The sequence below is a fragment of the Collinsella sp. CLA-AP-H1 genome (assembly GCF_040092945.1).
GTDB lineage: Bacteria > Actinomycetota > Coriobacteriia > Coriobacteriales > Coriobacteriaceae > Collinsella.
Genome location: NZ_JBBNKO010000007.1, coordinates 56985 through 114655, shown reverse-complemented (window position 1 = coordinate 114655; position 57671 = coordinate 56985). Strand labels below are relative to the sequence as shown.

The 57671-nt window shown below is 61.3% G+C and carries 54 protein-coding genes and 1 pseudogene (1 of these 55 only partly in view); 46 read left to right on the top strand and 9 right to left on the bottom strand.

The window, feature by feature from the left end:
- Positions 1–162 precede the first annotated feature (162 nt).
- The 5 genes from AAAV44_RS05835 to AAAV44_RS05815 form a co-directional block, all read right to left on the bottom strand.
- A complete protein-coding gene (locus AAAV44_RS05835; RefSeq protein WP_035137530.1) occupies positions 163–1143 on the bottom strand; it encodes an ABC transporter substrate-binding protein in 981 nt (326 codons plus the stop codon).
- Positions 1144–1302: 159 nt separating this feature from the next.
- The gene (locus tag AAAV44_RS05830) at positions 1303–2091 is read right to left on the bottom strand and encodes a hypothetical protein (RefSeq protein WP_349114971.1); all 789 of its coding nucleotides are present in this window, start codon (positions 2089–2091) and stop codon (positions 1303–1305) included.
- A 249-nt stretch (positions 2092–2340) separates the two neighbouring features.
- Complete coding sequence (asnS, locus tag AAAV44_RS05825; protein ID WP_117635367.1) at positions 2341–3744, bottom strand: asparagine--tRNA ligase; 1404 nt, start codon at positions 3742–3744, stop codon at positions 2341–2343.
- A 136-nt stretch (positions 3745–3880) separates the two neighbouring features.
- Positions 3881–5815 (bottom strand): acyltransferase family protein, encoded by a 1935-nt coding sequence (locus AAAV44_RS05820; protein WP_349114970.1) that lies wholly within the window; start codon positions 5813–5815, stop codon positions 3881–3883.
- Between the two features lie 234 nt (positions 5816–6049).
- A complete protein-coding gene (locus AAAV44_RS05815) occupies positions 6050–6613 on the bottom strand; it encodes a PTS glucose transporter subunit IIA (RefSeq protein ID WP_040359007.1) in 564 nt (187 codons plus the stop codon).
- A gap of 243 nt (positions 6614–6856) precedes the next feature.
- On the opposite strand from AAAV44_RS05815, the gene AAAV44_RS05810 reads away from it, so the two are divergent.
- The 5 genes from AAAV44_RS05810 (at position 6857) to AAAV44_RS05790 (ending at position 13967) form a co-directional block, all read left to right on the top strand.
- Positions 6857–7759: an alpha/beta hydrolase gene (locus tag AAAV44_RS05810; protein WP_349114968.1), complete on the top strand. Its 903-nt coding sequence runs from the start codon at positions 6857–6859 to the stop codon at positions 7757–7759.
- Positions 7760–8141: 382 nt separating this feature from the next.
- Positions 8142–10553 carry a ferrous iron transport protein B gene (gene feoB, locus AAAV44_RS05805; RefSeq protein ID WP_196025767.1) on the top strand — a complete coding sequence of 804 codons (2412 nt, stop codon included), beginning with the start codon at positions 8142–8144 and terminating at the stop codon, positions 10551–10553.
- A gap of 120 nt (positions 10554–10673) precedes the next feature.
- Positions 10674–11870 (top strand): MFS transporter, encoded by a 1197-nt coding sequence (locus AAAV44_RS05800; RefSeq protein WP_347479719.1) that lies wholly within the window; start codon positions 10674–10676, stop codon positions 11868–11870.
- Positions 11871–12023: 153 nt separating this feature from the next.
- Positions 12024–13400, top strand: coding sequence for an alpha-amylase family glycosyl hydrolase (locus AAAV44_RS05795; protein WP_349114967.1), 1377 nt, complete (start codon positions 12024–12026; stop codon positions 13398–13400).
- Between the two features lie 3 nt (positions 13401–13403).
- Positions 13404–13967 (top strand): uracil-DNA glycosylase family protein, encoded by a 564-nt coding sequence (locus AAAV44_RS05790; protein WP_349114966.1) that lies wholly within the window; start codon positions 13404–13406, stop codon positions 13965–13967.
- 1 nt (position 13968) lies between these two features.
- Here AAAV44_RS05790 and AAAV44_RS05785 read toward each other — a convergent pair whose 3' ends face one another.
- The gene (locus AAAV44_RS05785) at positions 13969–14631 is read right to left on the bottom strand and encodes a hypothetical protein (protein ID WP_349114965.1); all 663 of its coding nucleotides are present in this window, start codon (positions 14629–14631) and stop codon (positions 13969–13971) included.
- Between the two features lie 93 nt (positions 14632–14724).
- Here AAAV44_RS05785 and AAAV44_RS05780 point away from each other — a divergent pair, with 93 nt between their 5' ends.
- The 10 genes from AAAV44_RS05780 (at position 14725) to rpsJ (ending at position 31088) form a co-directional block, all read left to right on the top strand.
- Positions 14725–15861, top strand: a complete 1137-nt coding sequence (locus AAAV44_RS05780) for an aminotransferase class I/II-fold pyridoxal phosphate-dependent enzyme (protein WP_349114963.1) — start codon at positions 14725–14727, stop codon at positions 15859–15861.
- Between the two features lie 505 nt (positions 15862–16366).
- Positions 16367–16888, top strand: coding sequence for a 50S ribosomal protein L10 (rplJ, locus tag AAAV44_RS05775; protein WP_055250258.1), 522 nt, complete (start codon positions 16367–16369; stop codon positions 16886–16888).
- A gap of 102 nt (positions 16889–16990) precedes the next feature.
- A complete protein-coding gene (rplL, locus tag AAAV44_RS05770) occupies positions 16991–17368 on the top strand; it encodes a 50S ribosomal protein L7/L12 (RefSeq protein ID WP_006235005.1) in 378 nt (125 codons plus the stop codon).
- A gap of 314 nt (positions 17369–17682) precedes the next feature.
- Positions 17683–18591: a UTP--glucose-1-phosphate uridylyltransferase gene (locus AAAV44_RS05765; RefSeq protein WP_349114962.1), complete on the top strand. Its 909-nt coding sequence runs from the start codon at positions 17683–17685 to the stop codon at positions 18589–18591.
- 287 nt (positions 18592–18878) lie between these two features.
- On the top strand, positions 18879–22370 hold the full coding sequence (locus AAAV44_RS05760; protein WP_271738607.1) for a DNA-directed RNA polymerase subunit beta: 3492 nt from the start codon (positions 18879–18881) through the stop codon (positions 22368–22370).
- Between the two features lie 6 nt (positions 22371–22376).
- Entirely contained in the window at positions 22377–26852 is a 4476-nt protein-coding gene (locus AAAV44_RS05755; RefSeq protein WP_349114961.1) for a DNA-directed RNA polymerase subunit beta', read from the top strand.
- Between the two features lie 823 nt (positions 26853–27675).
- Positions 27676–28053, top strand: a complete 378-nt coding sequence (gene rpsL / locus AAAV44_RS05750) for a 30S ribosomal protein S12 (protein ID WP_006235012.1) — start codon at positions 27676–27678, stop codon at positions 28051–28053.
- Between the two features lie 73 nt (positions 28054–28126).
- A complete protein-coding gene (rpsG, locus tag AAAV44_RS05745) occupies positions 28127–28600 on the top strand; it encodes a 30S ribosomal protein S7 (protein WP_006235013.1) in 474 nt (157 codons plus the stop codon).
- Between the two features lie 19 nt (positions 28601–28619).
- Entirely contained in the window at positions 28620–30719 is a 2100-nt protein-coding gene (fusA, locus tag AAAV44_RS05740; RefSeq protein WP_349114960.1) for an elongation factor G, read from the top strand.
- Between the two features lie 60 nt (positions 30720–30779).
- Positions 30780–31088 (top strand): 30S ribosomal protein S10, encoded by a 309-nt coding sequence (rpsJ, locus tag AAAV44_RS05735; protein ID WP_022094184.1) that lies wholly within the window; start codon positions 30780–30782, stop codon positions 31086–31088.
- Between the two features lie 115 nt (positions 31089–31203).
- Here rpsJ and AAAV44_RS05730 read toward each other — a convergent pair whose 3' ends face one another.
- On the bottom strand, positions 31204–31980 hold the full coding sequence (locus tag AAAV44_RS05730) for a biotin--[acetyl-CoA-carboxylase] ligase (protein WP_349114959.1): 777 nt from the start codon (positions 31978–31980) through the stop codon (positions 31204–31206).
- A 176-nt stretch (positions 31981–32156) separates the two neighbouring features.
- Here AAAV44_RS05730 and AAAV44_RS05725 point away from each other — a divergent pair, with 176 nt between their 5' ends.
- The 25 genes and pseudogenes from AAAV44_RS05725 (at position 32157) to rplX (ending at position 50794) form a co-directional block, all read left to right on the top strand.
- Positions 32157–33116, top strand: coding sequence for a beta-ketoacyl-ACP synthase III (locus AAAV44_RS05725; RefSeq protein ID WP_349114958.1), 960 nt, complete (start codon positions 32157–32159; stop codon positions 33114–33116).
- A gap of 51 nt (positions 33117–33167) precedes the next feature.
- Positions 33168–33404 carry an acyl carrier protein gene (locus AAAV44_RS05720; protein WP_349114957.1) on the top strand — a complete coding sequence of 79 codons (237 nt, stop codon included), beginning with the start codon at positions 33168–33170 and terminating at the stop codon, positions 33402–33404.
- Between the two features lie 2 nt (positions 33405–33406).
- Positions 33407–34351, top strand: a complete 945-nt coding sequence (gene fabK / locus AAAV44_RS05715) for an enoyl-[acyl-carrier-protein] reductase FabK (protein WP_271747290.1) — start codon at positions 33407–33409, stop codon at positions 34349–34351.
- A complete protein-coding gene (locus tag AAAV44_RS05710) occupies positions 34339–35265 on the top strand; it encodes an ACP S-malonyltransferase (RefSeq protein ID WP_349114955.1) in 927 nt (308 codons plus the stop codon). Before fabK ends, AAAV44_RS05710 begins: the two co-directional genes overlap by 13 nt.
- Before the next feature lie 30 nt (positions 35266–35295).
- Entirely contained in the window at positions 35296–36069 is a 774-nt protein-coding gene (gene fabG, locus AAAV44_RS05705) for a 3-oxoacyl-[acyl-carrier-protein] reductase (protein ID WP_349114954.1), read from the top strand.
- Between the two features lie 39 nt (positions 36070–36108).
- Positions 36109–37356 (top strand): beta-ketoacyl-ACP synthase II, encoded by a 1248-nt coding sequence (gene fabF / locus AAAV44_RS05700; RefSeq protein ID WP_349114953.1) that lies wholly within the window; start codon positions 36109–36111, stop codon positions 37354–37356.
- A gap of 3 nt (positions 37357–37359) precedes the next feature.
- Positions 37360–37833: an acetyl-CoA carboxylase biotin carboxyl carrier protein gene (gene accB / locus AAAV44_RS05695; RefSeq protein WP_349114951.1), complete on the top strand. Its 474-nt coding sequence runs from the start codon at positions 37360–37362 to the stop codon at positions 37831–37833.
- A gap of 9 nt (positions 37834–37842) precedes the next feature.
- Complete coding sequence (gene fabZ / locus AAAV44_RS05690; protein ID WP_006235025.1) at positions 37843–38265, top strand: 3-hydroxyacyl-ACP dehydratase FabZ; 423 nt, start codon at positions 37843–37845, stop codon at positions 38263–38265.
- A 10-nt stretch (positions 38266–38275) separates the two neighbouring features.
- Positions 38276–39619: an acetyl-CoA carboxylase biotin carboxylase subunit gene (locus AAAV44_RS05685; RefSeq protein WP_349114950.1), complete on the top strand. Its 1344-nt coding sequence runs from the start codon at positions 38276–38278 to the stop codon at positions 39617–39619.
- Positions 39606–41330, top strand: a complete 1725-nt coding sequence (accD, locus tag AAAV44_RS05680; RefSeq protein ID WP_349114948.1) for an acetyl-CoA carboxylase, carboxyltransferase subunit beta — start codon at positions 39606–39608, stop codon at positions 41328–41330. Before AAAV44_RS05685 ends, accD begins: the two co-directional genes overlap by 14 nt.
- A gap of 40 nt (positions 41331–41370) precedes the next feature.
- The gene (locus tag AAAV44_RS05675; RefSeq protein ID WP_349114946.1) at positions 41371–42585 is read left to right on the top strand and encodes a PTS transporter subunit EIIC; all 1215 of its coding nucleotides are present in this window, start codon (positions 41371–41373) and stop codon (positions 42583–42585) included.
- Positions 42586–42736: 151 nt separating this feature from the next.
- The gene (locus tag AAAV44_RS05670) at positions 42737–43891 is read left to right on the top strand and encodes a cation diffusion facilitator family transporter (RefSeq protein ID WP_349114945.1); all 1155 of its coding nucleotides are present in this window, start codon (positions 42737–42739) and stop codon (positions 43889–43891) included.
- A gap of 39 nt (positions 43892–43930) precedes the next feature.
- Positions 43931–44557, top strand: a complete 627-nt coding sequence (locus tag AAAV44_RS05665) for a histidine phosphatase family protein (protein ID WP_349114944.1) — start codon at positions 43931–43933, stop codon at positions 44555–44557.
- Between the two features lie 448 nt (positions 44558–45005).
- A complete protein-coding gene (rplC, locus tag AAAV44_RS05660) occupies positions 45006–45626 on the top strand; it encodes a 50S ribosomal protein L3 (RefSeq protein ID WP_035137484.1) in 621 nt (206 codons plus the stop codon).
- A gap of 46 nt (positions 45627–45672) precedes the next feature.
- Complete coding sequence (rplD, locus tag AAAV44_RS05655; protein ID WP_006235032.1) at positions 45673–46299, top strand: 50S ribosomal protein L4; 627 nt, start codon at positions 45673–45675, stop codon at positions 46297–46299.
- Positions 46300–46587, top strand: coding sequence for a 50S ribosomal protein L23 (gene rplW, locus AAAV44_RS05650; RefSeq protein WP_022094197.1), 288 nt, complete (start codon positions 46300–46302; stop codon positions 46585–46587).
- A 179-nt stretch (positions 46588–46766) separates the two neighbouring features.
- Entirely contained in the window at positions 46767–47597 is an 831-nt protein-coding gene (gene rplB / locus AAAV44_RS05645; protein WP_349114943.1) for a 50S ribosomal protein L2, read from the top strand.
- A gap of 32 nt (positions 47598–47629) precedes the next feature.
- Positions 47630–47890 carry a 30S ribosomal protein S19 gene (gene rpsS, locus AAAV44_RS05640; RefSeq protein WP_006235035.1) on the top strand — a complete coding sequence of 87 codons (261 nt, stop codon included), beginning with the start codon at positions 47630–47632 and terminating at the stop codon, positions 47888–47890.
- 14 nt (positions 47891–47904) lie between these two features.
- The gene (rplV, locus tag AAAV44_RS05635) at positions 47905–48276 is read left to right on the top strand and encodes a 50S ribosomal protein L22 (RefSeq protein WP_006235036.1); all 372 of its coding nucleotides are present in this window, start codon (positions 47905–47907) and stop codon (positions 48274–48276) included.
- A 6-nt stretch (positions 48277–48282) separates the two neighbouring features.
- Positions 48283–48993, top strand: a complete 711-nt coding sequence (rpsC, locus tag AAAV44_RS05630) for a 30S ribosomal protein S3 (RefSeq protein WP_006235037.1) — start codon at positions 48283–48285, stop codon at positions 48991–48993.
- Positions 48993–49388: pseudogene (gene rplP / locus AAAV44_RS05625) on the top strand (50S ribosomal protein L16); the annotation flags it as partial. The gene rpsC and the pseudogene rplP, both read left to right, overlap by 1 nt.
- Positions 49389–49495: 107 nt before the next feature.
- Positions 49496–49711 (top strand): 50S ribosomal protein L29, encoded by a 216-nt coding sequence (gene rpmC, locus AAAV44_RS05620; RefSeq protein ID WP_006235039.1) that lies wholly within the window; start codon positions 49496–49498, stop codon positions 49709–49711.
- A gap of 16 nt (positions 49712–49727) precedes the next feature.
- A complete protein-coding gene (gene rpsQ / locus AAAV44_RS05615) occupies positions 49728–49988 on the top strand; it encodes a 30S ribosomal protein S17 (RefSeq protein WP_006235040.1) in 261 nt (86 codons plus the stop codon).
- Positions 49989–50106: 118 nt separating this feature from the next.
- A complete protein-coding gene (gene rplN, locus AAAV44_RS05610; RefSeq protein ID WP_006235041.1) occupies positions 50107–50475 on the top strand; it encodes a 50S ribosomal protein L14 in 369 nt (122 codons plus the stop codon).
- A 13-nt stretch (positions 50476–50488) separates the two neighbouring features.
- Complete coding sequence (gene rplX, locus AAAV44_RS05605) at positions 50489–50794, top strand: 50S ribosomal protein L24 (protein WP_006235043.1); 306 nt, start codon at positions 50489–50491, stop codon at positions 50792–50794.
- A gap of 625 nt (positions 50795–51419) precedes the next feature.
- Here the strand turns inward: rplX and AAAV44_RS05600 are convergent.
- Together AAAV44_RS05600 and AAAV44_RS05595 are read right to left on the bottom strand one after the other, a co-directional pair.
- A complete protein-coding gene (locus AAAV44_RS05600; RefSeq protein WP_349114942.1) occupies positions 51420–51665 on the bottom strand; it encodes an IS3 family transposase in 246 nt (81 codons plus the stop codon).
- The gene (locus AAAV44_RS05595) at positions 51547–52065 is read right to left on the bottom strand and encodes an IS3 family transposase (protein WP_349114940.1); all 519 of its coding nucleotides are present in this window, start codon (positions 52063–52065) and stop codon (positions 51547–51549) included. Before AAAV44_RS05595 ends, AAAV44_RS05600 begins: the two co-directional genes overlap by 119 nt.
- On the opposite strand from AAAV44_RS05595, the gene AAAV44_RS05590 reads away from it, so the two are divergent.
- From AAAV44_RS05590 to AAAV44_RS05565, 6 genes are all read left to right on the top strand, one after another.
- Entirely contained in the window at positions 51995–52339 is a 345-nt protein-coding gene (locus AAAV44_RS05590; protein WP_349114939.1) for a hypothetical protein, read from the top strand. The genes AAAV44_RS05595 and AAAV44_RS05590 overlap by 71 nt on opposite strands.
- 226 nt (positions 52340–52565) lie before the next feature.
- Positions 52566–55307: a PRD domain-containing protein gene (locus AAAV44_RS05585; protein WP_349114938.1), complete on the top strand. Its 2742-nt coding sequence runs from the start codon at positions 52566–52568 to the stop codon at positions 55305–55307.
- A 121-nt stretch (positions 55308–55428) separates the two neighbouring features.
- Complete coding sequence (locus tag AAAV44_RS05580) at positions 55429–55902, top strand: PTS sugar transporter subunit IIB (protein WP_349114937.1); 474 nt, start codon at positions 55429–55431, stop codon at positions 55900–55902.
- Positions 55903–55911: 9 nt separating this feature from the next.
- A complete protein-coding gene (locus tag AAAV44_RS05575; RefSeq protein WP_152067441.1) occupies positions 55912–56697 on the top strand; it encodes a PTS sugar transporter subunit IIC in 786 nt (261 codons plus the stop codon).
- 2 nt (positions 56698–56699) lie between these two features.
- Positions 56700–57530, top strand: a complete 831-nt coding sequence (locus AAAV44_RS05570; RefSeq protein WP_349114936.1) for a PTS system mannose/fructose/sorbose family transporter subunit IID — start codon at positions 56700–56702, stop codon at positions 57528–57530.
- Between the two features lie 26 nt (positions 57531–57556).
- Positions 57557–57671: the beginning of a PTS fructose transporter subunit IIA gene (locus AAAV44_RS05565; protein WP_152067443.1), read on the top strand. The gene runs 284 nt beyond the window's last position; only the first 115 of its 399 coding nucleotides appear in the window; it begins with the start codon at positions 57557–57559; its stop codon lies beyond the right edge, outside the window.

Below are 57671 nucleotides of genomic sequence, written 5' to 3'. Positions count from 1 at the left end.
AATAGCGGTAACAATGCATAAAAGAGCTGCGGACGGATGTTTTGTCTCATCCGAAACAAGCAGGGCGAACGCCGGTCTTTGGCGTCCGCCCCTGTGGCTCAGATATTGAATAGCACGGCAACGGCGCGAGTATGGGCCCTAGGCACATCGCCGCGCATGCCGCTACGCGTCCAGAGCGGAGAGGTCGATGCCCAGGGCCTCGGCCATTTCGTCGTTCTTGACGACGACCAGGTCCTTGCTCGAGAGGTGCTTGATCGGCATATCCTCGGGCTTGGCCTCGCCCTTCAGGATCTTGACGGCCATCTCGCCCGCGGCGTAGCCCAGGTCCTCATAGTTGATGGAGAGGGTGAACAGACCGCCGGCCTTGCACATGCCCTCCTCGCCGGTCACGAAGGGGAGCTTGTTCTCCTTGCAGATCTGGCCGACCTGCGAGGCACCCGCGGCGATGGTGTTGTCGGTGGGGGAGTACAGCGCGTCGACCTTGCCCACGGCAGACTCGACAACGGACTGAATCTCGTTGGAGCTCGAGACGGTGAAGTCGGTGTACTCGAGGCCCAGCTTGTCGAGCTCCTTCTTGGCGGCCTTGATCTGGACGTCGGAGTTGGACTCGGCAGTGCAGTAGAGCAGGCCGACCTTCTTAACGTCGGGCAGGACCTTCTGCATCATCTCGAGCTGCTCGGCGACCGGGGTGAGGTCGGAAGCGCCCGTGACGTTGGTGCCGGGCTTGTCGTTGTCCTGGACCAGGCCGGAAGCAGCGTAGTCGGTGATGGCGCAGCCAACGATGGGGATATCGGCGGTGGCGCCGGCGGCAGCCTGCGCGGCGGGCGTAGCGATGGCATAGATCAGGTCGACGCCGTCGCCTACGAACTTGTCGGCAATGGACTTACACGTGGACTGGTCGTTCTGGGCGTTCTTCTGGTCGATCTTGACCTTGAGACCGCTCTTCTTGATGGCCTTGACGAAGCCGTCGTTGGCGGCATCGAGCGCGGAGTGCTCGGTGAGCTGCAGAACGCCGATGGTGTAGTCGGAACCGGCGGCAGCGGAGCCGGAACCAGAGTTGCCGCCGCATCCGGCGAGCGGAGCGAGCGCGAGCAGGCCAGCGGAGACAAGAAGGCTCCTGCGGCTGATGGTGATGTCCTTCATATCATTACCCCCAGTATAAAAATGGCTGGAAACACTGCACTAGGAAAAAGTGCAAGTGGGACTATAGTAACGCCGATGTCCATTTTTACAATAACCTGGCGGGTTTTTTAATACTGAACCGGATGGGCGGTGCTGAGGAACGACGGACGGTAACGGGGCTTATGCTGCGGGTGCGGGGCTGTCTTCTTCGTCTAGCGCGGCAAAGAGTTTCTTGCCGTCGAGCAAACGCGTGCTGACGTTTCTCATGCGGCTGACCTCAACGGTGCGCAGGGTGTCGTCGGCGCCTCGGGCGTCGTAGACCGTTCCCAGCAGATACGAGACGCCATCGCGCTGCCTGATGGCAAAGGGTCGGACCGTCATCCGTACCACCTCGATTTCGCCTCGGGTCAGGACGTTTGTGATATCAAAGCTGACAGTTGTTCCATGGTCGATGGCCTGTTCGACGAGTTCGCACGTGTCGATACGCTTGGCGTGCGGACGCGTTGTCTTGACGGGTGCGTCGTTGGCGGCCGGTGCCGGTTCGGGCATATCGAGATAGTCGCGAACATCGGCGCTCGCCATGGCGACCAGGTGCTGCGCCATGCTCTTTCGAATGGCTATGGGCGTCGATCGGTTGCGCATGACCATGCCGTGGAGCCGTATGATTTCCTCGTCAGCAAGTGGACGGGTGAGAAGCCGATAGCCCACGCCGCGCTTATAGTCGATTTCGTATCCGGCGTGACGAAGTGCGGATATCGAGGTATAGATGCTGCGGCGTGCCGCCGAGATGGGCATGCGGGCGGGGTCGTCGGGATGGGCGAGGAGCTCGACCAGCTCGTCGGAAAGCAGCGCCTTGTCCTCGCCGGTGTTCTCGCTCAAGAGCTGCAGAATGCGTACGGCGCGATAGGCTGCCATCGAGGCGGAGCCCCTGGTCGTGGTCTCGTAGTTTTCAACAACGGCTTCGGTCATAGCGCCCACGTCCTTTCCTTTTTTGGTGATGGCAGATCAGAGCCTAGGGTGCGGAGCCTGGCCAAGGACGCGTGACGCCTTGGACGGTCGATGGTTGCCGGCAAACGGCGGGTCGAGTTTTCAACAACCCTGCCTAACTGACCAAAACCTTGCCAAAAGCTTGACGGACACTGTTGAAAAAAGCGCCCCTCGGCTTGCCGAGAGGCGCTGGCGCGATGTGCTGGAACGTGTTTGGTGGCGCTATGGCGATTAGAAGTCGGCGTTGCCCACGGTGCGCGGGTGCGGCAGGACGTCGCGGATGTTGCCCACGCCGGTCAGGTACATGACCAAGCGCTCGAAGCCCAAGCCGTAGCCGGCGTGCTTGCAGGAACCGTAGCGGCGCAGGTCAAGGTAGTACTTGTACTGCTCAGGATTCATGCCCAGGTCCTTGATGCGGGCCTCGAGCAGATCCAGGCGCTCCTCGCGCTGGGAGCCGCCGATAATCTCGCCGATACCGGGAACCAGGCAGTCGGCGGCGGCGACGGTCTTGCCGTCCTCGTTCATGCGCATGTAGAACGCCTTGATCTCGGCCGGGTAGTCGGTTACGAAGGTCGGGCGCTTAAAGTGCTCCTCGGTCAGGAAGCGCTCGTGCTCGGTCTGCAGATCGATGCCCCAGCTGACGGGGTAGTCGAACTTGTGGCCGGCAGCCACCGCCTGCTCCAGGATCTCGACGGCCTCGGTGTAGGTAACGCGGGCAAAGTCGGAGTTGGCGACATGGTCCAGGCGCTCAAGCAGACCCTTGTCCACAAACTTGTTGAGCATGTTGAGCTCGTCGGGGCAGGTGGCCATAACGTCCTTAAGAACGTACTTGAGCATGGCCTCGGCGTTGTCCATGTAGTCGTTGAGGTCGGCGAAGGCCATCTCGGGCTCAATCATCCAAAACTCGGCGGCGTGGCGCGTGGTGTTGGAGTTTTCGGCGCGGAAGGTGGGGCCAAAGGTGTACACGTCGCCAAAGGCCATGGCAAAGTTCTCGGCATTGAGCTGGCCGGACACAGTGAGGCTCGCATGCTTGCCAAAGAAGTCCTGGCTCCAGTCGACCTCGCCGGACTCGGTGAGGGGCGGATTTTTGGGGTCGAGCGTGGTCACGCGGAACATCTCGCCGGCGCCCTCGCAGTCACTCGTGGTGATGATGGGGGTGTTGACGTAGACAAAGCCCTGCTCCTGGAAGAAGCGGTGGATAGCGGCAGCTGCGACAGAGCGGATGCGGAACACGGCGCGGAACAGGTTGGTGCGCGGACGCAGGTGCTGCTGGGTGCGCAGGAACTCGACGGTTGCGCGCTTCTTCTGCAGCGGGTAATCCGGGGCGCTGACGCCCTCGACCTCGATGGAGGTGGCAGAAAGCTCGAAGGGCTGGGGCGCATCGGGGGTCAGCTTGACGGTGCCGGTGCAGATGAGGGCGGCCGAGACGTTTTGATGGGCGATCTCGTCGTAGTTGTCGAGCGCCTCGCGGTTCATGACGACCTGCAGGTCGCGGAAGCAGCTGCCGTCGTTGAGTGTAACGAAGCCAAAGTTCTTCATGTCGCGGACGGACTTGACCCAGCCGGCGACGGTGACGGTCTGGCCACCGAGCGACTCGGCATCGGCATAGAGCTGCGCGATTTTGGTGCGGTTCACGTATCCTCCCATAACGGTTGTACGGATTATTTCCAAGCAGTTAACCATTCTAACCCGCGAGTGGGGGCGTAGCAAAACGTCAGGTGTGATGTATGGGCGTGACGTGGGCACCGCGCAAGCGCCGATTTTGCGTTGCCTAGTGCCCGCAGATGGCTTGGCGTATGAGAGCAGCGTAGGTGTCGATTCCCGCCTGGGTGAGGTGTGTGCCGTCGTCGACAAGGTATTCGCTGTGGCCCTCTGAGGCACCGTTCCAGTCGATGACGCCGGCGTTGTCGTTTTGGGCGCAGACGTCACGAATCGTCTGGTTATTGCGGTCCTGTAGCTCGAGCGGTACGCGCACGGTCACAAAGTAGATGGGCTTGCCGCCCACGGCATTGATCACGTCCTGCACCTGCTGGGGGTCGCGGATGAGGCCGTTGGTGCCAAGCGCGCAGATGACCACGCTTGGATCGTAGTTGGCGCTGTCCTGTGCATAGACATCCTGGAAGGTGTAGAACTGGCGGCTCACCACGCCGTCGATGTACGCGTTGGGAAGCGCCGTCTGAATGCCAGGTTGGGCACCTGCGGTGACCGAGTCGCCGATCATGAGCACGCGGGCGTCGCAGGTTCCGGTTGCCTCGTCGTAGGTAAAGCTCTTCCAGTCAAGGTTCTTCGGGACCTTTTCGGCGATAGGTCCCTCTTTGGGTTTTTGCTTGGTGGCGTCATCGGATGCGGTGTCGCTGGGCTGGGAATCTTTACCGGATGCGGGCTCGACGCCCTTGTCGTTGGCTCCGTTGTCCTGGGACGAGGTCGCGTTCTGGGCAAGCTCGGGACGGAGCTGCTCGGCGCGGGCGGTGGCGATGCCTGCCCAGTCAAGCGGCGCGAAGGCAAGTGCGGCGACGCATGCGGCGCCAAGCGCGGGGAGCACCATGGCGGGCGCGAGGACGTGCTTTCCTGCCGTGCTGTCCTGTTGGGCCGGCTTGTGGGACCAAGGGCGTTCGATGAGGCGATAGAAAACCTCGGCTACCGCAAGGATCAGTACAAGCTGTAATACCTGCTCCCACCAGGCGATGCGGGTGGTGCGGGTTGCGGGGTTCATAAGAAGCAGTAGGGGATAGTGCACCAGATAGACCGAGAACGAGCGCTGGCCCAGCCAGACGAGCGGCTTGACCGACAATAGACGACGCACGATGCACTCCGTATTCTGCACGCAGATGATGAGGAGTCCAGTGGCGAGGGCAAACAGCAAAAAGCCGCCGCGGTAGAGCCAAGCGCTCTCTCCGGTCAGCATGAGTGCGCCGGCTATAACGGCAACGAGCCACGCGATAGAAATCGCGTTGACCTTTGAGATGCCCTTGTTGGCTCCGGGGGTATGGATGTCACCGCTCAGCATCTCGCGCAGGCGCGGCGCTGCGATGGCGGCTAAGGCTCCGCATAAAAGCTCGGCGACACGGGCGTCGGTTCCGTAGTAGACGCGCGATGTGTCGGCGGTGGGATTAAACATGAGGACCATGGCTGCCGTCGATGCAAGCGCGAGTGCGATCGTGATGCCGATGGCGGTGTTGCGCGACCTGGTTTTGCTGCACAGTGCCATAAGGATGACCGGCCACACCAGATAGAACTGCATAGTGACAGCGCAGAACCACAGATGCGTGAGCGGCGAGGGGAGCCCCGCGGCGGCGAAATACGAGACGTTACGGAAGATGTAGAACCAGTTGCTCAAAAAGAGTGCCGATGGCAGGGCGTCCTGTTGCACCTTAGGGAGTAGGCTCGGGGCCGCGATGTAGGTGGCGACGGCGGTAAGCGCGATGGTCACGACGATCGGCGGCATCATGCGCGCAATGCGGCGGCAGATATAGCGCGGGTACGAGAATCCGTCGCGTGCCGTGGCCCGCATAATGCTTTTGGTGGCGAGATAGCCACTCAGCGTAAAGAAGAGTGTAACGCCCAAAAAACCGCCGGTCAGGCGGCTGGGGCGAAGGTGATATAGGACGACGCCGGCGATGGCGAGGGCGCGGAGCCCGTCGAGCGCGACGATGCGTTGGTTGCGTTGAGGCGCGGCGTGTGCGGCGCCCGTGGGTGTGTTTTGCATCGATCTTCCTCCAATGTCGACCTAGCAGTCTAGCGCTCTGCGCGGACAAAGGAAGGGGGTTCGTGCGGTTGAACAACATGCCGCGGGACGATGCCTCACTACGCAAAAGCCGCACCTGCGTTGATGCTCAGCTGACTATATAGAAACGTTTCAGAACCTCTACATAGGCAAAAACAACAACACAGATGCGGCAAAGATGCACGGGTGGTTGACCCGTTATGTGACGGCAGTCTGCTACTTGGTCTTGGCTACCAGCAGCGGGTCGCCCAGCTTGACGAGCGGGTTGCCGCCGATAAGCGTTCCAGATTCGCCGACATGGTCGATGCTCTTAAGACGATCGAGCTCGGAGACGATGACGGTCACGATGTCCTCGTGACCAGCGGCCTTAATGGCCTCGCGGTCGAAGCTGATGAGCGGCTGGCCTGCCTTGACCACATCGCCCATCTCGACAAAGCGGGCAAAACCCTTGCCGTTCATTTCCACGGTGCCCAGGCCAACATGGATGAACACGCGAAGACCGTCCTCGGTGATCATGCCAATGGAGTGGTTGGTGACAGTGGTGGCGCCGATGCGGCCGTTGGCGGGCGCATAGATGGTGCCGGTAATGGGCTCGATGCCATAGCCCTGGCCAAGCATGCCCGAGGCGATCGTCTCGTCGGGAACCTCGTTCAGGTTGACGAGCACGCCGTTGACGGGGGCATAGATGACGCCTTCGCGGGTAGCGAAGCTTGCTGCGGGCGGAACGGACGCCTCGCCGGTCGAGGTGAAGGTGGACTTAAGCGAATCGAGCAGACCCATAGTTGCCTCCAACTTAAATAGGCGCATATCGCGCGTTTGGTTTGCCGGAAACGTTTCACATGTGTTTCGCGGCTTGGTCAACGCCCCTATTCTACGCTGCTCAACGATACCTCTGAACTGGGATTATGTGATATATCAGTTGAAGGGAAACTTATTGCCGGAGTGTTTCTGCGCCACGGGTTCAAGTGGGGTACGCTTGAAGGCGAAAAACAAGGGCGCATAATTTGCGCGAAGGGAGCACATATGATTGTCGAGAACCATGCGCTGTGGGGCGAGGAGCCGACCGAGGATTATCCGGCGACGTTTACGTATTTGGGTGCCGAGCCGTTGCCCGATAAACCGAATGGCCGCCGCCCCGCGGTGATTATCTGTGGCGGAGGTGCGTTTACGCATATCGCTCCGCATGAGCAGGATCCTGTGGCGTTTGCGTTTTTGGATCACGGTTACCAGGCCTTTGTGCTCAACTATGTCACGAGTTCTACGGGTGACGTGAGCTTTCCGCACCCCCAGGCAGATCTTGCCAAGATGGTCGCCACGGTGCGCGCCAACGCCGACGAGTGGCATGTCGATCCTAAGCGCGTGTGCGTCGTGGGCTTTTCTGCTGGCGGCATGATTTGCGCCTCGCTGGCAACACAGTGGAAGACCGGCCCCTTTGCGGCACTTGCCGGGGCGCGTCCGGACGACATTAGTCCCGATGCCGTGGTGCTGGGCTATCCATTGCTCGACTTTGCCTATGTGCGCGACATGCAGACGCGCGATCCGCGCATTGACTTGCGTGTGCCCAAGACGGGCGGCAAGACGGGGCGCGATTTGCTCAACGACTACCTGTCGATGGTGACGGGCGGCGAGGCAACTGACGAGCATCTGGCCGACATCTGCCCCACCACGCATGTTTCGCGTCAGATGCCACCGACCTTTGTGTGGGGCGTGTCCGACGACAAGACGGCGCCGATCGCGCAGGTCTACCCGTTTGCGCAGCGCATGGCCGAGGAGGGCGTTGCATGCGAGATGCACGTCTTCGACCAGGGCGGTCACGGCCTTTCGCTCGGCAACGCCAACACCGCGGTCGACAACGAGGACAAGCAGGTGGCAGTCCGTCCCTGGATTCGCCTAGCCTTCCGCTTTCTGGAGCGCCACGGCTTCTAGTTACGCGGTTTTACCAAACCGCGTAACCAGCCGACGCTGCAAGCCCGCCAGAGCGGCAATCTGCCTTTCAGCTTCGGTGGCATGACCGGAAGGTCAATGCCACCTCGCTTCAAGGCACCTTGCTCGCTCTGGCGGGCTTTCGCTGTCGGTTCCAAGACATCGGCATCGTCCTAGCTGTCAAGGGCTTGGCGTAGGTAGTCATTGGGGACGTCCTTAAGCGACTAGTCGAAAGGGACACTCTTGCGGCACTTGGCACTCGGGGACGTTCCTTTTGTGCCGGCACTTGGGGACGTTCCTTGCAGCAATCTGTCGATTGAACGTCGTTGTGTGTTCACGCTATCATGTAAGTTTAAAATTGGTTAGCCATGGCAAACGGTTAGCCATGGTGAACATAAATACAACGCCCTGCGGGCGCCGGGGGAGGAACACGGACGTGAAGCTCGATACACTCGAGATTGGAAAGGACGCCGTTGTCGCATCGGTGGCATCGGACGATCAGGCACTCCGACAGCATATTTTGGACATGGGTCTAACGCCGGGCACCGAAGTCACCATGATGAAGTACGCCCCCATGGGTGACCCGCTCGAGATCCGCCTACGTGGCTACGAGTTGACACTGCGCAAGGACGATGCCGCTCGCATCGAGCTCGTGGGTATTCACGACACCGATACGGGTCCGCGCGCTAACGCCGCAATCGGCACGACGGAGCATCCGGCCCTGGGCGAGGGGACGTATTCGCCCCGTGCGGCAAAGACGGCCGTGCCCGAGGGCGCGCCGCTGCACTTTGCCCTCGCCGGCAACCAAAACTGCGGCAAGACCACGTTATTCAACCAGCTGACGGGCTCCAACCAGCACGTCGGTAACTTTCCCGGCGTGACGGTCGACCGCAAAGATGGCACCATCCGTAACCATCCCGAGGCGAGCGTTACCGACCTGCCTGGCATTTACTCCCTGTCGCCGTACACAGGCGAAGAGGTCGTGAGCCGTCAGTTCATCCTTGACGAGCGCCCGGACGCCATCATCGACATCATTGACGCCACCAACATCGAGCGTAACCTGTACCTGACACTGCAGCTCATGGAGCTTGACCGTCCTATGGTCATCGCGCTCAACATGATGGACGAGGTGACCGCCAACGGCGGCGCCGTGGACGTCAACCTGCTCGAGAGCCTGTTGGGCGTGCCCGTTGTCCCCATTAGCGCTGCCCGCAACGAGGGCATCGGCGAGTTGGTGGACCACGCCCTGCACGTGGCACGGTTCCGCGAGCGCCCTGGTCGCCTGGACTTTTGTGCGCCCGACGGCCCGGACGGCGGTGCGCTGCATCGCTGCATCCACGGTATTGCTAACCTGATCGAGGACCATGCCGTGACGGCGCACATCCCGGTGCGCTTTGCGGCGACCAAGCTGGTCGAGGGCGATGAGCTGGTAACCGAGGCGCTTCACCTGGATCGCAATGAGCTCGACGCTATCGAGCACATCATCACCCAGATGGAGGGCGAGGCCGGCACCGACCGCCTATCTGCGCTGGCCGATATGCGTTTTAGCTTTATCGGCGACGTGTGCGGGCGTTGCGTCGTCAAGCCGCACGAGAGCCGCGAGCACGTGCGCTCCGTCAAGATTGACCGCATCCTGACAGGTCGTTACACAGCCATTCCGGCGTTTCTGGTGATCATGGGCCTCGTCTTTTGGCTGACGTTTGGCGTGATCGGCGCGGCGTTGCAGGGACTCATGGAGGACGGTATCGCTGCCATCATCGCCTCGGCCGATGCGGGCCTCAAGGCGTTCGGTACCAACGACGTGGTGCGCTCGCTGGCTGTCGACGGCGTGCTTACGGGCGTGGGCAGTGTGCTGACCTTCCTGCCGATTATCGTCGTGCTCTTTTTGTTCCTCTCCATTCTGGAAGACTCCGGATACATGGCGCGCGTGGCCTTTGTCATGGATAAGGTGTTGCGTCGCTTTGGCCTGTCGGGCCGCAGTTTCGTGCCCATGCTCGTCGGTTTTGGCTGCACCGTGCCGGCTATCATGTCGACCCGTACGCTCCCATCCGAGCACGACCGCAAGATGACGGTCATGCTCACGCCGTTTATGAGCTGCTCAGCCAAGCTGCCGGTTTACGGCTTGCTGTGCGGGGCGTTTTTCCCGCAGGCGACGGTTCCCGCCATGGTCTCGCTCTATCTGATCGGTATCGTGGTCGGCTGCGTCGCGGCTTTGGTGCTCAACCGCACGGCATTTAAGGGCGACCCGGTGCCGTTTATCATGGAGCTCCCCAATTACCGCCTGCCGAGCGTCAAGACGACGGTGATGCTGGCATGGGATAAGGCCAAGGACTTCATCACCAAGGCCTTTACCATTATCTTTGCCGCGACCGTGGTCATCTGGTTCCTTCAGACGTTCGACATCCGCTTTAACGTGGTCGCCGACCAGTCGCAAAGCCTGCTTGCCGGTCTGGGTAGCATCATCGCGCCGGTGTTGGCCCCGCTCGGCTTTGGCGACTGGCGCGCCTCGACGGCGCTCGTCACGGGGCTCATTGCCAAGGAGAGCGTCATCTCGACGCTCACGGTGCTTTTGGGCGCAACGTCGCCCGCGGCGCTGTCGACCATGTTTTCGCCGTTTACCGCCTACGTGTTCTTGGTCTTTACGTTGCTGTACCCGCCTTGTGTGGCGGCAATCGGCGCCGTCAAGAGCGAGTTGGGCGCGCGCTATGCCGTGGCCGTATTCGCGTTTCAGGTCGCCGTTGCCTGGATCGTGGCGTTTGTCGTGCATTCGGCGGGCATATTGCTGGGGTTGGCTTAGTTATGAATTGACGGCGCAACCTCTGTGTATCGAATTGTTTTCGGCCCCGCATCTGTACTGACGGATGCGGGGCCGTTGCTATATAATCGCCTCCGCTCAAAACGATTGGAGACGTTATATATGACTCAGACAAGGCAAGACGGCATCACGCTCAAACAGTGGCTCCCACTCGTCGGGCTCACCTGCTGTGCGTTCGTGTTCAACACGTCGGAGTTTATGCCCATCGGCCTTTTGACTGATATCGCCGCGTCGTTCTCGCTCACCGAGGCCCAGGCGGGCATCATGATCTCGGTCTATGCCTGGGGCGTCATGCTGCTGTCGCTGCCGCTCATGGTGTTCGCCTCGCGCTTTGAGTTCAAGCGGATGCTGCTGGGCGTGCTGGCCGTGTTCTCGCTCGGTCAGTTCCTGTCCGCTGTGGCGCCGACCTATCCCATCCTGGTCTGCGCGCGCCTGGTGGTCGCTTGCGCACATGCCGTGTTCTGGTCAGTCGCCTCGATTATGGCCTCGCGCCTGGTCGACACTCGCCACGGCGCGCTCGCCATCAGCATGATCGCTACGGGCTCGTCCATCGCGCAGATCTTTGGCCTGCCGCTCGGTCGCGCCATTGGCTTGGCCGTGGGCTGGCGCATGACGTTTGCCGTGGTCGGGGGCCTCTCAGCCATCGCGGCCGTCTACCAGGCAGCGGTGTTCCCGGCCATGCCGGCGGGTGAGCGCTTTACCGTCAGACAGCTGCCCGAGCTGCTCAAGAACCCGCTCCTCATCGCGCTCTACGCAGTCACGGTCTTCATGGCGACCGGCTATTACGCAAGCTACAGCTATATCGAGCCTTTCCTGGCTCAGGTCGCCCATGTCGACGCAAGCGCTATCACCATGACGCTGACGGCGTTCGGCTGCTCCGGTCTGCTCGGAAGCTGGCTGTTCGGCCGCCTGTTCGATGGGCATCGCTTCCCGTTCTTGGCTATCACGCTCTCCGGCGTGCCGGTGGCCCTGCTGCTCATGGGGCCGGCCGCATCGTCGCTCGTGACAGTGCTTGCCGTCTGCGCACTGTGGGGTTGCTGCGCCACGGCCTTTAACGTGGCGTTTCAGGCCGAGCTCATCAAGCACACGCCGGCAGATTCGTCGGCCGTCGCCATGTCGATCTTCTCGGGCCTGTTCAATCTGGGCATTGGCACGGGTACCGCGATCGGCGGAGCCGTGGTTTCGGGTCCCGGTATCGCCTGGATCGGCTTCGCGGGCGGGTCGATTGCCGTCGTGGGCGTCATCCTCGCTATCACGGTGATGTTCCCGGCCATACGCCGCGCAAAGTCTGTCGCCTAATCACGTTTCCTCATCAGTTGCGGTGGAATAGTTCCTGTTTAAGGCCTCTGAAGGTCCAAGCAGGAACTATTCCACCGCAACTTATTTTGGGGGAGAGGATACAAACTGGGCATACAATGGATGTCGTTGTGTTGAGCTTACCGGGAGGCTGTTATGTGGGCATACGAGACGACGTTCTATCAGATCTATCCGCTGGGCTTTTGCGGGGCTCCGCGCGAAAACGCCGCGCCCGTTGCCGAGGATGAGCTCGCCCAGGCTGCCAACGCCGCGCCCAACCCCGATGCTCCTATCATGAAGGTCGCCCAATGGGCCGACTACATGCAGGAACTCGGCGTTGGCGCTGTGCTTATCAACCCACCGCTCGAATCTGATAGCCACGGCTACGATACACGCAGCCTGCGCCATATCGACCGTCGCCTGGGTGGGGACGCCGACTTTGCCGCCGTATGCGACACGCTGCATGCCCATGGCATCCGCGTGGTGCTCGATGCCGTCTTCAACCACGTCGGCCGCGGTTTTTGGGCCTTCCGCGATGTGCAGGAGCGCAAGTGGGACTCGCCGTACAAGGACTGGTTCCACATTAGCTTTGACGGCGATTCCTGCTATGGCGATGGCTTTTGGTACGAGGGCTGGGAAGGCCATTTTGAGCTTGTGAAGCTCAACCTGCAAAATCCCGCTGTGGTCGATTACCTGCTCGAGTCCGTGCGCCGCTGGGCCGAGGTCTTTGGCGTCGACGGCCTGCGCCTGGACGTTGCCTATATGCTCGACCGCGACTTTATGCGCCGCCTGCACGTCTTTACCCGTGAGCTCAAGCCCGACTTTGTGCTGATCGGCGAGACGCTCCACGGCGACTACAACCAAATCGTCAACGACGAGATGCTCGACTCCTGCACCAACTACGAGTGCTACAAGGGCCTGTACTCCAGCTTTAACTCGGTCAACATGTTCGAGATCGCCCATTCGCTGCACCGCCAGTTTGGCGGCGATCCGTGGTGCATCTACCGCGGCAAACATCTGCTGTCGTTTGTCGACAACCACGATGTGCCGCGCCTGGCAAGTATCCTCACCGACAAGTCGTGTCTGCGTCCCGCCTACGGCATGCTCTTTGGCATGCCGGGCATCCCGTGCGTCTACTATGGCAGCGAGTGGGGAATTGCCGGCGAAAAGGGTGGCCCCGATGGCGATTGGGCGCTGCGACCTGCGCTCAATGAGCCTGCGCCCAACGAGCTGACGGCGTTCATCACGCAGCTTGCGCACCTTCGCTCGGCCGACGACGCGGCTGCCCGTGCTCTCAACTACGGTGCCTATCGCAACGTGGTGATCCAGAACAAGCAGCTGCTGTTCGAGCGCGCCTGTGACGGCGCGACGGTACTCGTGGCGGTGAATGCCGTGGGTGAGCCTTACACCTTTGGCGCCGGCGAGCTCAACGGGTCCTTCGTCGACCTGCTTGCCGACGATGCGCCCACGGTCGAGCTGACGGGTACCCTTGAGCTTGCACCCTACGAGGTGCGCTATCTGTTGAGAGCCTAGCCCATGGCCGTATCTGACGAGGGCTATCAACATATTGAGCATGGGTTTGAGCCCGTGTTTGACGAGCACTCGCGCGTTTTGGTGCTCGGGTCGTTTCCCTCGGTGCTTTCGCGCGCCAATGCCTTTTATTACGGCAACCCTCAGAATCGCTTTTGGCGTGTGATGGCCACGTGCCTCGGTATGCCTGTGCCGCCCAACGAGGGCGATCCTTTGGCAAGCGGTGAGCCCGCGACGCTCGATGCCTCCATTGCCGCCAAGCGGGCCATGCTGCTGAACGGCGGCGTAGCCCTGTGGGATGCAATCGGGAGCTGCGACATTAAGGGCTCGAGCGACGCGAGCATCCGCAACGTTGTGCCGGCACATATCGAGCGCATTACCGATGCCGCGCCGATCGAGGTCGTTGTCTGTAACGGCGGTACGGCAGGGCGACTCTACAAACGCTACTTGCAAGATCGGACGGGGCTGCCTGCCATTGTCCTGCCCTCGACAAGTCCCGCCAATGCCGCCTGGTGCCTGGAGCGTCTTGTTGAGCGTTGGCACGAAGCCGTTGACTGGGCTGTTATTTAATTTAGATTTTTGTTTGAGCGTGGGCGCCCAGACGTTTCAGAGCGCCTCGCCAGATCGGCGCGGGCACGGCTGGCTCGGCGCAAACCATGCCGTCGGCGTCGACGTTGGCGGCATTGCCGCCGCCAAGTCGCTGTGCATGCTCGACGGAGCAGCCCATGCGCACAGCGCCCACAAGCTTATCCATCGCTTCCGAAAATGGTCGGCGCAAGAGGCCCATGCGTGGGGAATGGCGAAGCGCTGCGATGCCGCTGCCGGCGCAGATGGCAACGCCGCCACACCACAATTGGTCATGGCGCTCACATGCCTTGCACAGGCGAACGGCGGTCCCACGCGCCCGCTCTGTGCCCTCTTGTGCGGCTCGAATCGCGGCATAGACGCGCGTTCCCGTACCGCCAAAGCGCTCAAGCGCCCGCTCGATGGCTGTCAACGTCTCATCGTCAGCCACATCTTCAATGGCCAGCACGATGCCATCGGCAACGCTGCCGGCGTCATTTGCCTTCAAGTCGACCGGGCGGGGGAGTGCGGTGCCGGAAAGTTGAGCATAGGCGGCGATGGCATCCTGCAGGTCCCAGAGCAAAAAATCAAGATCGGCGCTATTGGGAATACTGATATACGCAATGGTGTGCAGTGTTTTTGGTACGTCGCCGCGCGCGGTCGTCTCCATGCCATCTCCTTTCCGGCTCGTTTCCGTTTAGGTTACACCGTCTGGTGGCGCCCCGCCGCGCTATCCTAGTGCAACCCTTACGAAAGGAACGCCATGCGTCTGCCCATGAATACCTCGCTTGCCATGCTCAAGCCCTCCGGTATCCGCCGGATTAACGCGCTCGCCGCCCGGCATCCGGGGTGCATCGCGCTCGCGCTCGGCGAGCCCGATTTTCCCACGCCCGATGTGGTTAGCGCCGAGGTGACCGCCGCACTGGACCGCGGTGACACGCACTATCCGCCCAACAACGGTCGCCCCGCCCTGCGTGAGGCGTTATCTGCCTACATGGGGGACGCGGGCCTTACGTTTTCGGCCGACGAGGTCATCCTAACTGACGGCGCGACCGAGGCCCTGTCGGCAGCATTCATGGCTATGCTCAACCCCGGCGACGAGGTCATCATCCCCACGCCGGCCTTTGGCCTGTACGAGAGCATTGTCGTGGCCAATCACGCCAAAGCGGTCTTTTTGGATACGGAGCCTGCGCAATTCCAGATTGACGAGGACGCACTTCGTGCTTGCGTGACGCCGGCGACCAAGGCCATCGTCATCTGCACGCCCAACAATCCTACGGGCTGCATCCTCGACGCGGCATCGCTCGACGCCGTGGCGCGCGTAGCGGAGCAGGCGGGCATCTACGTAATCTGCGACGACGTATATAACCGCCTAGTCTACGTGGATGGCTACGAGCGCTTTGCCCAGCGCCACCCGGAACTGCGTGAGCAGACGGTAGTCATCGAGAGCTTCTCCAAGCCCTGGGCCATGACCGGCTGGCGCTTGGGCTGGCTCGCAGCGGCAACCCCCGTCATCGCCGAGATCGCAAAAGCCCACCAATACTTAGTATCGAGCGCCGTCTCCTTCGAGATGGACGCCGCAGCCCGAGCCCTCACCGTCGACCCAACCCCCATGCTCAAAGTCTACCGAGCCCGTCGCAAACGTGTACTCGCAGCCTTAAACGCCATGGGCCTCGACGTAGTAGAGCCCGCAGGAGCCTTCTACACTTTCCCGAGCATCAAAAAGTTCGGCCTAACCAGCGAAGACTTCTGCATCAAAGCCATCAAAGAGGCAAACGTAGCCCTAGTCCCGGGCGACTGTTTCGGCACCGAAGGCCACGTCCGCTTAAGCTACTGCGTCTCCGACCAAGATCTGGACGAAGGCCTAAATCGCCTGTCCAACTTCGTGTCAACTTTATAGCCCAACGGGACGCAACACATCAGCCCACCGACCCAAGCATTATGAGTGGGGGCGTCAGCCAACGAAAACCCGGGCTGCCCAAAGTCAACGCAGGCACGCGCCGCCGAAGGCCAGGCGCAAGGTTTTCGTAGATTCCGCACGAGCCGAAGAGCACTTAATGTGCTCTTCGTGCGAGCCAGGACTTGACCGAGCGAAAACCTTGCGCCTGGCCTTCGGCGGCGCGTGCCGGATGGTGGAATTGTGTGCAGCCCGGTTTTCCGTTGACCGACGCCGGGGTCCCCGCCATAATACTTTCGGTTCACGCACGAATCCGCTGCCAGAGACAGCCGGTGCAAACGGGCATCGCCCGCGAGCTTAATGGGATATCCCGCCAGCCGAGGTGGTCGAGTAGATATGTCTTCTCGCCCCCGTCGCTCATGCAGCGCGGGGGCTTTCTTTTTGGACATGCCCCCGTCACGTCCTTGTGGCGGACCGTGCCCGGAAAGAATTCGAGGAGGTGTAATTCATGCCCCAGCAGTACAAAATCGACAAGGTTGCAGAGATCGAGTCCCGTATCGCCGAGAACGCCGGTCTGTTCGTCGTCAACTACAACGGTCTGACGGTTAAGCAGGCTCAGGAGCTGCGTCATCAGCTTCGCGAGTGCGGCGCCGAGATGAAGGTCTACAAGAACAACCTGGTCAAGATCGCCCTCAAGAACCAGGAGCAGCCCGAGATCGACGAGATCCTCGCCGGCCCCGTCGCTTATGTGTTCTACGAGACCGAGCCGGTCGAGGCCGCTAAGGCCCTTAAGGACTTCTCCGCTAAGTCCAAGGGCGTCCTTGAGATCAAGGGCGGTATCTCCGACGGCAAGGCCGTTTCCGCTGATGATGTTAAGGCTATCGCCGAGCTGCCCACCAAGGATCAGCTTCTCGGCCAGATCGCCGGTCTCATCTCCGGTTTCGCTCGCGACATCGCTGTCTGCGTCAACGGCGTTTCCTCTGGTCTCGCTCGTTCGATCCAGCAGGTCTCCGAGCAGAAGGCAGCCTAGTTGCTGTTTTCACCCGCGGCGGCAACGCCGCACCCCTGGCGCATTCGCGCCGTGTTTTAACTGATCTCCGTGCATCCGCACGGAAACCGAAAGGACTTAGAAATGGCTAAGCTTACCACCGATGAGATCATCGATGCTCTTAAGGAAATGACCCTTCTCGAGGCTTCCGAGCTCGTTAAGGCTATCGAGGACACCTTCGGCGTTTCCGCCGCTGCTCCTGCCGCTGTTGTCGCCGCTCCCGCTGCTGGCGCTGCTGAGGCCGAGGAGAAGACCGAGTTTGACGTCGTGCTCGAGGGCTTCGGCGACAACAAGATCCAGGTCATCAAGGCCGTCCGTGAGCTCACCAACCTTGGCCTGAAGGAGGCCAAGGAGGTCGTCGAGGGCGCTCCCAAGGCTGTTCTCGAGGGTGCCAAGAAGGAGGACGCCGAGGCTGCCAAGGAGAAGCTCGAGGCTGCTGGCGCTGCTGTCACCCTCAAGTAATCAGGCTTTCTCGCCAGATTTCTTTGCAGGCGGGGTTCGCATTGCGAGCCCCGTCTTTTTTGTTTTTCGGTCCCTCGACATCGGTAGCTCAAACTGCCGTATTCTGTGATTTGCGTCGTATCGGGTGCCCTGCCGTTGGGCAATAAAATTGCACCATTCGAGCAATAATTTGCGTTGACCTGCTGAAGAATTGTCTCTGCCTTGTAGCGACATATAGTTCCAGCGGTAAGATGCTTGGGTATCGCAATTTGGTCTGCGGCTGTGCGCCGCACGCATGGGGCGCTTTTGCGCCTGCGAAAGGATCTTTGAATAACATGAAGGCAATCATCCCCGCCGCCGGTCTTGGCACGCGTTTTCTGCCTGGCACCAAGTGCACGCCCAAAGAGATGCTGCCGGTGCTCGACAAGCCCGTCATTCAGTACGTCGTCGAGGAGGCGCTCGACCCCGAGGAAGTCGACGACGCCATCATCGTTACATCTCCCGGTAAGCCCGAGCTACTGAACTACTTCCAGCCCGATCGCTCGCTCGAGAACCTGCTGCGCGAGCGCGGCAAGAACGCCTATGCCGATGCCGTCGCCCACGCTGGCGGTATGCCGGTCGACTTCCGTTATCAGTACGAGCCCAAGGGCCTCGGCCATGCTATTCGCTCTGCTGCCGACGCCGTGGCAGGGGAGAACTTCCTGGTTCTTCTGGGCGACTACGTTGTGCCTAACCGCGACATCTGCGACAAGATGCTCGCCGTTTCCAAGGAGCACGGTGGAGCTTCGGTTATCGCCGTCGCTGCTTGCTCGCCCGAGGAAGTCAGCCGCTACGGCGTTATCGCCGGTGAGCGCGTCGGTTCGCTCGAGGGTGCCGAGGACGTTGCCGATGCAGAGCCGGGCGCTGTCTGGCGTATCGGCGGTCTGGTCGAGAAGCCCGCTCCCGAGGCTGCTCCGTCCAACCTGTACATCGTCGGTCGTTACCTGCTGAGCCCGCTGGTTATGGACCTGCTCGCCGATCAGCGGGCCGGCAAGGGCGGCGAGATTCAACTCACCGACGCCATGGCCCGTTCGCTCGACCGCGAGGCCATGTACGCTGTCGTCATCGACCCGCTCTCGGGCTACGACACCGGCACTCCCTCTGGCTGGATGGCCACCAACGCCCTCATGGCCGCAAGCGATCCTCGCTTTGCCAGCGCCTTCTGGGACGCCATCGACGAGCGCGGCGGCTTGATGCGCAAATAAGCCTTCGGGCATCGACATTTACGGGCGCGGACCTCGGTTCGCGCCCGTTTTTAATAAGAGCTGCGATTGCCGGCCCTCTGTTCACAGAAAATATATGAACAGATGTTCGATACACATACATCTAACTGCGTGTTTTCTGTCGAAAAACTTTGCTACTCCAAAAACTCAATCGCGTCAAGGCTTTTCTTGCCCAACGGTCGGTACCTGATAAACTATTAGGTTGCGATAACTGGCGAAGCTATGCCTCGCCAACCCACCGAGCATTTCCGTGAAGGAGGAAAAACCTGGTGACCTACGCATACACTGCCACTGAGCGCAAGCGCGTCAGCTTCGGGAAAATCCCGGAGGCCATGGAGCTCCCCAACCTTATCTCTGTTCAAAGGGAATCCTTTGAGCGTTTTAAGGACGAGGGCCTTCGTGAGGCGTTCAAGGAATCCAGCCCCATCCAGAGCCAGAACCATGTTCTCGAGGTTACCTTCGGCGAGCATCAGTTCGGCGATCCCGCGCACACCGTCGAGGAGTGCCGCGAGAAGGACATGACCTATCAGGCTCCGCTCCTGACCGACGTCCGTCTCACCAACAAGGAGACCGGCGAGATCAAGGAGCAGCTCGTCTTCATGGGCGACTTCCCCATGATGACCGATCAGGGCACCTTCATCATCAACGGTACCGAGCGTATCGTCGTCTCGCAGCTCGTCCGCTCCCCGGGCGTGTACTACAGCTCCGAGATGGATTCGGGCAAGCAGATCTACAAGGCCCAGATCATCCCGTCCCGCGGTGCCTGGCTTGAGTTTGAGGTCGACAAGCGCGACCAGCTTATGGTCTCCATCGACCGTAAGCGCAAGCAGAGCGCCACGATGTTCCTGCGCGCCCTTGGCATTGCCGTCACCAACGACGACATCATCGAGCTGCTCGGCAACTCCGATGTGATCAAGCGCACCCTGGAGCGCGACACCGCCCTCACCCGCGAGGACGCCCTTATCGAGATCTATCGTCGCCTGCGCCCGGGCGAGCCTCCCACCGTGGACGCTTCCCGCAGCCTGCTCGAGGGCCTGCTCTTCAACCCGCAGCGCTACGATCTGGCCCGTGTCGGTCGTTACAAGGTCAACAAGAAGCTCAACCTCACCACCGAGGAAGAGGTCACGGTGCTCACCGACGAGGATATCGTCGCGACGCTGCGCTACCTGCTGTCCCTCGCTGCCGGCGAGCAGGGCTTCAAGGTCGACGACATCGACCACTTCGGCAACCGCCGCATCCGCACCGTCGGCGAGCTCGTCGCCAACCAGTTCCGTATCGGCATGAGCCGTATGGAGCGCGTCGTCCGTGAGCGCATGAGCTCCCAGGACATCGACGAGATCACCCCGCAGTCGCTCATCAACATCCGTCCGATCGTGGCCTCCATCAAAGAGTTCTTCGGTTCCTCGCAGCTCTCGCAGTTCATGGACCAGGCGAACCCCCTGACCGGTCTGACCCACAAGCGCCGTCTGTCCGCACTCGGCCCTGGCGGTCTTGCCGGCCACAAGTCCGGCTCCAGCCGCCGCACCAACGTGCCGACGGCCGTCCGCGACGTTCACAACTCGCACTACAGCCGCATGTGCCCGATCGAGACCCCCGAAGGCCCCAACATCGGCCTGATCGGCTCGCTCGCCCTCTACGCCCGCGTCAACGAGTACGGCTTCATCGAGGCTCCGTTCCGCCGCGTCGAGAACGGCGTTGCCACCGATCAGATCGACTGGATGACCGCTGACGAGGAAGAGAAGCACGTCATCGCGCCGGCCAACACGCCGCTCGATCCCAAGACCAACGAGTTCATCACGACCGATGCCGAGGGCAAGCTTGTCCGTCCGCACACCGTGATCGCTCGTACCCGCGACTTCGACGGCTCCTTCGGCGCTCCCGCCGACGTGCCTGTCGAGGACGTCGACTACATGGACGTCTCGCCGCGTCAGATGCTCTCCGTCGCAGCCACGCTGATCCCGTTCCTCGAGCACGACGACGCCAAGCGTACGCTGATGGGCGCTAACATGCAGCGTCAGGCCGTGCCGCTGGTTCATCCTGCCGCTCCCTATGTCGGTACCGGCATGGAGCGTCGCGCCGCTCTGGACTCCGGCGAGGTCACCCTGGCCAAGAACGCCGGCGAGGTCATCTTTGCCGACGCCGCCAAGATCATCGTCAAGCATGCCGGCGGCATGGACGAGTATCACCTGGCCAAGTACCAGCGCTCCAACCAGTCCACCTGCATCAACCACCGTCCGCTCGTGCGCGTCGGTGACACAGTTGAGCAGGGCGAGCCCCTGGCTGACGGTCCCTCGACCGATCATGGCGAGCTCGCACTGGGCCAGAACCTCACCGTGGCATACATGCCGTGGGAAGGCTTTAACTACGAGGACGGTATCGTCGTGTCCGAGCGCCTGGTGGCCGAGGACCTGCTGACGACCATCAACATCACCCGTCACGAGATCGACGCCCGCGACACCAAGCTCGGCCCCGAGGAGATCACCCGCGAGATCCCGAACCTCTCCGAGGACATGCTTGCCAACCTCGACGAGGACGGCATCATCCGCATCGGCGCCGAGGTCGGCCCTGGCGACATCCTGGTCGGCAAGGTCACGCCTAAGGGCGAGAGCGCTCTGACCGCCGAGGAGCGCCTGCTGCGCGCCATCTTCGGTGCCAAGGCCCACGACGTCCGCGACACCTCCCTTAAGATGCCTCACGGCGCTTACGGCCGCGTCATCGACGTCGTCCGTTTTAGCCGCGAGAACGGCGACGACCTGGCCCCCGGTGTTAACGAGCAGGTGCGCGTCTACGTCGCCCAGCGTCGTAAGATCCAGCAGGGCGATAAGATCGCCGGCCGCCACGGCAACAAGGGTGTTATTTGTAACGTTCTGCCGGTCGAGGACATGCCCTACATGGCTGACGGTACCCCGATCGACGTTATCCTCAACCCGCTGGGCGTTCCTTCGCGTATGAACGTCGGCCAGCTGCTCGAGTGCCACCTTGGCTGGGCTGCTGCCTGCGGTTGGGATACCGAGCAGGCCGACTCCGACAAGTACGTCCCCGGTCCGTTCTTCACCGCCACGCCCGTCTTCGACGGCGCCAAGGAGGACGAGATCGCCGAGGTCATCCGTCGTGCCAACAAGAACATGCTCAACAAGGCCACCGCTGCCTTTGGCGATCACATGCGTCCCGAGTTCGTCACCCAGCTTGACGAGCGCGGCAAGACCCGTCTGTTCGACGGCCGCACCGGCGAGGAGTTCCGCGAGCCCATTACCGTGGGTACGTCCTACATCCTCAAGCTCGGCCACATGGTCGATGACAAGATCCACGCCCGTTCGACTGGCCCTTACAGCCTGGTTACCCAGCAGCCGCTGGGCGGCAAGGCTCAGTTCGGCGGTCAGCGCTTCGGCGAGATGGAAGTTTGGGCACTGTACGCATACGGTGCTTCCAACGTCCTGCAGGAGATCCTGACCGTCAAGTCCGACGATACCGTGGGCCGCGTCAAGACCTACGAGTCCATTGTCAAGGGCGAGAACGTCCCGGTTCCGGGTATCCCCGAGTCCTTCAAGGTTCTCGTCAAGGAGATTCGTTCCCTCGCGCTGGACATCGAGCCCATGCACGATGCCGACGAGGACGCCTCCGCCCCCGTGACCGCCGAGGAGACCTCTGCCCTCGATGACCTGGCTGCGCTCGCCGGCGTTGACGCCGACGTCGAGGCCCAGGATGCCGAGACCGCCGAGGCACCCGAGGCTGTCGCCGCCACGACCACTGATAAGGAGTAGTTGACTGTGGCAGATTTCGAAGCTACTGATTTTGACGCGGTAAAGATCTCCCTTGCCTCCGCCGACCAGATCCGTTCCTGGTCGCACGGTGAGGTCAAGAAGCCGGAGACCATCAATTACCGTACCCTCAAGCCCGAGAAGGACGGCCTTTTCTGCGAGAAGATCTTCGGTCCCGCCAAGGACTGGGAGTGCTCCTGCGGCAAGTACAAGGGCATCCGCTTTAAGGGCATCGTCTGCGAGCGCTGCGGCGTCGAGGTCACCTCGGCCAAGGTGCGTCGCGACCGCATGGGCCACATCGAGCTCGCCGCTCCCGTGTCCCACATCTGGTACTTCAAGAGCCCCACGAGCTTCCCGATGAGCCGTATGCTCGACATCAAGTCCAAGGACCTCGAGAAGGTTCTGTACTTTGCCAGCTACATCATCACCGAGGTAGACTACGAGGCTCGCGAGGCCGACGCTGACGACCTGCGCGAGGAGCTCGCCGCCGATCTGGAAGAGATCGATGCCGAGTGCGCCCGCCAGATCGAGTCCCTCAAGGAGCAGGGCAACCCCGAGAACTTTGACGAGTTCTCCGATGAGGAGCCGCTGACCCCCGAGGAGATCGCCTCTGGCATCGTCGACATCGAGGAAGAGTGCAAGGACGACAAACAGCTCCGCACGGACGCCTTCAACGCCTTCATGAAGCTCTCCGAGCGCGACCTCATCTCCGATGAGCCGCTGTTCCGCGAGATGACCCGTTACTACTCCATGTACTTCAAGGGTGGTATGGGTGCCGAGGCCGTCCGCGACCTGCTCGCTGCCATCGACCTCCCCTCCGAGGCCGAGAAGCTCAAGGCCATCATCGCCGACGAGGATTCCCAGAAGCAGAAGCGCGAGAAGGCCGTCAAGCGCCTCGAGGTCGTTGACGCCTTCCTGAAGGGCGGCAACAGCCCCGCGAACATGATCCTGGACGTCATCCCGGTCATTCCGCCCGATCTGCGCCCGATGGTCCAGCTCGACGGCGGCCGCTTCGCCGCGTCCGACCTCAACGACCTGTATCGTCGCGTGATCAACCGTAACAACCGACTCAAGCGCCTGCTCGACCTGGACGCCCCCGCGATCATCGTGAACAACGAGAAGCGCATGCTCCAGGAGTCCGTGGACGCCCTGTTCGACAACGGCCGTCGTGGTCGCCCGGTCTCTGGCCGTGGCGGTCGCCCGCTCAAGTCGCTCGCCGAGGCCCTCAAGGGCAAGCAGGGCCGTTTCCGTCAGAACCTGCTGGGTAAGCGTGTCGACTACTCCGGCCGTTCGGTTATCGTTACCGACCCCAAGCTGCTGCTGCACCAGTGCGGTCTGCCCAAGACCATGGCGCTGGAGCTCTTCAAGCCCTTCGTCATGAAGCGCCTGGTCGAGCTTGGCAAGGTCGAGAACATCAAGGGCGCCAAGCGCGCTATCGACCGCGGTGCCACCTTTGTGTGGGACATCCTCGAAGAGGTCATCGACGGCCGCGTCGTGCTGCTCAACCGTGCACCGACCCTGCACCGTCTGTCCATCCAGGCCTTTGAGCCGGTGCTGGTCGAGGGCAAGGCTATCCACCTGCATCCGCTGGTTTGCTCGCCCTTCAACGCCGACTTCGACGGCGACCAGATGTCTGTCCACGTGCCGCTGTCCAGCCAGGCTCAGGCCGAGGCTCGCGTGCTCATGCTCTCTGCGAACAACCTGCGCTCGCCGGCATCCGGCAAGCCGGTTAACATCCCTTCGCAGGACATGATCATCGGTGTGTACTACCTCACCCAGGTTCGCGAGGGTCTGCCGGGCGAGAACCACGTGTTCTCGAGCTTCGACGACGCGCTGCACGCCTATGACTGCCGCTCCGAGGTCGACATGCAGGCCAAGATCCAGGTCCGCGTGTCCGCTGCCGATGCCAACGTCATCAACGAGGACGGCACCCGTATCTTCCGCGTCAAGAACGGCAAGAACGAGTTTGTCGACTACGATGTCACCGGCAACAAGACCGCGCGCTTCGAGACGTCTATCGGCCGCATCATCTTCAACCGCCAGTGCCTGCCCGAAGACTATGAGTTCATGAACTACAAGATGGTCAAGGGCGACGTGGCCAAGCTGGTTGCGGACTGCTGCGATCGTTACCCCGAGGCCAAGGTCGGTCCGATCCTCGACGCCATCAAGTACTCCGGCTTCCACTACGCTACCCGCGCCGGCCTCACCATCTCGGTGTGGGACGCTCTCATCCCTGCCGAGAAGCAGGAGCTGCTCGATCGCGCCCAGGCCAACGTCGACCAGATCAACGAGTACTTCGAGGAGGGCTTCATCAACGAGACGGAGCGCCACATCGAAGTCGTTAACGAGTGGACCGCTTGTACCGACAAGGTCGCAGCGCTCATGCTCGACATGTTCGACGAGGAGAACCCGCTCTACATGATGGCCGACTCCGGCGCCCGTGGTTCTAAGACCCAGCTGCGTCAGCTCGGCGGCATGCGTGGCCTGATGGCAGACATGTCCGGCGAGACGATCGACCTTCCCATTAAGGCGAACTTCCGCGAGGGCCTGCTGCCGCTCGAGTACTTCATTTCGACCTACGGCGCCCGTAAGGGCCTGGTCGATACCGCATCCCACACCTCGGACTCTGGTTATCTGACCCGTCGTCTGGTCGACGTGGCCCAGGACGTCATCGTCCGCGAGGAGGACTGCGGTACGCACGAGGGCGTTACCTACAACCTCATCATCCCCGGCACCACCGACCTCAACACCGACCTCGTCGGCCGTTGCTTCATCGAGGACGTCGTGGCTCCCGATGGCACCGTGCTCTTTGAGCAGGACGGCTACATCGAGAAGGTCGCTGACATCCAGAAGATGGTCGATGCCGGCCTCAAGAAGGTCAAGCTCCGCGCGCTGCTCACCTGCCGCTCCAAGTACGGCGTGTGCCAGAAGTGCTACGGCTGGGATCTTTCCACCCGTCGTCCGGTCGCTATCGGTACCGCGGTCGGCATTATTGCCGCTCAGTCCATCGGCGAGCCCGGTACGCAGCTTACGATGCGTACCATTCACTCCGGCGGCGTCGCTGGCGTCGACGATATTACGCAGGGTCTGCCTACGGTCAGCCGTATGTTCGATATCGTCGGCAACGTCAACGAGAAAATCCTGGGTCGCGAGGCCGAGCTGGCTCCGTACTCCGGCCACCTCTCGATTAAGCCCGAGAAGTCCGAGTACGTGCTGACGCTCACCGACTCCGAGGATCACACCCGTGTCCTCGACGAGCGTCGCGTCCCCGCTTCGGTGCGCTTCATGCCCGAGATCGAGGACGGCTGCGAGGTTCGCGCCGGCGACCAGATCACCAAGGGCTTCGTCAACTTCCGCAACCTGCGTAAGCTGACCGACATCGAGTCGACGATGCACACCTTCGTCGAGAGCGTCAAGGACGTCTACACCAGCCAAGGCGTCGACCTGAACGACAAGCACATCGAGGTGCTCGCACGTCAGATGCTGCGTCGCGTTCAGATCACCAACCCCGGCGACTCCAAGTACCTGCTTGGTCAGTACGTCGACCGCTACGAGTTCGCCGACGAGGTCGAGCGCGTTGCCCGTCTGGGCGGTCAGGCTCCTGTGGCCGAGCCCGTCATCCTGGGTACGCTCAAGGTCGCGTCCAACATCGACTCCTGGCTGTCGAGCGCTTCGTTCATCCGTACCGCCGGCGTCCTTACCGAGGCTGCCATCGAGGGCAAGGTCGACCACCTGCTCGACCTTAAGTCCAACGTCATCGTCGGTAAGAAGATCCCGGCCGGTACCGGCCTCAAGCCGTACGCCAACGCCAAGCTGACGTATCGTACGGCCGACGGCTATGTCGACATCGACGGCCCGGCTTCGCCCAACGCCAAGTCGCTGCCCGAGTGGGCTCCTGTGGAGCTCAAGGACCTGGACGAGCAGCTCCCGCAGCAGCTCGACTGGGCCGGCTACGACGAGTTCGGTGGTGCTGACGGTTCGTTCACCCGCAACGGCCACACCATCTCCGCCGAGAAGGCTCGCCTGTACCTGTTCGACGACCTGGGCGTGTCGCAGCGCTGGACCAACAAGTTCAGCGAGGTCGGCATCGAGACGGTCGGCGACCTGGTCGGCAAGTCCGAGGAAGATCTGCTGCGCATCGATGGTATCGGTGCCAAGGCGATCGAGGAGCTCCGTGACGGCCTCGAGGCCCACGACCTGCTCTATATCCTCGAGAACAACGACGACGTTGCCGACGAGGAAGACCTCTCGCAGCTGCTGCAGATGGTCTTTAGCCCCGACGGTCCGGACGATATCCTGCTGGGTACCTCCGCTCCGACGCATCACGCCGACGCCGACGAGGAGCTCCTGGGCGCCCCGATCGACGACAAGAAGGCTCCCGCCAACGGCGCGATCAATGAGGACATGGCTTCCCTCGACGAGCTGCTCAACCAGCTCGTGGACACCGACGACGCCGAAGAGGCAAAGGACAACGACGAGGAGTAACTAGTTCCGTCGTTCTAACGAACGGCGGCGACCTCCGTCGCTGCGCGGCCCCCAGAGCTACAATCTGTCATTCAAAAGGCAGGGCATGACCAAAAGGTCAATGTCCTGCCTTTTTCATGCCACCTTGTACGCTCTGGGGGCCGCTCGCTTACGTGTGTTCAACCTGTTGCGTTCCGCTGATCCCTTGGGGACGGAGGAAAACGGATCATTTTGAGGTGTGGATTCGGAAGTATGCGGCAAAATCCTGATGGGTCGACCACACCGCATATGCTCAAGCGATCTACCTGCTGGTTTAATATCGCAAAACCCTTGTGCGCTCAGCAAGTTCAAAATTTGCCGCATACTTCCGAAAACGCCGCTGATCTACATGTGATAGGTGAGTGCGGACAAGCGCTGGAGTGCTACGTTTCCCCAGATAAAACCGACCAAAATAAACCTGTCCCTATTTGGCAGGGAGCGTTGCCCCGACGAGCACGTCGGATTCCCGGGCCGGGCGGCACAGGGGTTAAGTTTGTCGCGAGTTCCGCACGAGCCGGAGGCCACTTAATGTGGCCTCCGTGCGAGCCAGGACTGTAGAGCAGCAAACTTAACCCCTGTGCCGCCCGGCCCGGGAATCCGCCCCCGCGCACAGGAGGGGATTCCTTTTGTGTAGGCTTTGCGGAAATGTGCTCATTTTGGGATACGCCCGGCGGCGTGGTTTGTTGACGGCACAGCTAACGGCACGTATCCTATCGAACTGCGTGTTTCGTAGGGGGATGCTGACCCCTCGATTCAAGCCGTTGCACTTTACAGAAAGCTGGAATCATTCGAGAAGGAGTACGCTTTGCCTACTATTAACCAGCTGGTTCGCCAGGGCCGTCGTTCCGTGCCCAAGAAGTCCAAGAACGCTGCTCTGCAGCACAACTCCCAGAAGCGCGGCGTGTGCACCCGCGTCTTCACCACGAGCCCCAAGAAGCCGAACTCGGCTCTTCGTAAGGTTGCCCGTGTTCGCCTTGTCAACGGCATCGAAGTTACTGCTTACATCCCGGGTGAGGGCCACAACCTGCAGGAGCACTCCATCGTGCTCGTCCGCGGCGGTCGTGTCCGTGACCTCCCTGGTGTCCGTTATCACGTCATCCGTGGCGCCTACGACGCTGCTCCGGTCCAGAACCGTATGCAGGCCCGTTCCAAGTACGGTGCTAAGCGCCCCAAGGCTAAATAAGCCAGATAACGTTTTGATACTTTCGCCGTGTGCCGCCTAAGCGCCGCACGGTAGACACTTAAGGAGATTTCACATGCCGCGTCGTGCAGCAGCTAATCGTCGTGAGGTTCAGCCTGACGCCGTTTACAACAACCGCCTGGTGACTCAGCTCATCAACAAGGTCCTTCTTGACGGCAAGAAGGCCACCGCTGAGCGCATCGTTTACACCGCTTTCGAGATCGTTGCCGAGAAGTCCGAGGGTGGCGACGCTCTCGCTACCTTCAAGAAGGCTATGGACAACGTCAAGCCCACGCTCGAGGTTAAGCCCAAGCGTGTCGGTGGCGCTACCTATCAGGTCCCGATGGAGGTCAACTCCCGTCGTTCCACCGCTCTGGGTATCCGCTGGATCGTCAACTTCTCCCGCGCTCGCAAGGAGAAGACCATGGCCGAGCGTCTCGCCAACGAGATCCTCGACGCTTCCAACGGCCTGGGCGCTTCCGTCAAGAAGCGTGAGGACGTCTTCAAGATGGCCGAGGCCAACCGCGCGTTCTCTCACTATCGTTGGTAAGTTAAGGTAAGGAACTAACATGGCTAAGCCTAAGTACAAGCTTTCCGATACCCGTAACATCGGCATCATAGCCCACATCGATGCCGGTAAGACCACCACGACCGAGCGTATTCTTTACTACACCGGTAAGACCCACAAGATCGGTGAGGTCCATGAGGGCGCTGCCACCATGGACTGGATGGTTCAGGAGCAGGAGCGCGGCGTAACCATTACCTCCGCTGCTACCACGTGCTTCTGGAACAAGGACGGTAAGGACTACCGCATCCAGATCATCGACACCCCGGGCCACGTTGACTTCACCGCCGAGGTCGAGCGCTGCCTGCGCGTCCTCGATGGCGCTGTCGCCGTCTTCGACGCCGTTGCCGGCGTTCAGCCCCAGTCTGAGACCGTTTGGCGTCAGGCTTCTACCTTCAACGTCCCCCGCATCGCCTTCATCAACAAGTATGACCGCGTGGGCGCTGACTTCTTCAACGCTATCGAGACCATGAAGGATCGTCTCGATGCTAACGCCGTGGCCGCTCAGGTCCCGATGGGCGCCGAGGACAACTTCTGGGGCGTCATCGACCTGGTCACCATGACTGCATGGGACTTCAAGGCCGACGAGAAGGGTATGACCTACCCCGAGCCGATGGACGAGATCCCGGCTGAGTTTGCCGACATCGCTGCCACCAAGCGCGAGGAGCTCCTTGACGCTGCTGCCAGCTTTGACGACGAGCTCATGGAGAAGATCCTCATGGAGGAGGACTTCACCGTCGAGGAGCTCAAGGCTGCTCTGCGCAAGGGCGTTCTGGCCAACGAGCTCAACCTCGTCTTCGTGGGTTCCGCCTACAAGAACAAGGGCGTTCAGGAGCTGCTCGACGCTGTCGTCGACTACCTGCCCAGCCCGCTCGACGTTGAGGCCGTCACCGGTACCGATCCGGACACCGGCGAGGAGATTCAGCGTCATCCTTCCTTCGACGAGCCCTTCTCCGGCCTGGTCTTCAAGATCATGACCGACCCGTTCGTCGGTAAGCTCACCTATGTCCGCGTTTACTCCGGCCGTGCCGAGTCCGGCTCCTACGTGGTCAACGCTTCCAACGGTCAGCGCGAGCGCCTCGGCCGCATCCTCGAGATGAACGCCGCCGAGCGTATCGACCGTGACGACGCTGCCGCCGGCGACATCGTCGCTTGCGTCGGCTTCAAGAACTCCACCACCGGTGACACCCTGTGCGAAGAGGGCAAGGAGATCGTCCTCGAGAAGATCGAGTTCGCTAAGCCCGTTATCGACGTTGCCATCGAGCCCAAGACCAAGGCCGAGCAGGACAAGATGTCCCTGGCTCTGACCAAGCTCGCCGAGGAGGACCCGACCTTCCAGGTGTCCACCAACCACGAGACCGGCCAGACCATCATCGCCGGCATGGGCGAGCTGCAGCTCGAGATCATCGTCGACCGTCTGCTCCGCGAGTTCAAGGTTGACGCTAACGTTGGTAAGCCCCAGGTTGCCTACCGCGAGACCGCTGGTCACGACGTCGAGAAGGCTGAGGGCAAGTTCGTCCGTCAGTCCGGCGGTCGCGGTCAGTACGGCCACGCCGTCATCAAGCTCGAGAAGATGGAGGAGGGCTTCGGCTACGAGTTCGTCAACGCTATCGTCGGCGGCGTCGTGCCCAAGGAGTACATCCCGTCCATCGACAAGGGCATCCAGGAGGCCCTGAACACCGGTGTTATCGCCGGCTTCCCGGTCCTCGACGTTAAGGTCACCCTGTTCGACGGTTCTTACCACGAGGTCGACTCCTCCGAGGCCGCCTTCAAGATCGCCGGTTCCATGGCTATCAAGGACGCCCTCAAGAAGTCCGATCCGCAGCTGCTCGAGCCGATCATGGCTGTTGAGGTCGAGACCCCCGAGCAGTACATGGGCGACGTTATGGGCAACCTCTCCGGTCGCCGCGGCAAGATCGAGGGTATGGAGGATCGCAAGAACAGCAAGCTCATCCGTGCCAAGGTGCCGCTGGGCGAGATGTTCGGTTACGCTACCGACCTTCGCTCCCAGACCCAGGGCCGTGCATCCTACACGATGCAGTTCGACTCTTATGAGCCCGCGCCCAAGTCCATCGTGGACGAGGTCATGAGCAAGAACGCCTAAGTTCGAGCTCCCTGTTACGTAATCCGCGAGAGCATCTCTCGCACTCTTTGGAGGTTTAAGTTGGCTACCCAGAAGATCCGCATTCGCCTCAAGGGCTATGATCACGAGGTCGTCGATCAGTCCGCGAAGCTCATCGTCGAGACCGCTCAGAAGACCGGCGCTCGCGTTTCCGGTCCTGTCCCCCTGCCCACCGAGCGCAACCTGTACACGGTTATCCGCTCGCCGCACGTGAACAAGGACTCCCGTGAGCAGTTCGAGATGCGCACTCACAAGCGCCTCATCGACATCCTCGACCCCACCTCGGGCACCGTTGATTCGCTCATGCGTCTCGACCTCCCCGCTGGCGTCGACATCGACATCAAGCTCTAAGCGATATCGCTCATAGCTTACAGAGCCCCGCTGCCATCTTGGTAGCGGGGTTCTTTTGTTTTGCATGGTGGTTTGGACTGCCGGGCAATGCTGCCGAGTAGGTGGTTGCGGCTCCCTATTCGCTCAAGGGACGCAGCGATGCCTCCTCAAAATGGAAGGATCGCAAGTCGTCTTCCGTTTCGATGCACGCGCGACCAAAGTCATCGACCGTTTTAAAGATGCCTCGCGTCAGCTCGTCTCCAGCGGGGGAGCGGGCGATAACGTGCTTCCCAATCCAATTGAGATGAGCGATATATTCGTCGTGGACGGGCGCGAGCGGACCGGCGTCTTCTTCCTTGGCGTTGAGGCGTTCTGCCCAGGCATCTACAGCGTCTATAACTGCGTGATAGACCTCATCGAGGAGCATGTCGACGGCGGGAACGTTCTTGTTGAGGCCTGACAGGCCGATTGCCGGCAGGCCGCCATCGGGCACCTCTTGGGGCGCATAGTTCACATTGACGCCAATGCCGCAGACGGCGAAAGGTTTGCCTTCGTTATCGCGTGCGGCCTCGACCAGAATGCCGCCGAGCTTGCGTCCTCGCGCGACAAGGTCGTTGGGCCATTTAAGGCGAATCTCGTTTGCAAGACCCTGCTTTTCGAGTGCTTCGAGCACCGCTAGGCCGCTGACGGCGGCAAGACCAGAGAACTTTGCAGGATTAACGCATGGGCGCAGGACAAGCGAAAGCAATAAGTTGCCGACGGTTGAGTCCCACTTGTGCCCGCGCCGGCCGCGTCCTGCTGTTTGAGCCCGGGCGGCAAGTCCTGTGCCGTGCGGCGCTCCCTGTTTTCCTGCTTCGAGCAGGTCATCGTTGGTCGATCCGGTTACGTCGACCACTGTTAAACGTAAATCCATGACAGCTGGTACCTCCTAAGGTAATAAGGCAATCGCGTAATGGTGTCGAGAGATAGACACAATGTGAAGCCTTTGTCGCATTTGAACAATTTAATGTTAACACGTCAACAATGACTGAAATGCGTTATCCTCTCTTGGTCGATGTAAACACGTCAACAACTCAAAGGAGGTTAGTGATGGGTTTCACGATACTGGGAACGGGCTCGGCACTTCCCGAGCGCAGCGTTTCCAATGACGAGCTGTCTGAGTTCCTCGATACCTCGGATGAGTGGATTTTTACCCGCACAGGCATCAAGAGCCGCCGCGTCTGCACCACCGAGTCACTCGACGACCTTGCCGTAGCGGCGAGCGAGCGGGCACTCCAGGTGTCCGGAATCGACGCGAGCCAGCTGGATCTAATCGTCTGCTCGACGACGACGGGTGACCACCTTGTTCCCGCTGAGGCGTGTGCCGTTGCTGAGCGACTAGGCGCGACGTGCCCTGCCTTCGATGTCTCGGCGGCTTGTGCCGGCTTCGTATTTGCGCTCGATGTCGCCGAGGGCTATATCGCCCGCAGCCGTGCCGAGCGCGTGCTTGTTGTTGCTGCCGAGCAGATGACGCGCGCGCTCGACTGGACCGACCGTGCCACCTGCGTGCTTTTTGGCGATGGGGCAGGCGCCGCAGTGATTGAAGCTGGGGGAGACAACCCCCTTGCCGTTGAGCTTTCGACGGCGCCCGACGTCGAGACGTTGCGCGTTCCCGGTCTGGTCGGTACCTCGCCGTTTAAGGCCTCCGCAGATAGCGCGAGTGTGCTGTCCATGAATGGCCGCCGCGTGTTCAAGTTCGGCGTCAACGCCATCTGCGACACGGTCCATAAGCTTGCGATCGATGCGGGCATTTTGGTCGAAGACATCGATCATTTTGTATTCCATCAGGCTAACGAACGAATCCTGAGCCAGGCGGTCAAGCGCCTGGGCGTGCCGGACGAGCGCGTAGTTCGCACGTTGCGCGAGACCGGCAACATTTCGAGCGCATGCATTCCGCTTGCCCTCGACCGGCTGGCAAACGCCGGTGCACTTCACACAGGCGACACCATCGCCTTGGTTGGATTTGGCGCCGGTCTGGATATAGGTGGCTATCTGCTTCGTTGGAAGTAGTCGCACATAGGAAATAAAAACGCCCTAGGGCACAACCAAAGGAGAACTACCATGGCAGATCAGAAGACCTTCGAGCGCGTTTGCGACGTTATCCGCGAGACCGCCGGCCTTGACGACGTCGAGATGAAGTCCGAGTCCACGCTCGAGGAGATTGGTCTCGATAGCCTGGGCACCGTCGAGATCCTCGTCGCCGTCGAGGACGAGTTTGGCATCCAGCTCGATACCGAGGAGAACCCCAAGACGGTCGGCGAGTTCGCCGATACGGTCGAGGCGGCATTGGAGAAGTAGAGATGCTCAAGACTCCTCTCTGCGATCTGCTCGGCATCGAAAAGCCCGTGTTCCAGGGCGGCATGGCCTGGATTGCCGACGCCTCACTGGCATCGGCCGTATCCGAGGCGGGCGGCCTAGGCATCATCGCGGCAATGAATGCCGACGCCGACTGGCTTCGCGACCAGATTCATGAGCTGCGCACCAAGACGGATAAGCCCTTTGGCGTTAACGTCATGCTCATGAGCCCGTTTGCCGACGAGGTTGCACAGGTTGTGATCGATGAGCAGGTGCCCGTTGTGGTGACTGGTGCCGGTAATCCCACCAAGTACATGAAAGCTTGGAACGATGCGGGCATCAAGGTCATCCCCGTTGTGGCTTCGGTGGCGCTCGCCCGTCTCGTGGCGCGTCGTGGAGCCACAGCGGTTGTTGCCGAGGGCACCGAATCGGGCGGCCATATTGGCGAGACCTCGACGATGGCACTGGTGCCGCAGGTCGTCGATGCGGTCGACATTCCCGTAGTGGCTGCCGGCGGTATTGCCGACGGCCGTGGCGTGGCGGCCGCCTTTATGCTGGGCGCTGCCGGCGTCCAGGTGGGTACGCGCTTTCTCGTTGCAAATGAGTGCACCGTCTCGGAGCAGTACAAGGAGATGGTCCTGAAGGCCAACGACACTTCGACGCGTGCGACCGGCCGCTCGACGGGACATCCGGTGCGCGCCCTCAAGAGCCCCTTCACCAACGCCTACGCCAAGAGCGAGGCGGCGGGCGTAAGTGTCGAGGAGCTCGGGGCCATGGGCACGGGCGCCCTTCGCAAGGCCGCCAAGGACGGCAATTACGAAGAGGGCTCGTTTTTGTGTGGACAGATTGCCGGCATGGTTAGCGAGCGCCAGAGCGCACGCGAAATCGTTGACGACCTGGTCGATGGCGCCGAGCGCGTCCTGAAGGGTGCGTCCGCATGGGTAGCGTAGCGTTTCTGTTTGCCGGCCAGGGTGCCCAACACCCCGCGATGGGCGTCGACCTGATCGAGACATCGCCGGCGGCCGCCGAGGTGTTCACCATTGCCGACGAGGTGCGCCCGGGGACCAGCGAGCAGTGCCGGAGTGCCTCCAAGGAGGAGCTCTCGCAGACCGAGAACACGCAGCCGTGCGTGTTCGTTCACGATCTGGCAGCGGCTGCCGCCCTGCGTGAGCGCGGCGTGGTACCTGCCGCCTGTGCGGGATTCTCGCTGGGCGAGGTCGCCGCGCTCACCTTTGCGGGGGCGTTCGATACGCGAGCGGGCTTTGGGCTTGTGTGCGAGCGCGCGGCGCTGATGGCCGCGGCTGCCGAGCGCCATCCGGGCGGCATGCGCGCCGTCATCAAGCTCGATGCGGCGCAAGTCGAGGGCCTGGCAAAACAGGCCGGCGAGGACTGCTGGCCAGTCAACTACAACAGCCCGCAGCAGACGGTTGTGGCCGGAGCGCCCGAGGCGATGCAGGAGCTCGACGTCCTAGTAAAAGAGGCTGGCGGCCGCGCCATGAAGGTCGCGGTGTCGGGTGCATTTCATAGCCCCTATATGGCCGAGGCGACCTGTGGCCTTGCCGCATATATTGAGGCCGGTCACGCGCCGTCCCCGTTGCTCATTCCTGTTTTGGCAAATATGACAGCGGCGCCCTATCCGGCGGACCCCCAGACGGCATCGGATGTCTTGGCCAATCAGGTGAGCCATGCCGTGCGCTGGGTCGATACGCTGCATGCTCTGCAGGATCAAGGCATCGACACATTTATTGAGGTCGGCCCCGGCAAAACGCTGTCCGGCCTGGTCAAGCGTACGTTGAGCGACGTTCGTGTGTATTCGTGCGAGACGGCCGAGCAGGTCGCAGCTATTGCCGACGAGCTCGCATAGTCCACAGGGCTGTAACCCGAAAGGAATGACATGGGCAACTTGAACAATGGCGCGCTCGAGCGCAACGACTCACGTCGCGTGGCACTGGTCACGGGCGGCTCGCGGGGTATCGGCCGCGCCTGCGCTATCTGTCTGGCGGAGGATGGCTACGATATCGCCGTCGTCTATGCCGGCAGCGTCGATGCGGCGCGCGAGACGTGCGAAGCCTGCGAGGCGGCTGGCGCCGCGGCACGCGCATATCAATGCGACGTGGCCGACCCCGCTGCCGTCAACGCGTGCGTGGAAGCGGTCCTCAACGACTTTGGCTCCATTTGGGCGCTCGTCAACAACGCTGGCATCACCCGCGATGGCCTGCTCGTGCGCATGGGCGATGACGCCTTCGATCGCGTGCTCGATGTCAATCTCAAGGGCACGTTCAATACGACGCGCGCGCTCACCAAGACCTTTATGCGCCAGCGCGGCGGCTGCGTCGTCAACATGAGCTCGGTCGTGGGCCTGATGGGCAATGCCGGGCAAGCCAACTACGCTGCCTCCAAGGCGGGCGTGATCGGCCTGACCAAGGCGGTGGCGCGCGAGCTTGCGCCCCGCGGCGTACGAGTGAATGCGGTCGCCCCCGGGTTTGTCGAGACGGATATGACGGCAAAGCTCTCGGAGAAGGTGCGTGCGGCAACCGAGGAGCAGATTCCCCTTAAGCGTATGGCGCAGCCCGAGGAGGTGGCCGGTGTGGTGCGCTTTTTAGCGAGCGATGCGGCTGCTTACATTACGGGCGAAGTCATACGCGTCGACGGCGGAATGGCGATGTAGAAACCAGAGCCACACAACGGCTTGGATGAGGAGACCATGATGGAACAGAGAGTTGCAATCACCGGCATCGGTGCCGTATCGCCGCTCGGCAACACCGCGCTTGCCACCTGGGCGGCCATGTGCGCCGGCACGTGCGGCATCGGTCCGATCACGCACTTTGATACCGATGCATTTGCCGTCAAGGTGGCGGCCGAGGTCAAGGGTTTTGACGGCAACGAGTACTTTGGCAAGCATGACGCCAAGCATCTCGACCCCTGTGTTCAGTTTGCGATGGCGGCGTCGGACGAGGCCATGCACGATGCGGGCTTTGATGTCGAAGACGCCATCGATCGCGAGCGCTTGGGCGTCTACGTGGGCTCGGGCGTGGGCGGCATGCAGACGCTTGTCGACAACGTCCACACGATTGCCGATCGCGGGCCTCGTCGCGCATCGCCCTACATGATCGCGATGATGATCCCCAACATGGCTTCGGGCAACATCGCGATTCGCCATAAGGCAAAGGGCCCGACCCTGCCCGTGGTGACCGCGTGCGCAACCTCGGCCCATGCGGTGGGTGAGGCGTTCCGCGCCATCAAGCACGGCTATGCCGATGCAATCCTGGCCGGCGGCGCCGAGGCCGCCATTATCCCCGATGCCGTTGCGGGCTTTACGTCCTGCCGCGCATTGACCACCAACCCCGATCCCGCGACGGCTTGTCGCCCGTTCGATGCAGACCGCGACGGCTTTGTGATGGGCGAGGGCGCCTGCGTGCTGGTACTCGAGAGCATGGAACATGCACGGGCCCGCGGTGCGCACATTTACGCCGAGGTCGTGGGCTACGGCAACACCGATGACGCCTACCACATCACGAGTCCCGACCCGGACGCGGCAGGTATCGCCCGTGCGATATCGCTGGCGGTGGCCGAGGGCGACGTTAAGCCTTCCGAGGGCCTCTACATCAACGCCCACGGCACCTCGACCAAACTCAACGATTCGTCCGAGACGGCGGGCATCAAACGAGCGCTCGGCGAGGACGCGGCGCGCGCCGCACATGTCTCGTCGACCAAGTCGATGACCGGCCACATGATCGGTGCCACGGGCGCCATCGAGGTCATGGCCTGTGCCATGGCGCTCGAGCAGGGTGTGGTGCCGCCGACCATTAACTACCACACGCCCGATCCCGCCTGCGATCTTGACTACACGCCCAATCGCGCGGTTCGCGCCGACCTTACCTGGGCGCTTTCGACCAATCTGGGCTTTGGCGGACACAATGCCGCCATCGCGCTGCGTAGATATGCAAGGAGCTAGAGCATGGATTCCAAAAGACTTGCTGAGATAGCTGATGTTATGGGGGACCGCGGCCTCACGCGCGTACGCGTTGAGGAGCCCGATGGCACCGCGGTCGAACTCGAGCGCGCGAGCGCCGCACAGCCGGTTGCCGTGCCCATGCCCATGCCGAGCGCTATGGCCGCTCCAGTTGCAGCTCCCACAGTCGCGCCTGCCGCACCGGAGCCCGCCGCGCAGACACCTGCCGCCGCACCGGAGCCCAAGGGCACCGAGGTGACCGCTCCCATGGTCGGCGTTTTCTATGCTGCCCCGGCGCCGGGCGACGAGCCGTTTGTGCACGTGGGCTCTAAGGTCAAGGCCGGCGAGACGCTCTGCATCATCGAGGCCATGAAGGTTCTCAACGAGGTAACGGCAGAGGCAGACGGCGAGGTGCTCGAGATCTGCGTGGCCGACGGCGACCTCGTGGAGTTTGGCAGCTGCCTCATGAGGATCGGATAGGTGATATCCATGAACAAAGAAGAGCTTAAGGAACTGTTGCCGCATCGCGAACCGATGCTTTTGCTCGACGAGGCCGAGCTGGTGGGCGACGAGGCCCACGGCAAGATCACGATTACGGGCGACGAGTACTTTTTGCAGGGGCATTTTCCGGGAAACCCGGTGGTCCCCGGCGTGATTCAGTGCGAGATGCTCGCCCAAAACTGTTGCGTGCTGCTGATGGGCGATGAGGAAGCGCGCGGCGCGACGCCGTTCTACACGAGCCTGGACAAGGTGCGCTTTAAGCGTCCGGTGCGACCGGGCGACACGGTGGATCTGGTGTGCTCCATCACGCGTGCGCGCGGGCCGTTCCGCTTTGCGACGGGCACCGCGAGCGTCAACGGTGAGGTCTGTTGCCGCGCCGACATGTCTTTTGCACTCATGCACGAAAGTTAAGGAAGGCTTCATGTTCGACAAAGTGCTCATCGCCAACCGCGGCGAAGTCGCGGTCCGTGTTATCCGCGCGTGCCGCGATATGGGCATCAAAACCGTCGCCGTCTATTCCACGGCCGATGCGGACGCGCTGCACGTGCAACTTGCCGACGAGGCGTATTGCATCGGCGGCCCGCGTCTTGCCGAGAGCTACCTCAACGACGATGCCGTGCTCACCTGTGCCGTAAAGTCGGGCGCAAAGGCGATCCATCCTGGGTACGGCTTCTTTTCCGAGAAGGCGAGCTTTGTACGCGACTGCGACAAGTATGGCCTGGCTTTTGTCGGTCCTTCGGCCGAGGTGATCGACAGCATGGGCGACAAGGACGCCGCGCGTCGAACGGCTGCCGCGGCGGGCGTGCCCATCGTGCCGGGCTGCGATTTGCTCAAAAGCCCCGAGGAGGCAACGGCCGAGGCCGAGCGCATTGGCTGCCCCGTGCTCATTAAGGCGCGTGCAGGTGGCGGCGGTCGCGGCATTCGCAAGGTCGATCGCGTGGAAGATGCGGCAAAGGCGTTCATCGAGGCGCGCGCCGAGGGCGAGGCCGTTTTTGGCGACGGCGAGTGCTACATGGAGAAGTTCGTCGCGCCGGCGCATCACGTTGAGGTGCAGATTATGGCCGATAAGCAGGGCCATGTGTTTTCGCTCGGCGAGCGCGAGTGCTCGGTGCAGCGCCGCAACCAAAAGCTGATTGAGGAGAGTCCCGCGCCGTGCCTCGACGGACACGACGACATTCGTGCTCGCATGCACAAGGCAGCGCGTGACCTGGCTCGTGCCGTCGGCTACGAAGGAGCCGGTACCATCGAGTTTCTGTATTCGGACGACGGCAATTTCTACTTTATGGAAATGAACACGCGCTTGCAGGTGGAGCATCCGGTTACGGAGTTTGTGACCGATACCGACTTGGTCAAGTGGCAGCTGCGCGTGGCGGCCGGCCAGCCTCTGCCCTTTGAGCAGGAGGACATGCCGGTCCACAACCACGCCATGGAGTGCCGCATCAATGCCGAAACGCCGGACTTTCTGCCGTCATGCGGAACGGTCACCGCGTTGCGTGTGCCGGGTGGTCCGCGCGTGCGCTGGGATTCCGCCATGTTTACCGGTGCGAAAGTCCCGCCGTACTACGATTCCATGCTCGGCAAGCTCATCGTGTGTGCGCCCACGCGCGACGGCGCCATTCGCAAGATGCGCTCGGCCCTGGGCGAGCTCGTGATTGAGGGCGTGAGCGAAAACAGCGAGCTGCAGCTCGACGTGCTGGCAAACGATGAGTTCTTGTCGGGCATGTACCACACCGATCTGATGGGGCATCTCTATGCTGATGAATAGAAAAGCGAAGACGGTCAACGTCCTCGAGGGGCCGATGACCGAGTCGTGCGCCGAGTTTCCCGCGCGCCACGTATTTATCAAGTGTCCGGAGTGCCGCCGCGTGATCGATGAGGCACGCCTGCACGACAACCTCGAGGTCTGCCCTCGTTGCGGCAAACACTTTCGCGTGAGCGGTCGCGCGCGCATGCGCATGACGGTCGATGAGGGCACGTTTGAGGAATGGGATGCCAATCTGGCGTCGGAGGATTTCCTCTCGTTTCCCGGCTATGCCGACAAGCTCAAGAGCGTGAGCGAGCGTTCGGGCGAGCGCGATGCCGTTGTGTGCGGCAGGGGTAAAATCTGCGGCTGCGATACCGCGCTCTTCTTTATGGATGCCAACTTTATGATGGGTTCGATGGGCTCCGTGGTGGGCGAGAAGATCTGCCACGCATTTGAGCGTGCGACCGAGCTGGGATTGTCAGTTGTCGGCTTTACCGTTTCGGGCGGCGCGCGCATGCAAGAGGGCGTGACATCGCTTATGCAGATGGCCAAGATTTCTGCGGCGGTTAGGCGCCACAGTGAGGCGGGCGGCCTGTATATCACGGTGCTCACTGACCCCACGACCGGAGGCGTAACCGCGAGCTTTGCCATGGAGGGCGATATTATCCTGGCCGAGCCCGATGCCCTGACGGCATTTGCCGGCCCGCGCGTGATCGAGCAGAACATGCACAAGCGCCTGCCCAAGGGATTCCAGCGCTCCGAGTTTTTGCTGGAGCACGGCTTTTGCGATGCCGTTGTTCCGCGTGGCGAGATTGCGCTCACGGTAGGCGAGCTGCTGGCACTGCACGAAGGGCACGCGCCCGGCCTGGGGGCACCGCATGAGATCGTGCATACGGGTCGTCGCGGCAAAAAGCTGGGACACTTGTTCAAGCGCTCGACCGCACCAAAAACCGCGCTCGAGATTGTCAAGCAGACCCGCTCGGCAGATCGCGCCACGGCGGGCGAGATGATCTCGCTGGGCCTGGATGGATTTGTGGAGCTGCATGGCGACCGTTACTTTGGCGACGACGCCGCCGTGGTGGCTGGCATTGGCTGGAAAGACGGGCGACCCGTGACGGTTATCGCCGTCGAGCGCGGTACCACGACCAAAGAGCGCATGCGTCGCAACTTTGGTATGGCACATCCCGAGGGCTACCGCAAAGCGCGTCGCCTTATGCGCCAGGCCGAAAAGTTTGGTCGACCGGTTCTGTGTCTGGTCGATACTTCGGGCGCGTTTTGCGGCATCGGTGCCGAGGAGCGCGGCCAGGGCGAGGCGATTGCCCAGAATCTCATGGAGATGAGCGGCCTCAAGACGCCGATTGTCTCGGTGGTGACAGGCGAGGGCGGCTCTGGTGGCGCGCTGGCGCTGTCCGTGGCCGACCGCATCCTGATGCTCTCGAGCTCGGCCTATTCGGTCGTGAGCCCCGAGGCCTGTGCGTCGATCCTGTGGAAGGATACCGAGCGCGCGAATGAGGCCGCCGAGGCGCTTAAGCTCACGGCCCCCGATCTGTTGGCGCTCGGCATCATCGACGGCATTGTTGACGATAGGGGCCTGTCGCATGAGGAGATCGCCGGTGCCGTCATGTCCTCGGCATTTGATGCCTTCGATACGCTTGGGCAGCTCGACGACGCGACCCTCACAAACCTCCGCTACGAAAAGTACCGCGCAATCGGTCAGTACCGCACGATGTGACAAAGGGACAGCCCGCATGTCATATTGGGAAAGGCGTTCCATGCTACAAGTTTCTAACACCTCGTTTACAACGTCGGTTTCATCAAACGCCATGGCCGTGGTGGACTATCTGTCCAAAAGCATGATGTCGGCGCTGCCGTTTATTGTCTGCGCGGCGTTGTTCCGCACCGTTGCTGTCATTATGGGCGAAGGTATGCTGGGCCTGTGGTCTGCCGATTCCGATATCTATCGCCTGTTCTACAGTTGGCTCTATAACGCCGGCTACTACTTTTTGCCCATTTATCTTGGTTGGGCGGCCGCCCGCCAGCTCGGTTGCTCGGAGCAGCTGGGCATGATGCTGGGCGGCGTATTGATTGCGCCCGATCTGCTTAAGCTCGTCGATGCCGCATCGACGACGGGGGCATCGATGACTTCCGTGTATGGTCTGCTTCCCGCGCCGGTCAACGATTACACGACGACTGTTATTCCGGTTCTCATCTCGGTGCCCGTGCTATGGCGAGTGGAGTGTTTCTTTAAGCGCGTTATCCCTAAGGCCGTGGCGTTTTCGTTTGTTCCGTTTACAACCATGCTTGTCATGGTTCCGGTTTCGCTGTGTATCACGGCGCCGGCGGGCAGCTATCTGGGCATGCTGTTGGGCCAGCTTATGTTTATGCTTGGCAATTCCGGTGGCATCGTGTCGCTGCTCACACTCATGGGGCTTGCCGCGGGTTGGGAGTTTCTTAAGATTGCAGGCGTCAGCAACGTTGTCCTATCGCTTGCCTATGCTCAGTTTATGAGTGTGGGAACGGATTCGTGCATCCTGATCGCCGCGACGATGGCGACGTTCGCCGTTTGGGGCATGCCCTTTGGCGCATCGCTCCGCGTTGCGGATAAGGACGAGAAGGCGCTCATGCTGGGCTACTCGATCTCGGGCGTGCTTGGCGGCGTAAGCGAGCCGGCGCTGTACGGTTGCGGCTTTAAATATGGAAGGTGCCTGACGTGCATGGCCATTGGCGGCGCCGTCGGAGGCCTTGTTGCGGCCGTGGGCCACGTTACGGCCTATACCATCGGCATGACGAATGTCCTTATGGTCATTGGCTTTGCCACGGGCGGCATCTCGAACCTGCTGTGGTGCTGCGTTGCCGGCGGTGTTGCATTTGCGGTGTCTGCGGCGCTGAGCTACTGCTTTGGCGTGGTGCCGGCGCAGGGACAGGCGGCAGAAGACGGGGCCGATTCACCCGAAACCTCGAAGAGCGTGGCCGAAGCAAGCGCATAAACCTGTGCGACACAAGGACGATTCCTTTGCCATATTCCAAGGCCGTGGCCCGTGTGGGTTGCGGCCTTTTTTGTATCTGGGGGACAAAGTGGCTACACTACAATCCGTTTGAGCAATAGATATATAGGTAGCACCGTGGGGGCGGATGTAGATGGTCGAGTGGATTGTTAAGCGTGCGCAGGGCGACCGTGCGCGCGTGGGCACGTTGACGGGCGTGGTGTGTATTCTCGCCAATGTGGCACTATGCGCTGCGAAGGGCGCAATTGGCGTGCTGTCGGGATCGGTTTCGATTGTGGCGGATGCCATGAACAACCTGTCCGATGCAAGCTCGAATATCGTGAGCGTGCTGGGCTTTAAGCTGGCGAGCAAGCCGGCGGACCCCGAGCATCCTTACGGACATGGCCGCTACGAGTATCTCTCGGGTCTGGTCGTGGCGGCGCTCGTGCTTCTCATTGGCCTTGAACTGGTGAAGTCCTCGTTTGAGCGCATCATCCACCCCGAACCTGTCGAGTTCTCGCTTGCCCTGGTGGCAGTCCTGGCGCTTTCGATGGTTGTTAAGCTGTGGATGGCGGCGCTCAACCAAAAGCTCGGCGATCGCATTGAGTCCGAGACGTTGCATGCGACCGCGCAAGATTCCAAGAACGATGTTCTTGCCACGGGCGCCGTGCTGGCGTGCGCAATTGTTTCGCAGGTGACGCACATCAATCTTGACGCATGGGTCGGCCTTGCCGTTGGCGCCTATATTGGCTGGAGCGGCTTTGAACTTATTCAAGATACGGTGAGCCCGCTTTTGGGTCAGTCGCCCGATCCTAAGCTGGTCAAGCATATTCGAGACAAGATCATGAGCTATCCCGGCGTTTTGGGCGTTCACGATTTGATGGTTCACGACTACGGCCCGGGCAGGAAGTTCGCAAGCGCGCATGCCGAGATGGCGGCCGAGGTCAGTCCGCTGGAAAGTCACGACACGCTCGATAACATTGAGCAGTCGTTTAGGGACGAGGACGGCATGATCGTCACGCTCCATTACGATCCCATCGTGACCGACGATCCAAAGGTGGCGAGCATGCGCCTGCGTATCAACGCAATGGCTCAGGAGATCGATAACCGCCTCTCGATTCACGACCTTCGCTGCGTGCCGGGTCCCACGCACACCAACGTGATCTTTGACTGCGTGCGTCCCTCGGATCTGCAGATGAGTGCCGAAGACGTAAAGCACGCGCTGGCACAACGGGTCGAATCGGAATATCCCAAGTCGATTGCCAAGATTACGATCGACGAAGACTACGTAGGACATACCCACGAGTAGGGCTGTGCCGGCAAAGCAGGTTATGCAGAAGGGGAGAGCATGAAGAAACTGTATCTACTCCGCCACGGTCAGACGGAGTTCAACGTCAAAAAGCTGGTCCAGGGCCGCTGCGATTCACCGCTGACCGACCTGGGCCGCAAACAAGCGGGAATGGCAGCCGCATGGCTCAAGGCCCACGGCGTCGTCCCCGACAAAGTTGTCTCATCACCCTTAGGCCGAGCTATGGACACGGCAAGTCTCGTCGCATGCGAGCTCCTCGGCCCGGACGCAGCAGTCGAGCCCTGTGAAGGCATTATCGAGCGCAGCTACGGCACCTTCGAAGAAGGCCCCCACGACGCCCTGCCCACCGACGTTTGGGATCCGGGCGAGGACCTGGTCCCCTTCGGAGGAGAAGGAAGCCGCGCGCTGCAAGAGCGCATGGTAGACACCCTCACCAATCTCATGGGCGCCGAGGGCATAGAAACCCTCCTAGCAGTAAGCCACGGCAGCGCCAGCCGCCAATTCATTAGAGCCGCCGCCCCAGAGGGCTTCGAGCTCCCAACAAAACTCCCCAACTGCGCCATCATGATCTTCGATTTCGATGAGGCAAAGCCACAAGCAGAAGGCGAACCTCATCAATGTAAGTTCACCCTCCAGCAAATAGTGGACCCCCAACAAAGTAATTAGCTGAGCGAGCAGAGTTAAGCAGACATCAACGTATCGTCTCCCGAGCTTGGCAGAGGGGCGGCGAAATATATTAAGTTTGTCGCGAGTTCCGCACGCAAAGGAAAGCACTTAATGTGCTTTCCGTCTTGCGCAGGACTGTAGAGCAGCAAACTTAATATATTTCGCCGCCCCTCTGCCAAGCTCGGGAGACTCCACGCACTTTACCTGCGTAAACAATGTGAGTGAAATATGAATCTCGATGGATACGCCCGCAGCCGTGTATACTAAACAGCTGTGTGAAACCAGGGGAGTATTCTGGCTGGACAAAATGCCTGCTTAATAGGGTTGTCAGGTAGTCCGGACGCTATACAAGGCTGGGGAGCACGTCGTGTAAGTAGTGGTCCTCTAGGGGCGTACGCTCGGTGGTGTACGCATTGTCCCAAGACCACGCGAGAGTTGGGATCATATCTTGATCAGCATGATTCTCGGCCGCAAGATTGGCATGACCCAGGTTTGGGACGAGGACGACAACGTCGTTCCCGTCACGGTCATCCAGGCTGGCCCCTGCGCTGTCTCGCAGGTTAAAACTCAGGCAACCGACGGCTATGACGCCGTCCAGATCGGTTTCGGCGACATCAAGGCCAAGAACGTGAACAAGCCCATGGCTGGTCACTTCGCCAAGGCTGGCGTCGAGCCTGTCCGTTTCCTTCGTGAGGTCCGCGTCGAGAACGGCGAGGAGCACAAGGTCGGCGAGGTCGTCACCGTCGCTGATTTCGCTGATGTCGAGAAGGTCGACGTCATCGGTACCTCCAAGGGTAAGGGCTTCCAGGGTCGCATCAAGCGCTGGGGTCAGCGCCGCGGTCCTATGACGCATGGTTCTCACTTCCAGCGTCACCCCGGTTCTATCGGTCAGTGCGCCTATCCTGCGCGCGTCCTCAAGGGCGTCAAGATGGCCGGTCACATGGGTAACGAGCGCGTTACCGTCAAGAACCTTTCCGTTGTCCGCATCGATGCCGAGCAGAACCTCATCTTGGTCAAGGGCGCTGTCCCGGGTGCCAAGAATGGTCTCGTCGCCATCCGTATGGCCTAAGGGCCCAGCCCATTTAGCCCAGCGTCATACCAAGGAGAACACTTAAATGGCAAAGTTTGAAGTAAAGAACAGCGAGGGCAAGAAGGTCGCCGAGGCCGAGCTCGCCGCTGAGGTGTACGGCATCGAGCCGAACATCCACGTTATGCACCACATCGTCAAGTGCCAGATGGCCTCTTGGCGTCAGGGCACCCAGTCCGCTAAGGGCCGCTCTGAGGTTTCCGGTGGCGGCAAGAAGCCTTGGCGTCAGAAGGGCACAGGCCGTGCCCGCCAGGGTTCCATCCGTGCTGCCCAGTGGCGTCACGGTGGCGTTGTCTTCGCCCCCAAGCCCCGTTCCTACGCTAAGCGTATGAACAACAAGGAGGTCAAGCTGGCTATGCGCTCCGCGCTGTCCGCCAAGCTGGCCGATGGCGAGCTCGTGCTCGTCGACGACTACGGCTTCGAGAAGCCTTCCACCAAGGCTGCCGTCGCCATGCTCAAGGCTCTCGGCCTTGAGGGCAAGCGTCTGACCATCATCGTTCGCGATGAGGACGTCAACGCCTACCTGTCGTTCCGCAACATTCCCAAGACGTTCATCATCACTGCCGACGAGGCCAACACCTACGATCTCGTCAACAACAACGCCGTGCTGATGCCCGCCGACATCGCCGCTCACTTCGGGGAGGTGCTTGCATAAATGACCGCCCACGAGATCATCATCCGTCCGATCGTGTCCGAGCGTTCCTTCTCCGGCATGGAGCTGAACAAGTACACGTTCGAGGTCGCCAAGGATGCTAACAAGTATCAGATCAAGGACGCTGTCGAGGAGATCTTCGGCGTCAAGGTCGTTCGCGTGAACACCCTGACGGTCAAGCCCAAGACCAAGCGCGTGCGCTATGTCGCCGGCAAGACCCGTTCTTGGAAGAAGGCCATCGTCACGCTGGCTGAGGGCGACACCATCGAGGTCTTTGGCAACCAGGCCTAAGACTCGCTGCTGTTGAGTGAGCTCATGCCTCCCAAATAGGGGAGGCGAGAGCTCAAGGTTTTGGGCGTATAAAATGGACACGCCCGGAACCGTGTATACGTCCGGTGTCATCGCACCCGAGGCAGAACCTCGAATCCCTGTCTGCGATGGCTAACGGATTCCTATTGAAAGGGATTGTAATGGCTGTAAAGCACCTTAAGCCGACCTCCGCTGGTAGGCGTTGGCAGACGATCTCCGATTTCTCCGACATCACCTGCACCAAGCCCGAGAAGTCTCTTCTCGAGCCCCTGCCCAAGAAGGCCGGTCGTAACAACAACGGCCGCATCACCACCCGCCACCAGGGCGGCGGCGTGAAGCGTCGTTACCGCGTAATCGACTTCAAGCGCAACAAGGACGGCGTGCCCGCCAAGGTTGCCACGATCGAGTACGATCCGAACCGTTCCGCTCGCATCGCTCTGCTGCACTACGCTGACGGTGAGAAGCGCTACATCCTGGCCCCCAAGGGCCTCGAGGTCGGTCAGACCATCATGTCCGGTTCTGACGCCGACATCAAGCCGGGCAACGCTCTGCCCCTCGCCGACATCCCCGTCGGTACGCTCATCCACGCCGTCGAGTTCCAGCCGGGCAAGGGCGCCGCTATCGCCCGTTCCGCCGGTAACTCCTGCCAGCTGATGGGTAAGGAGGGCAAGTACGCTATCGTCCGTATGCCTTCCTCCGAGATGCGCCGCATCCTCGTTACCTGCCGCGCCACCGTCGGTGAGGTCGGCAACGCCGATCACTCCAACATCGTCATCGGCAAGGCCGGCCGTAAGCGTCACATGAACGTGCGCCCGACCGTCCGCGGTACCGTCATGAACCCTGTCGACCACCCGCACGGCGGTGGCGAGGGCAAGAACCACACTTCTGGTCGTCCCTCCGTTACCCCCTGGGGTAAGCCGACGAAGGGCCTTCGTACGCGCAAGAAGAAGAAGGTCTCGAACCAGCACATCATTCGTCGCCGTAAGAAGTAATTTCGGATACCGAGTTTTAGGAGAAAGCACTTATGAGCAGAAGTCTCAAAAAGGGCCCGTTCGTGGAGACTCGCCTTCTCTCGCGTATCACCGCGATGAACGAGGCTGGCAAGAAGGACGTCGTGAAGACCTGGTCCCGCGCGTCCACCATCTTCCCCGAGATGGTTGGTCACACCATCGCCGTCCACGACGGCCGCAAGCATGTGCCCGTGTATGTTACCGAGTCCATGGTTGGTCACAAGCTCGGCGAGTTCGCGCCGACTCGTACGTTCCGTGGCCACAAGGCCAAATAGGGGGTTAACCGTAAATGGCAACTAAGTCTATTGAAACTGAGGCCACCGAGGTTCGCGCCGTCGCTAAGTACGTGCGTGTTTCCCCCAGCAAGGCCCGCCTGGTGGTCGATCTGATCCGCCGCAAGCCTGTCGCTCAGGCCTTCGACATCCTCCACTTCTGCGACCGCGCCGTCGCCGTGGATGTCGAGAAGGTTCTCCGTTCCGCCGTTGCGAACGCCGAGAACAACAACGGTCTGCGTGCCGACAACCTGGTTGTCGCCGCTGCCTATGTTGACGAGGGTCCGACGCTTAAGCGCATCCGTCCCCGCGCCAAGGGTTCCGCTTCTCGCATTCTGAAGCGTACTTCCCACATCACCGTCGTCGTTGCTCCTCGAAAGGAGGCGTAAAGCTGTATGGGTCAGAAAGTCTACCCCACCGGCTTCCGTCTTGGCATCACCGAGAACTGGCGCTCCCGCTGGTTCGCAGAGAAGGATTACGCTAAGACCCTCGGTAACGATCTCGAGATCCGCAAGTACCTCGAGAAGCGTCTTTCCCGCGCAGCTGTCTCCCGCGTCGAGATCGAGCGCGCTGGCGACAAGGTGAAGGTCATCATCCTCACCGCTCGCCCCGGCGTTGTCATCGGTAAGAAGGGTGCCGAGATCGATACCCTCCGCACCGAGCTCGAGAAGGTCGCTGGCGTCTCCAAGGGCCAGCTCTCCGTCGACGTTGTCGAGATCAAGCGCCCCGAGCTCGACGCCAACCTCGTTGCTCAGTCTATCGCCGAGCAGCTCGAGGGCCGCGTTGCCTTCCGTCGCGCTATGCGCAAGGCTGTCCAGTCCGCCCGCAAGGCCGGCGCTAAGGGCATCCGTATCCAGTGCTCCGGTCGTCTCGGCGGTGCCGAGATGGGCCGTCGTGAGTGGTACCGCGAGGGTCGCGTGCCTCTGCACACCCTCCGTGCCAAGATCGACTACGGCACGGCTGTCGCCAGCACCACCATGGGCGCTTGCGGCGTGAAGGTCTGGATCTACCTGGGCGAGAAGCTCCCGGGCCAGCCTGTTCCCAACCCTGCACTCGAGGGCTCTTCCCGTCCTCGTCGTCGTAACTCCGAGAGGAGGGGTCAGTAGTGCTTGCCCCTAAGCGTATTCTTCACCGCAAGGTGCAGCGTGGCTCCATGAAGGGCCAGGCCAAGGGTAATACCGAGCTGCATTTCGGCGAGTTTGGTATCCAGGCTCTCGAGGCCCATTGGATCACCAACCGTCAGATTGAGGCCGCTCGTATTGCCATGACCCGCTACATGAAGCGTGGCGGTCGTGTCTACATCACGATCTTCCCCGATAAGCCCATCACCAAGAAGCCTGCCGAGACTCGCATGGGTTCTGGTAAGGGTAACCCCGAGGAGTGGGTGGCCGTCGTCAAGCCCGGCCGCATCATGTTCGAGGTCAAGGGCGTGCCCGAGGAGGTCGCTCGCGAGGCTCTGCGTCTTGCACAGCACAAGCTTCCCATCAAGACCAAGATTGTTGCTGCTAAGAACGCTGAGCAGCGCATCGAGAAGGAGATGGCTGAGGAGGCCGCTCTCGAGGCCAAGTGGGCTGCTGAGGACGCCGCCGCCGCCAAGGAGGAGAACTAATGAAGCCCGCAGAGATTCGTGAGCTCTCGGACGCTCAGCTCGTTGAGAAGCTGAAGGAAATGCGCGCCGAGCTCTTTAACCTTCGTTTCCAGATGGCCACCAGCCAGCTGGACAACACCGCTCGCGTCAACACCGTGAAGAAGGACATCGCTCGCGTCCTCACGGAGCAGCGCGCCCGCGAGATAGCAGCGGAGAAGTCCGCTGTCGCCGAGTAGGACCTAAGGAGAGAACATGACTGATTCGCGTAACTCGCGTAAGGTCCGTACGGGTGTCGTTACCTCCGTCTCCGGTGCCAAGACCATTGTTGTCACCATCACCGAGCGCAAGCGTCACCCCAAGTACGGCAAGATGATGACCAGCTCCAAGAAGCTGCACGCTCACGACGAGGAGTGCACGGCTGGCGTGGGCGACACCGTCCGCGTTATGGAGACCCGTCCTATGTCCAAGATGAAGCGTTGGCGCCTCATCGAGGTCGTCGAGCGCGCTAAATAAGCAGTCGCTCTTACGACTTGTACGTTTCCGAAGATGTGCGTATGCCTGGTTTGCATACCACAGGCCGCCTAAAGGCTGCGCACCTCTCTTCGGTTCTTAGTTCGGAGGAACATCTACCATGATTCAGATGCAAACCATGCTGAACGTCGCCGACAACTCCGGCGCTCGCAAGATTCGCTGCATCAAGGTGCTTGGCGGTTCCAAGCGTCGTTATGCAGGCATCGGCGATGTGTTCATCGGTGCTGTCCAGGAGGCTACCCCTGGCGCCAACGTCAAGAAGAAGGACGTTGTCCGTTGCGTCGTCGTTCGCACCGTTAAGGAGATCCGCCGCAAGGATGGCTCCTACATTCGCTTTGATGAGAACGCCTGCGTTGTCATCAACAACGATGGTTCGCCCGTCGGCACCCGTATCTTCGGGCCTGTCGCTCGCGAGCTTCGTGACAAGAAGTACATGAAGATCGTCTCGCTCGCTCCCGAGACCCTGTAGTTAGGGGAGATATATGTATATCAAGAAGGGCGATAAGGTCCAGGTTCTCTCTGGTAAGGATCGCGGCAAGCAGGGCGTTGTCCTGCGTGCTCTCCCCGCCGAGAACAAGGTCGTTGTCGAGGGCGTTTCGGTCGTCAAGAAGGCCGTCAAGCCCAACGCTGCCAACCAGCAGGGCGGCATCGTTTCGCAGGAGGCTCCCATCGACGCCTCCAACGTCAATCTCGTCTGCCCCGAGTGCGGTAAGGTTACCCGCGTCGGTCACGAGAAGGACGGCAAGAACAAGCTGCGCGTCTGCAAGAAGTGCGGCCACAAGTTCTAAGCTGCCCGCAACATCAAGTTGCTAGCAAAGGCCCGGATGCTCCACGGCATCCGGGCCTTTTTTCTATCGCTACTCGATGGCTTCGGTTTTGCCGTCCCGTCATTCCGGTTGCATCCAGTTTTCGGTGCCGTCTCGAATCGAGTGCCGCCAGGTGACACCCTGTCGCGTTTCGTCGGCTTCGGTGACAAAAGCCGGGACAACTCCAAAAACTATTTTCGAACTCAGGGCTTTGAGTTTTTGTTTTAGTCCCAAAGGGCGCGGCGGGATGCCTTTGAAGGCTCGATAGCGCCGAAACGCCCGTTTTGAAACTCAAATGCCTTTTCGCGTGCAAGACGCCAGCTGCAATAGGAAGTGAATCAACGCAGGTGGCTTTCAAACAGTTTGCAAAACTGCAGGTCGCAGGTCTTCATTGCCAGTAGGAGAAATGAGTAGTCTCAGGTGGCTTGCTCATGAGTTGACTAACGGGATTTGAGATTACGCTGACGTCCGGAAACGCTTCGAACACGGCGTTAAGTTTTTGGGGTTTGGGCGCAGCCCCTGCACCCGCGAGCGCGGGCCTTAAGCCCGCCGAGAGAGTGACGCGTCGAAAACGAAAGGGAAAGAGAGAAGGGGCCGTTCCTATCATTCAGGTTGCGACCGAAGAAGACAAGGAGACCCCCTGAGCCTGAATGATGCCCCACAGACCGCGTCCGACCGAGCTCAAGCCGAGCTTTTCCTGACGTCCGCCTTCGCGGAGATGATGGCTGGATTGGCTATGGATTGGCAACACCAATTTGGACGATTCCGGGAGGGACGGTCCCGCCTTCCTGAACTCGACCGGCGACATGTAGCCCAGTGTCGAGTGGATCCTGAAGTTGTTGTACCAGTGCACGTAATCCGAGAGCTTGGCTCGGAGCTCGCGCGCCCCTCCTCGGTCCTGCGGAGTGGCCGACGATCTCCCCGTTGCAGAGGTCGACGAGCAGGCAGACGTAGTTCCACGATGCCCCGACGCGTACGCAGGCCAGGTCGCTGCATATTTGGGTGCGCGGCGCCCTGCCGCCGAAGCCGCGCGCGACGACGTTCGGCACGTCGGCCTCGTTGACCGCCCCGGGGTGCACCTTGAACCTCTTCCTGCCGTATGTGCCGGCCAGGCCGTTCTCCCTCATGATGCGGCAGACGCGGCGCCGGCTGACGGTAACGCCCGACCTCCTGGGCGACGCCTTGATCTTGCGCGATCCGTTCCGGCCCTTGCTGGCGGCATGCGCCGCCGCGGCCGCCGTCGCCCCCGACATTAAGGTCCTCGAGGGCCGCGTCGTCTCCGGCGACCAGTTCGTCTCGCCCGCGGAACAGAAGGAGCGCATCCTCGCGACCTTCGGCGACCTGTGCTGCGAGATGGAGGGCTGCACCATCGCGCAGGCCGCCTATCTCAACGGCGTGCCCCTCGTCGTCGTGCGCGCCAACAGCGACAAGCCCTGCGCCGAGGGCCAGGTCGTCGACTACAACACCTTCGAGAAGAAGGCCGCCTGCGACTGCGCCCGCATCGCCGCGCGCATGGTTAAGCTTTAGGCCCTGCGCGCCGGGGCCCTTCTTTATGTTGGGACCCCGGCGCGCAGGGCCCTTTCCAAAGCGAAGTGTCGAGCCGAAGTGTTGAGCGTCGGCCCTGAATGTTCAATGGCCGTTGTTTTCTGCCCCTCAAGTGGTGGACTTTTCCTCGGGGCTGTTGATTCCCCCACGCGCCCCTTTCCGTTCTCTGTGTTCCCCTTATACTCCTTGTACGAGGAGGTAAGAAGTCATGGACAAGACCGCACAGGACAGCTTGGCAAAGAAACCCGTCGACATGAGGGACAGGATTCTCGAGCATCTCGAGGCCCTCACCTCTGCCGTCTCGCTCGACGACCTTGCCCGTCTGTCCACCTCCGACATCGCCGAGACGCTCATCATCTCCAGGAGCCTGGCGAGCCAGTACCTCAACGACCTTGTTCGCGCCGGCTTTGTGGTTAAGGTGGCGGGCAGGCCTGTCCGTTATTTTCATCGCCGCGCGTTCCAGAAGCGTTTTCAGGTAAAGCTCTCTGCAAGCGAGTACGCCTCGCTCGCCGACCTCATCCAGGCGACGGGAATCGCCGATCACCGCGACTTCGCGCGTGCCGTGGGCTTCGACTTGAGCCTCAGCTCCGTTGTCGAGCAGTGCAAGGCTGCGGTTCAGTACCCTCCGTTTGGCCTGCCCATCCTCTTGAGCGGCGGCGTGGGTGTCGGTAAGTCTTTCCTTTCTCGCCTTGTGTACGAGTACGGCAAGAACCAGGGCTTGCTGTCCCGCGACTCCTCCTATGTGCGCATCGACTGCGCCGGGGTCCCGGACGCCGCCTCGTTCAACGGGCTTCTTGACGAGTCGATCGCGAAATCGCGCGGGGGTGTGGTCTTTGTCAACGGCATCGAGGCACTCTCTCCCTCTGCGATGGAACACTGCCTTGCGACGGCCCTCGGGCTCGATGCCTCCCAGGATGCGCCGCGCGCTCGCCTCGTTCTTTCGACGACGCTTTCCGCCGATGACCCGAAGGTTTCCTCGGCCTACAGCAAAATGCCCATCTGTGCCCGCGTCCCCTCACTCAAGGAGCGGACCCCCGAGGAGCGCGAGGATCTCATCTTGAGCTTCCTGCGCAGCGAGGGGTGCCGAATCGGTTCTGATGTGAAGATCAGCCGCGGCGCATACCGTTGCCTCGTGAACGCGGACTTTTCCGATAACATCGCCGGCTTGCGCGCCTGCGTGACGAACTGCTGCGCCAAAGCGTTCCTCAATCGCGAGGGCGACTACGTCGTCGTTCGCCCGTATCTTCTTCCCAGCGGGCTCCTCTCCTCCGCGCAGATCGATCAACAGCCCGACGATGGCGTTCTGATCGACGCGTCCCTGGATGCCGCCGAGAGCACAGGGCCGGTCGAGCAGGCGCTCGATGCCCTGTGCTCTCTCGATGAGCGATTCTGCGCCGGGGAGCTCTCTGTCTCCGAGCTTGTCTCGCAAGCTGTCTCCGCTGTGCGCGGCGTTGAGGATCACTTGATCTTCGGCCACGGCGTCGCCTCATCGAGGTCGCGCGCCTTCGAGCGCGTCGTGGGCGCGGTCCTTGCCGACGCAGGCTCTTCTTATGGCATCGAGCTTTCGAGGAAGGTCACTTTTCTACTGGCCCAGGAGATTTGCCTGCAGTTGTGGCCGGGCATCGGCCTGGCTAAGCGAAAGTCTGCCTGTGCGGAGCAAATTTCCCATCTCCTCGGTGCCGTGACCTCCGAATTGCCGTTTGCCTCGAGCGTCTCCGATCAGGTCGCCGCAGACATGGAAGGGGCGCTCGGAATCTCGCTCGATCACTTCACGAAGACGCTTCTGACGTTGTGCGTCGCATCGGAGTCTCGCGACGCGAAGGCCCTTCGGACGCTCTGCGTCATCTTGTCACACGGCTACTCGACGGCGACGAGCATCGCCGACGCGGCGAACCGTATGCTCGGCGTGCATGTGTACGAGGCGGTCGACATGCCCTACGACCAGCAGCTGAAGGACATCGTCGGTCCGCTCCAGCGCCTCGTCGACCGCCATTCCTACTGCACCGGGGTCGTGTTTCTTGTTGACATGGGCTCTTTGGAGGAGGCCTATAAGGCCCTCGAGAACGTTACCGACTCCACCATCGGGGTGGTGAACAACGTCTCCACCGGGCTCGCGCTCGAGATCGGGTCCGGGCTGCTCGGCGGCAAGTCCATCGCCGAGGTTCTTGGCGATGCGACCGCCGTGTGCGTGACGCACTGCAAGGTAATCGAGCGCGTCAACCGTGAGGACGCCATCGTCTTCTGCTCCGAGTCCGGGGTCGACGCGGCCGAGAGGATACGTCAGCTCGTCTCGCAGAGCCTCCCGCGCACCATAGGCGCGCGCCTGCTCACGAGGCCCTTCAAGCAGCTTGCCGCGAACGGGTCGAACGACGCCGTTTTCTCCGAGCACCGCGTCTGCGCCGTCATCGGCACGGGAGACCCCAGGATTGCCTCCGTTCCCTTCGTCGCCCTCGAAGACATTATGTCGACGGCGTCCGCCTCGAAGGTCGATGCCGTGTTCGGCAGGTGGCTCGACGTCTCCGAGCTCGCTTCTTTCCACGAGAAGCTGCTTTCGAATATGACGCTGCAGAACGTTATCCGCTCCATCACCATCCTCGACCCGGAGCGGCTGTTCCACGAGATCGAGAGCGCCGTGCACGAGCTTCAGCGCAGAACGGGCGAGAAGATAAGCAGCAACGCCATCATCGGGCTGTACGTTCACCTCTGTTGCCTCGTCGAGCGCCTCGTCACCCGCAACCCCATCGAGACCTACGTCGGCCAGGATCGCTTCGAGGAAGAGCACGCCGACTTCATCGAGTCCTTCAGGCAGAGTTTCTCGAGCATCTCGACGCGCTATCGCGTGGAGGTTCCTGTAAGCGAGATCGCCTACGTCTTCGACTACATCAGCGTGAGCGCCGCCCCGGCGCGAGAGGAGCGTCTTGGCTCCTCGAGCCTCCTGTTCGACGAGTGACCCCCCGCGCCGTCACGAGCTGACCGCGCGTCTTCAATAATCCGATAATCCCTCGCCCGGCGCGAATCCGGATAGCGCCAAGGCAGTGCTGAATGAAAAACTTGATTTGATAGGAGCAAACATGAGTGTTGTTATGGCACGAATCGACAATCGCCTGCTTCACGGCATCATCGTGACGCAGTGGGCCCCGGTGTCGGGCGCAACCCGAGTCATGGTCATCGGCGACAAGGTCGCCGGCGACGAGGTCCTGAAGTCCACCATGAGGATGGCGCGCCCCGCGGGCATGGCCGTCTCGATCATCTCCGAGGAGACCGCGCTCAAGAACTTCGCGGCGGGCAAGTACGACCGCGAGAAGGTCTTTGTCATCGCCAAGGAACCCGAGACGATGCTTCACCTGGTCGAGTCGGGCATCGAGCTCCCGTCGCTGATCGTCGGCGGCTCTCTTGTCAAGGAGGGCGGCGTCCAGCTCACCCAGCGCGCCTATGCCTCTGCCGAGAACGTCCAAAGCTACAAGGCGCTCATCGCCCACGGCGTCAAGGTGACGGCACAGTTCGTGCCCGCCGACAAGCCCGTCTCCGTCGCCGACCTCATCTAAGGAGGGATCATGGTCAACTTCACTATCCTGCAGGTCGTCCTTTTGACCCTGCTTGCCTTCATCAAGCACGTGGACTACTACGGCATCCCGATGATCTTCGTCAACTATGCCGTCTTCTGGGGCCTTATCACCGGCGTGGTCATGGGCGACTGGCAGACCGGCCTCGTCATCGGCGGCACCATCCAGCTCATGCAGCTCGGCGTCGCGGGCTTCGGCGGCTCGTCGATTCCCGATTACGGCACGATGGCCATCATCGCCACCGCCTACGGCGTGACCCTGGGCTCCGACACGGGCCTCGCCATCGGCCTGCCGGTCGGCATGCTCGGCATCCAGCTCGACGTCGTCGTCAAGATCCTCAACGGCTTTGTCGTCGAGAAGTCCCAGAAGTTCTGCAACGAGGGTAAGTTCAATCAGATGAACGCCATCCTGTGGGTCTGCCCCGCGCTCTTCGGCCTGTGCGCCGCCCTGCCCGTCTTTGTCTCCGTGACGCTCGGCCAGCCCGCCGTCAACTGGCTCCTCGAGGTCATGCCCCAGTGGTTCCTCTCCGGCCTCACCCTCGCCGGCAAGATGCTCCCGGCCATCGGTATCGCCATGCTGCTCCGCTACATGCCAACCGCCAAGTACTTCCAGTACCTGCTCGCCGGTTTCTTCCTCTCGGCCTTCCTGAACGTGCCCATCATCGGTGCCGCCATCGTCGGCGTTGCCCTCGCGATCGCGTTCTATCAGCGTGCCGAGAAGGACGCCGAGCTCACCGCCCACGCTTCCGCAGACGCCTTCATCGGAGAGGATGAGTAACCATGGAAAACGAGAACATCACCGTCGCCGAGGGCAAGCCCTCCGGCTATAAGGTCACCAAGAAGGACCTGCGCAACGCGAACTGGCGCTGGCTCATGAGCGTGTGCACCTTCAACTACCAGACCCAGCAGGGCGCCTCGGTCGTCTACGCCCTCTCGCCGATCCTGAGGAAGATCTACACGAACGACGAGGACTATAAGCAAGCGCTCAACAACCACTTCCGCTACTACAACACCCAGCCTTGGCTCGCCGCCATCATCCTCGGCGCCTGCGTGGCCATGGAGGAGCGTGACGGCCTCGCGGCGGCGGACGCCGTCCAAGACCTGAAGATCGGCACCATGGGACCGCTCGCCGGCGTCGGCGACTCCCTGCTCATGACCATGATCCCGACCATCATGGGCTCCATCGCCGCCTACATGGCCATCGAGGGCAACCCCGTGGGAGCCGGCATCTGGTTCGCGCTCATCCTGGCCATCTTCTGGGTCCGCATGCACGCCCTCGAGTTCGGCTACAAGCAGGGTGTGAAGCTCGTCACCGACTTCAGCGAGAAGCTTCCCAACCTCACTGCCGCCGCCTCCGTGCTCGGCCTCACCGTGGTCGGCTGCCTCATCGCCTCGGTCATCGGCGTCACCTGCCCGATTAGCTTCAGCTTCGGCGACGTCTCGATGGAGATTCAGCCGCTGCTCGACAAGATCCTGCCTGCCATGATCCCCGCCGCCATCACGGGAAGCGCGTATTACCTTCTTACCAAGAAGAACGCGAGCATGACGGCCCTCATCCTCGTGGTGATCGTCCTCGCGATGGTCGCCTCCGCCGCCGGCATCCTCGCCTAGCTTCGACCCAAGAGATTGGTGAATCAATGAGAAAGATAGTTGTGGCGAGCCATTCCCTTCTCGCCCAGGGCTTCAAGGACACCCTCGAGTTCCTTACGGGTAAGAGCGACGCCGTCACCGCCGTTTGCGCCTACGTGAACG

Coding starts and splice junctions, on each gene's coding strand:
- AAAV44_RS05795 (WP_349114967.1), top strand. CDS start 12,024: ATGTGGGCATACGAGACGACGTTCTATCAGATCTATCCGCTGGGCTTT.
- AAAV44_RS05785 (WP_349114965.1), bottom strand. CDS start 14,631: ATGGAGACGACCGCGCGCGGCGACGTACCAAAAACACTGCACACCATT.
- fabG (WP_349114954.1), top strand. CDS start 35,296: ATGGGCAACTTGAACAATGGCGCGCTCGAGCGCAACGACTCACGTCGC.
- AAAV44_RS05830 (WP_349114971.1), bottom strand. CDS start 2,091: ATGACCGAAGCCGTTGTTGAAAACTACGAGACCACGACCAGGGGCTCC.
- rplL (WP_006235005.1), top strand. CDS start 16,991: ATGGCTAAGCTTACCACCGATGAGATCATCGATGCTCTTAAGGAAATG.
- AAAV44_RS05815 (WP_040359007.1), bottom strand. CDS start 6,613: ATGGGTCTGCTCGATTCGCTTAAGTCCACCTTCACCTCGACCGGCGAG.
- rpsC (WP_006235037.1), top strand. CDS start 48,283: ATGGGTCAGAAAGTCTACCCCACCGGCTTCCGTCTTGGCATCACCGAG.
- AAAV44_RS05675 (WP_349114946.1), top strand. CDS start 41,371: ATGCTACAAGTTTCTAACACCTCGTTTACAACGTCGGTTTCATCAAAC.
- AAAV44_RS05595 (WP_349114940.1), bottom strand. CDS start 52,065: ATGTCGGGGGCGACGGCGGCCGCGGCGGCGCATGCCGCCAGCAAGGGC.
- AAAV44_RS05570 (WP_349114936.1), top strand. CDS start 56,700: ATGGAAAACGAGAACATCACCGTCGCCGAGGGCAAGCCCTCCGGCTAT.
- AAAV44_RS05820 (WP_349114970.1), bottom strand. CDS start 5,815: ATGCAAAACACACCCACGGGCGCCGCACACGCCGCGCCTCAACGCAAC.
- rplJ (WP_055250258.1), top strand. CDS start 16,367: ATGCCCCAGCAGTACAAAATCGACAAGGTTGCAGAGATCGAGTCCCGT.
- rplB (WP_349114943.1), top strand. CDS start 46,767: ATGGCTGTAAAGCACCTTAAGCCGACCTCCGCTGGTAGGCGTTGGCAG.
- fusA (WP_349114960.1), top strand. CDS start 28,620: ATGGCTAAGCCTAAGTACAAGCTTTCCGATACCCGTAACATCGGCATC.
- AAAV44_RS05575 (WP_152067441.1), top strand. CDS start 55,912: ATGGTCAACTTCACTATCCTGCAGGTCGTCCTTTTGACCCTGCTTGCC.
- AAAV44_RS05665 (WP_349114944.1), top strand. CDS start 43,931: ATGAAGAAACTGTATCTACTCCGCCACGGTCAGACGGAGTTCAACGTC.
- AAAV44_RS05710 (WP_349114955.1), top strand. CDS start 34,339: ATGGGTAGCGTAGCGTTTCTGTTTGCCGGCCAGGGTGCCCAACACCCC.
- rplW (WP_022094197.1), top strand. CDS start 46,300: ATGACCGCCCACGAGATCATCATCCGTCCGATCGTGTCCGAGCGTTCC.
- AAAV44_RS05790 (WP_349114966.1), top strand. CDS start 13,404: ATGGCCGTATCTGACGAGGGCTATCAACATATTGAGCATGGGTTTGAG.
- rpsS (WP_006235035.1), top strand. CDS start 47,630: ATGAGCAGAAGTCTCAAAAAGGGCCCGTTCGTGGAGACTCGCCTTCTC.
- AAAV44_RS05780 (WP_349114963.1), top strand. CDS start 14,725: ATGCGTCTGCCCATGAATACCTCGCTTGCCATGCTCAAGCCCTCCGGT.
- accB (WP_349114951.1), top strand. CDS start 37,360: ATGGATTCCAAAAGACTTGCTGAGATAGCTGATGTTATGGGGGACCGC.
- rplV (WP_006235036.1), top strand. CDS start 47,905: ATGGCAACTAAGTCTATTGAAACTGAGGCCACCGAGGTTCGCGCCGTC.
- AAAV44_RS05720 (WP_349114957.1), top strand. CDS start 33,168: ATGGCAGATCAGAAGACCTTCGAGCGCGTTTGCGACGTTATCCGCGAG.
- rplD (WP_006235032.1), top strand. CDS start 45,673: ATGGCAAAGTTTGAAGTAAAGAACAGCGAGGGCAAGAAGGTCGCCGAG.
- fabZ (WP_006235025.1), top strand. CDS start 37,843: ATGAACAAAGAAGAGCTTAAGGAACTGTTGCCGCATCGCGAACCGATG.
- AAAV44_RS05685 (WP_349114950.1), top strand. CDS start 38,276: ATGTTCGACAAAGTGCTCATCGCCAACCGCGGCGAAGTCGCGGTCCGT.
- rpsG (WP_006235013.1), top strand. CDS start 28,127: ATGCCGCGTCGTGCAGCAGCTAATCGTCGTGAGGTTCAGCCTGACGCC.
- AAAV44_RS05670 (WP_349114945.1), top strand. CDS start 42,737: ATGGTCGAGTGGATTGTTAAGCGTGCGCAGGGCGACCGTGCGCGCGTG.
- feoB (WP_196025767.1), top strand. CDS start 8,142: ATGGTGAACATAAATACAACGCCCTGCGGGCGCCGGGGGAGGAACACG.
- rplX (WP_006235043.1), top strand. CDS start 50,489: ATGTATATCAAGAAGGGCGATAAGGTCCAGGTTCTCTCTGGTAAGGAT.
- AAAV44_RS05765 (WP_349114962.1), top strand. CDS start 17,683: ATGAAGGCAATCATCCCCGCCGCCGGTCTTGGCACGCGTTTTCTGCCT.
- fabF (WP_349114953.1), top strand. CDS start 36,109: ATGGAACAGAGAGTTGCAATCACCGGCATCGGTGCCGTATCGCCGCTC.
- rplN (WP_006235041.1), top strand. CDS start 50,107: ATGATTCAGATGCAAACCATGCTGAACGTCGCCGACAACTCCGGCGCT.
- AAAV44_RS05725 (WP_349114958.1), top strand. CDS start 32,157: ATGGGTTTCACGATACTGGGAACGGGCTCGGCACTTCCCGAGCGCAGC.
- rpmC (WP_006235039.1), top strand. CDS start 49,496: ATGAAGCCCGCAGAGATTCGTGAGCTCTCGGACGCTCAGCTCGTTGAG.
- AAAV44_RS05580 (WP_349114937.1), top strand. CDS start 55,429: ATGAGTGTTGTTATGGCACGAATCGACAATCGCCTGCTTCACGGCATC.
- fabK (WP_271747290.1), top strand. CDS start 33,407: ATGCTCAAGACTCCTCTCTGCGATCTGCTCGGCATCGAAAAGCCCGTG.
- AAAV44_RS05585 (WP_349114938.1), top strand. CDS start 52,566: ATGGACAAGACCGCACAGGACAGCTTGGCAAAGAAACCCGTCGACATG.
- AAAV44_RS05800 (WP_347479719.1), top strand. CDS start 10,674: ATGACTCAGACAAGGCAAGACGGCATCACGCTCAAACAGTGGCTCCCA.
- AAAV44_RS05730 (WP_349114959.1), bottom strand. CDS start 31,980: ATGGATTTACGTTTAACAGTGGTCGACGTAACCGGATCGACCAACGAT.
- rpsQ (WP_006235040.1), top strand. CDS start 49,728: ATGACTGATTCGCGTAACTCGCGTAAGGTCCGTACGGGTGTCGTTACC.
- AAAV44_RS05835 (WP_035137530.1), bottom strand. CDS start 1,143: ATGAAGGACATCACCATCAGCCGCAGGAGCCTTCTTGTCTCCGCTGGC.
- accD (WP_349114948.1), top strand. CDS start 39,606: ATGCTGATGAATAGAAAAGCGAAGACGGTCAACGTCCTCGAGGGGCCG.
- AAAV44_RS05810 (WP_349114968.1), top strand. CDS start 6,857: ATGATTGTCGAGAACCATGCGCTGTGGGGCGAGGAGCCGACCGAGGAT.